This window comes from Glycomyces harbinensis (genome assembly GCF_900101745.1).
Lineage (GTDB): Bacteria > Actinomycetota > Actinomycetes > Mycobacteriales > Micromonosporaceae > Glycomyces > Glycomyces harbinensis.
In genome coordinates, this window is the sequence record NZ_FNAD01000018.1 from 1 (window position 1) to 55,015 (window position 55,015).

At 71.8% G+C, this 55,015-nt stretch carries 56 protein-coding genes and 1 pseudogene (1 of these 57 cut by a window edge); 30 read left to right on the forward strand and 27 right to left on the reverse strand.

Annotation, left to right across the window (positions count from 1 at the left end; genetic code table 11):
- The 5 genes from BLQ63_RS22860 to BLQ63_RS22880 form a co-directional block, all read left to right on the forward strand.
- On the forward strand, nt 1–1,273 hold a 1,273-nt coding region (locus tag BLQ63_RS22860), incomplete at its 5' end, for an RICIN domain-containing protein (RefSeq protein ID WP_091039851.1).
- 133 nt (nt 1,274–1,406) lie between these two features.
- The gene (locus tag BLQ63_RS22865) at nt 1,407–3,305 is read left to right on the forward strand and encodes a glycoside hydrolase family 127 protein (protein WP_091039852.1); all 1,899 of its coding nucleotides are present in this window, start codon (nt 1,407–1,409) and stop codon (nt 3,303–3,305) included.
- A 147-nt stretch (nt 3,306–3,452) separates the two neighbouring features.
- Nucleotides 3,453–4,880, forward strand: coding sequence for a glycoside hydrolase family 43 protein (locus tag BLQ63_RS22870; protein WP_091039853.1), 1,428 nt, complete (start codon nt 3,453–3,455; stop codon nt 4,878–4,880).
- Nucleotides 4,881–4,936: 56 nt separating this feature from the next.
- Entirely contained in the window at nt 4,937–6,304 is a 1,368-nt protein-coding gene (locus BLQ63_RS22875) for a glycoside hydrolase family 43 protein (RefSeq protein WP_218125450.1), read from the forward strand.
- A 49-nt stretch (nt 6,305–6,353) separates the two neighbouring features.
- The gene (locus tag BLQ63_RS22880; RefSeq protein WP_218125451.1) at nt 6,354–9,095 is read left to right on the forward strand and encodes a beta-L-arabinofuranosidase domain-containing protein; all 2,742 of its coding nucleotides are present in this window, start codon (nt 6,354–6,356) and stop codon (nt 9,093–9,095) included.
- 73 nt (nt 9,096–9,168) lie between these two features.
- Here BLQ63_RS22880 and BLQ63_RS22885 read toward each other — a convergent pair whose 3' ends face one another.
- The 5 genes from BLQ63_RS22885 to BLQ63_RS22905 form a co-directional block, all read right to left on the reverse strand.
- The gene (locus BLQ63_RS22885; RefSeq protein WP_177155075.1) at nt 9,169–10,593 is read right to left on the reverse strand and encodes a GntP family transporter; all 1,425 of its coding nucleotides are present in this window, start codon (nt 10,591–10,593) and stop codon (nt 9,169–9,171) included.
- Between the two features lie 2 nt (nt 10,594–10,595).
- Nucleotides 10,596–11,525 carry an NAD(P)-dependent oxidoreductase gene (locus BLQ63_RS22890; RefSeq protein WP_091039855.1) on the reverse strand — a complete coding sequence of 310 codons (930 nt, stop codon included), beginning with the start codon at nt 11,523–11,525 and terminating at the stop codon, nt 10,596–10,598.
- A 75-nt stretch (nt 11,526–11,600) separates the two neighbouring features.
- Complete coding sequence (locus BLQ63_RS22895) at nt 11,601–13,010, reverse strand: four-carbon acid sugar kinase family protein (protein WP_218125452.1); 1,410 nt, start codon at nt 13,008–13,010, stop codon at nt 11,601–11,603.
- A gap of 447 nt (nt 13,011–13,457) precedes the next feature.
- Nucleotides 13,458–14,162, reverse strand: coding sequence for a FadR/GntR family transcriptional regulator (locus BLQ63_RS22900; protein ID WP_091039857.1), 705 nt, complete (start codon nt 14,160–14,162; stop codon nt 13,458–13,460).
- A 90-nt stretch (nt 14,163–14,252) separates the two neighbouring features.
- Entirely contained in the window at nt 14,253–14,942 is a 690-nt protein-coding gene (locus BLQ63_RS22905; protein WP_281188136.1) for an NUDIX hydrolase, read from the reverse strand.
- A gap of 169 nt (nt 14,943–15,111) precedes the next feature.
- Here BLQ63_RS22905 and BLQ63_RS22910 point away from each other — a divergent pair, with 169 nt between their 5' ends.
- The 3 genes from BLQ63_RS22910 to BLQ63_RS22920 all read left to right on the forward strand — a co-directional run bounded on the left by BLQ63_RS22910 (nt 15,112) and on the right by BLQ63_RS22920 (nt 17,355).
- Nucleotides 15,112–16,032, forward strand: coding sequence for a 5'-methylthioadenosine/S-adenosylhomocysteine nucleosidase family protein (locus BLQ63_RS22910; RefSeq protein ID WP_091039858.1), 921 nt, complete (start codon nt 15,112–15,114; stop codon nt 16,030–16,032).
- A gap of 43 nt (nt 16,033–16,075) precedes the next feature.
- Complete coding sequence (locus tag BLQ63_RS22915) at nt 16,076–16,492, forward strand: hypothetical protein (RefSeq protein ID WP_091039859.1); 417 nt, start codon at nt 16,076–16,078, stop codon at nt 16,490–16,492.
- Nucleotides 16,493–16,677: 185 nt separating this feature from the next.
- Nucleotides 16,678–17,355 (forward strand): hypothetical protein, encoded by a 678-nt coding sequence (locus tag BLQ63_RS22920; RefSeq protein ID WP_091039860.1) that lies wholly within the window; start codon nt 16,678–16,680, stop codon nt 17,353–17,355.
- Nucleotides 17,356–17,357: 2 nt separating this feature from the next.
- On the opposite strand, the gene BLQ63_RS22925 is transcribed toward BLQ63_RS22920, so the two are convergent.
- Together BLQ63_RS22925 and BLQ63_RS22930 are read right to left on the reverse strand one after the other, a co-directional pair.
- Nucleotides 17,358–18,026, reverse strand: a complete 669-nt coding sequence (locus tag BLQ63_RS22925; protein ID WP_245681067.1) for a response regulator — start codon at nt 18,024–18,026, stop codon at nt 17,358–17,360.
- Entirely contained in the window at nt 18,023–19,135 is a 1,113-nt protein-coding gene (locus tag BLQ63_RS22930) for a sensor histidine kinase (protein ID WP_091039861.1), read from the reverse strand. Before BLQ63_RS22930 ends, BLQ63_RS22925 begins: the two co-directional genes overlap by 4 nt.
- Nucleotides 19,136–19,312: 177 nt before the next feature.
- Here BLQ63_RS22930 and BLQ63_RS22935 point away from each other — a divergent pair, with 177 nt between their 5' ends.
- The 5 genes from BLQ63_RS22935 to proC all read left to right on the forward strand — a co-directional run bounded on the left by BLQ63_RS22935 (nt 19,313) and on the right by proC (nt 22,820).
- Nucleotides 19,313–20,317, forward strand: a complete 1,005-nt coding sequence (locus BLQ63_RS22935; protein ID WP_091039862.1) for a hypothetical protein — start codon at nt 19,313–19,315, stop codon at nt 20,315–20,317.
- Nucleotides 20,318–20,358: 41 nt separating this feature from the next.
- Nucleotides 20,359–20,886 carry a GNAT family N-acetyltransferase gene (locus BLQ63_RS22940; RefSeq protein ID WP_091039863.1) on the forward strand — a complete coding sequence of 176 codons (528 nt, stop codon included), beginning with the start codon at nt 20,359–20,361 and terminating at the stop codon, nt 20,884–20,886.
- 48 nt (nt 20,887–20,934) lie between these two features.
- Nucleotides 20,935–21,459, forward strand: coding sequence for a GNAT family N-acetyltransferase (locus BLQ63_RS22945; protein ID WP_091039864.1), 525 nt, complete (start codon nt 20,935–20,937; stop codon nt 21,457–21,459).
- Nucleotide 21,460: 1 nt separating this feature from the next.
- Nucleotides 21,461–21,955 (forward strand): DUF1990 domain-containing protein, encoded by a 495-nt coding sequence (locus BLQ63_RS22950; RefSeq protein ID WP_091039865.1) that lies wholly within the window; start codon nt 21,461–21,463, stop codon nt 21,953–21,955.
- 76 nt (nt 21,956–22,031) lie between these two features.
- Nucleotides 22,032–22,820 carry a pyrroline-5-carboxylate reductase gene (proC, locus tag BLQ63_RS22955; RefSeq protein ID WP_218125453.1) on the forward strand — a complete coding sequence of 263 codons (789 nt, stop codon included), beginning with the start codon at nt 22,032–22,034 and terminating at the stop codon, nt 22,818–22,820.
- 54 nt (nt 22,821–22,874) lie between these two features.
- On the opposite strand, the gene BLQ63_RS22960 is transcribed toward proC, so the two are convergent.
- The 4 genes from BLQ63_RS22960 to BLQ63_RS22975 form a co-directional block, all read right to left on the reverse strand.
- Nucleotides 22,875–23,876, reverse strand: a complete 1,002-nt coding sequence (locus tag BLQ63_RS22960) for a hypothetical protein (protein WP_091039866.1) — start codon at nt 23,874–23,876, stop codon at nt 22,875–22,877.
- A gap of 37 nt (nt 23,877–23,913) precedes the next feature.
- On the reverse strand, nt 23,914–25,065 hold the full coding sequence (locus tag BLQ63_RS22965) for a trypsin-like serine peptidase (protein ID WP_091039867.1): 1,152 nt from the start codon (nt 25,063–25,065) through the stop codon (nt 23,914–23,916).
- 78 nt (nt 25,066–25,143) lie between these two features.
- Nucleotides 25,144–25,455 (reverse strand): DUF4190 domain-containing protein, encoded by a 312-nt coding sequence (locus BLQ63_RS22970; protein ID WP_091039868.1) that lies wholly within the window; start codon nt 25,453–25,455, stop codon nt 25,144–25,146.
- A 74-nt stretch (nt 25,456–25,529) separates the two neighbouring features.
- On the reverse strand, nt 25,530–26,462 hold the full coding sequence (locus BLQ63_RS22975) for an NAD-dependent epimerase/dehydratase family protein (protein ID WP_091039869.1): 933 nt from the start codon (nt 26,460–26,462) through the stop codon (nt 25,530–25,532).
- Between the two features lie 64 nt (nt 26,463–26,526).
- On the opposite strand from BLQ63_RS22975, the gene BLQ63_RS22980 reads away from it, so the two are divergent.
- On the forward strand, nt 26,527–27,120 hold the full coding sequence (locus BLQ63_RS22980) for a TetR/AcrR family transcriptional regulator (RefSeq protein ID WP_091039870.1): 594 nt from the start codon (nt 26,527–26,529) through the stop codon (nt 27,118–27,120).
- Here the strand turns inward: BLQ63_RS22980 and BLQ63_RS22985 are convergent.
- The 3 genes from BLQ63_RS22985 to BLQ63_RS22995 form a co-directional block, all read right to left on the reverse strand.
- Nucleotides 27,117–28,328 (reverse strand): FAD-dependent oxidoreductase, encoded by a 1,212-nt coding sequence (locus BLQ63_RS22985; protein WP_091039871.1) that lies wholly within the window; start codon nt 28,326–28,328, stop codon nt 27,117–27,119. The two genes, BLQ63_RS22980 and BLQ63_RS22985, sit on opposite strands and share 4 nt — an antisense overlap.
- Nucleotides 28,329–28,498: 170 nt before the next feature.
- Nucleotides 28,499–29,149, reverse strand: a complete 651-nt coding sequence (locus BLQ63_RS22990; protein WP_091039872.1) for a PadR family transcriptional regulator — start codon at nt 29,147–29,149, stop codon at nt 28,499–28,501.
- Nucleotides 29,150–29,198: 49 nt separating this feature from the next.
- Nucleotides 29,199–30,140 carry a GntR family transcriptional regulator gene (locus BLQ63_RS22995; protein WP_218125455.1) on the reverse strand — a complete coding sequence of 314 codons (942 nt, stop codon included), beginning with the start codon at nt 30,138–30,140 and terminating at the stop codon, nt 29,199–29,201.
- Between the two features lie 159 nt (nt 30,141–30,299).
- Between BLQ63_RS22995 and BLQ63_RS23000 the strand changes: the two genes are divergently transcribed.
- Nucleotides 30,300–31,421: an FAD-dependent monooxygenase gene (locus BLQ63_RS23000; RefSeq protein WP_091039874.1), complete on the forward strand. Its 1,122-nt coding sequence runs from the start codon at nt 30,300–30,302 to the stop codon at nt 31,419–31,421.
- Nucleotides 31,422–31,449: 28 nt separating this feature from the next.
- On the opposite strand, the pseudogene BLQ63_RS29890 reads toward BLQ63_RS23000, so the two are convergent.
- Together BLQ63_RS29890 and BLQ63_RS23010 are read right to left on the reverse strand one after the other, a co-directional pair.
- Nucleotides 31,450–31,551, reverse strand: a pseudogene (locus tag BLQ63_RS29890) (pyridoxamine 5'-phosphate oxidase family protein); the annotation flags it as partial.
- A gap of 37 nt (nt 31,552–31,588) precedes the next feature.
- Nucleotides 31,589–32,428, reverse strand: coding sequence for an SDR family NAD(P)-dependent oxidoreductase (locus tag BLQ63_RS23010; protein ID WP_091039875.1), 840 nt, complete (start codon nt 32,426–32,428; stop codon nt 31,589–31,591).
- Between the two features lie 92 nt (nt 32,429–32,520).
- Between BLQ63_RS23010 and BLQ63_RS23015 the strand changes: the two genes are divergently transcribed.
- Nucleotides 32,521–33,093: a TetR/AcrR family transcriptional regulator gene (locus BLQ63_RS23015; protein ID WP_091039876.1), complete on the forward strand. Its 573-nt coding sequence runs from the start codon at nt 32,521–32,523 to the stop codon at nt 33,091–33,093.
- Here BLQ63_RS23015 and BLQ63_RS23020 read toward each other — a convergent pair.
- Both BLQ63_RS23020 and BLQ63_RS23025 read right to left on the reverse strand, forming a co-directional pair.
- A complete protein-coding gene (locus BLQ63_RS23020) occupies nt 33,090–34,226 on the reverse strand; it encodes a caspase, EACC1-associated type (RefSeq protein WP_091039877.1) in 1,137 nt (378 codons plus the stop codon). The genes BLQ63_RS23015 and BLQ63_RS23020 overlap by 4 nt on opposite strands.
- A 3-nt stretch (nt 34,227–34,229) precedes the next feature.
- On the reverse strand, nt 34,230–34,568 hold the full coding sequence (locus BLQ63_RS23025; protein ID WP_143015053.1) for an effector-associated constant component EACC1: 339 nt from the start codon (nt 34,566–34,568) through the stop codon (nt 34,230–34,232).
- Between the two features lie 190 nt (nt 34,569–34,758).
- Here BLQ63_RS23025 and BLQ63_RS23030 point away from each other — a divergent pair, with 190 nt between their 5' ends.
- From BLQ63_RS23030 to BLQ63_RS23050, 5 genes are all read left to right on the forward strand, one after another.
- Nucleotides 34,759–35,193, forward strand: a complete 435-nt coding sequence (locus BLQ63_RS23030) for an SRPBCC family protein (RefSeq protein WP_091039879.1) — start codon at nt 34,759–34,761, stop codon at nt 35,191–35,193.
- 182 nt (nt 35,194–35,375) lie between these two features.
- Complete coding sequence (locus BLQ63_RS23035; RefSeq protein ID WP_091039880.1) at nt 35,376–37,127, forward strand: glycoside hydrolase family 35 protein; 1,752 nt, start codon at nt 35,376–35,378, stop codon at nt 37,125–37,127.
- A 94-nt stretch (nt 37,128–37,221) separates the two neighbouring features.
- The gene (locus BLQ63_RS23040) at nt 37,222–38,055 is read left to right on the forward strand and encodes an NAD(P)H-binding protein (RefSeq protein ID WP_091039881.1); all 834 of its coding nucleotides are present in this window, start codon (nt 37,222–37,224) and stop codon (nt 38,053–38,055) included.
- A gap of 348 nt (nt 38,056–38,403) precedes the next feature.
- On the forward strand, nt 38,404–39,591 hold the full coding sequence (locus BLQ63_RS23045) for a winged helix DNA-binding domain-containing protein (RefSeq protein ID WP_091039882.1): 1,188 nt from the start codon (nt 38,404–38,406) through the stop codon (nt 39,589–39,591).
- The gene (locus BLQ63_RS23050) at nt 39,588–40,061 is read left to right on the forward strand and encodes an OsmC family protein (protein ID WP_091039883.1); all 474 of its coding nucleotides are present in this window, start codon (nt 39,588–39,590) and stop codon (nt 40,059–40,061) included. The genes BLQ63_RS23045 and BLQ63_RS23050 overlap by 4 nt, the downstream gene beginning before the upstream one ends.
- A 113-nt stretch (nt 40,062–40,174) precedes the next feature.
- Here BLQ63_RS23050 and BLQ63_RS23055 read toward each other — a convergent pair whose 3' ends face one another.
- Nucleotides 40,175–40,795 carry a cellulose binding domain-containing protein gene (locus BLQ63_RS23055; RefSeq protein ID WP_143015054.1) on the reverse strand — a complete coding sequence of 207 codons (621 nt, stop codon included), beginning with the start codon at nt 40,793–40,795 and terminating at the stop codon, nt 40,175–40,177.
- Between the two features lie 437 nt (nt 40,796–41,232).
- On the opposite strand from BLQ63_RS23055, the gene BLQ63_RS23060 reads away from it, so the two are divergent.
- The 3 genes from BLQ63_RS23060 to BLQ63_RS30015 all read left to right on the forward strand — a co-directional run bounded on the left by BLQ63_RS23060 (nt 41,233) and on the right by BLQ63_RS30015 (nt 43,174).
- Nucleotides 41,233–41,553, forward strand: a complete 321-nt coding sequence (locus BLQ63_RS23060; RefSeq protein ID WP_091039885.1) for a DUF2218 domain-containing protein — start codon at nt 41,233–41,235, stop codon at nt 41,551–41,553.
- A 29-nt stretch (nt 41,554–41,582) separates the two neighbouring features.
- Nucleotides 41,583–42,530, forward strand: coding sequence for an NADP-dependent oxidoreductase (locus BLQ63_RS23065; protein ID WP_091039886.1), 948 nt, complete (start codon nt 41,583–41,585; stop codon nt 42,528–42,530).
- Nucleotides 42,531–42,733: 203 nt separating this feature from the next.
- Nucleotides 42,734–43,174 carry a rhamnogalacturonan lyase family protein gene (locus BLQ63_RS30015; protein ID WP_336620357.1) on the forward strand — a complete coding sequence of 147 codons (441 nt, stop codon included), beginning with the start codon at nt 42,734–42,736 and terminating at the stop codon, nt 43,172–43,174.
- Between the two features lie 51 nt (nt 43,175–43,225).
- Here BLQ63_RS30015 and BLQ63_RS23075 read toward each other — a convergent pair whose 3' ends face one another.
- The gene (locus tag BLQ63_RS23075; protein WP_091039887.1) at nt 43,226–43,585 is read right to left on the reverse strand and encodes a MerR family transcriptional regulator; all 360 of its coding nucleotides are present in this window, start codon (nt 43,583–43,585) and stop codon (nt 43,226–43,228) included.
- A gap of 90 nt (nt 43,586–43,675) precedes the next feature.
- Here BLQ63_RS23075 and BLQ63_RS23080 point away from each other — a divergent pair, with 90 nt between their 5' ends.
- On the forward strand, nt 43,676–44,119 hold the full coding sequence (locus BLQ63_RS23080; RefSeq protein WP_091039888.1) for a hypothetical protein: 444 nt from the start codon (nt 43,676–43,678) through the stop codon (nt 44,117–44,119).
- Nucleotides 44,120–44,248: 129 nt separating this feature from the next.
- On the forward strand, nt 44,249–45,328 hold the full coding sequence (locus BLQ63_RS23085; protein ID WP_091039889.1) for a hypothetical protein: 1,080 nt from the start codon (nt 44,249–44,251) through the stop codon (nt 45,326–45,328).
- An 831-nt stretch (nt 45,329–46,159) separates the two neighbouring features.
- On the opposite strand, the gene BLQ63_RS23090 is transcribed toward BLQ63_RS23085, so the two are convergent.
- Nucleotides 46,160–46,813 (reverse strand): response regulator, encoded by a 654-nt coding sequence (locus tag BLQ63_RS23090; protein ID WP_091039890.1) that lies wholly within the window; start codon nt 46,811–46,813, stop codon nt 46,160–46,162.
- Nucleotides 46,810–47,994 (reverse strand): sensor histidine kinase, encoded by a 1,185-nt coding sequence (locus BLQ63_RS23095; RefSeq protein WP_091039891.1) that lies wholly within the window; start codon nt 47,992–47,994, stop codon nt 46,810–46,812. The genes BLQ63_RS23090 and BLQ63_RS23095 overlap by 4 nt, the downstream gene beginning before the upstream one ends.
- A 143-nt stretch (nt 47,995–48,137) precedes the next feature.
- Here BLQ63_RS23095 and BLQ63_RS23100 point away from each other — a divergent pair, with 143 nt between their 5' ends.
- Nucleotides 48,138–48,725, forward strand: coding sequence for a hypothetical protein (locus tag BLQ63_RS23100; RefSeq protein ID WP_091039892.1), 588 nt, complete (start codon nt 48,138–48,140; stop codon nt 48,723–48,725).
- A gap of 81 nt (nt 48,726–48,806) precedes the next feature.
- Here BLQ63_RS23100 and BLQ63_RS23105 read toward each other — a convergent pair whose 3' ends face one another.
- The 5 genes from BLQ63_RS23105 to BLQ63_RS23125 form a co-directional block, all read right to left on the reverse strand.
- On the reverse strand, nt 48,807–49,613 hold the full coding sequence (locus BLQ63_RS23105; RefSeq protein ID WP_091039893.1) for an SDR family oxidoreductase: 807 nt from the start codon (nt 49,611–49,613) through the stop codon (nt 48,807–48,809).
- Nucleotides 49,610–50,251, reverse strand: a complete 642-nt coding sequence (locus BLQ63_RS23110; RefSeq protein ID WP_091039894.1) for a TetR/AcrR family transcriptional regulator — start codon at nt 50,249–50,251, stop codon at nt 49,610–49,612. Before BLQ63_RS23110 ends, BLQ63_RS23105 begins: the two co-directional genes overlap by 4 nt.
- A gap of 56 nt (nt 50,252–50,307) precedes the next feature.
- On the reverse strand, nt 50,308–50,967 hold the full coding sequence (locus tag BLQ63_RS23115) for a class I SAM-dependent DNA methyltransferase (protein ID WP_091039895.1): 660 nt from the start codon (nt 50,965–50,967) through the stop codon (nt 50,308–50,310).
- A gap of 34 nt (nt 50,968–51,001) precedes the next feature.
- Nucleotides 51,002–51,496 (reverse strand): hypothetical protein, encoded by a 495-nt coding sequence (locus BLQ63_RS23120; protein WP_091039896.1) that lies wholly within the window; start codon nt 51,494–51,496, stop codon nt 51,002–51,004.
- A 131-nt stretch (nt 51,497–51,627) separates the two neighbouring features.
- Nucleotides 51,628–52,479 (reverse strand): helix-turn-helix domain-containing protein, encoded by an 852-nt coding sequence (locus tag BLQ63_RS23125; protein ID WP_091039897.1) that lies wholly within the window; start codon nt 52,477–52,479, stop codon nt 51,628–51,630.
- 165 nt (nt 52,480–52,644) lie between these two features.
- Between BLQ63_RS23125 and BLQ63_RS23130 the strand changes: the two genes are divergently transcribed.
- The 3 genes from BLQ63_RS23130 to BLQ63_RS23140 all read left to right on the forward strand — a co-directional run.
- Entirely contained in the window at nt 52,645–53,427 is a 783-nt protein-coding gene (locus tag BLQ63_RS23130; RefSeq protein WP_091039898.1) for an SDR family oxidoreductase, read from the forward strand.
- A 183-nt stretch (nt 53,428–53,610) separates the two neighbouring features.
- Nucleotides 53,611–54,555, forward strand: coding sequence for an aldo/keto reductase (locus BLQ63_RS23135; protein WP_091039899.1), 945 nt, complete (start codon nt 53,611–53,613; stop codon nt 54,553–54,555).
- A gap of 101 nt (nt 54,556–54,656) precedes the next feature.
- Nucleotides 54,657–55,015: the 5' end (the start) of a phosphotransferase gene (locus BLQ63_RS23140; protein ID WP_091039900.1), read on the forward strand. The gene runs 385 nt beyond the window's last position; only the first 359 of its 744 coding nucleotides appear in the window; it begins with the start codon at nt 54,657–54,659; its stop codon lies beyond the right edge, outside the window.

Here is a 55,015-nt window from a genome sequence, read left to right on the forward strand (position 1 = left end):
GCTCGGCATCCGGGCCGCCTCGACCGCCAACGGCGCCGAACTCGTCCAATGGAACGCGAACGGCTCCACCGACCAGCAGTTCCGCTTCCTCGACTCAGGCGACGGCTACTACCGTATTCAGGCCCGGCACTCCAATAAGGTCGTCGACGTCGCCTCCGGCAGCACCGCCGACGGCGCGCTGGTCCAGCAGTGGGGCGACGCGAACTCCACGAACCAGCAGTGGCGCGTCACCGAGAGCGGCGGCTACGCCACGTTCGTCAACCGCGCCACCGGCAAGGCCCTCGACCTCTGGGAGTGGTCGACCGTCAAGGGCGCCAGGGTCTCCCAGTACACGCCCACCGGCGCGGTCAACCAGCAGTGGAAGCTCGTCAAGGCCGGCGGCGCCCCCGCCGGCGTCGACGCCCTCGTGGGATTCGGCCAAGGCACCACCGGCGGCCAGGGCGGCACCACCGTCACCGTCACCGACCAGGCCGCCCTCGAGAGCTACGCCAACGCCTCGGGCGCCTACGTCATCAAGGTCGCGGCCGCGATCAACATCAGCCCCAAGGGCAAAGAGATCCGCGTCGGCTCGAACAAGACCATCATCGGCGTCGGGACCTCCGGCCAGATCGTCGGCGGCGGATTCTTCCTCGGCGCGGGCACCAGCAACGTCATCATCCGCAACCTGACGATCCGCGACACGCTCATGGCCGACGACGACCCCGGCGACGACGCGTACGACTACGACGGCATCCAGATGGACACCGCCAGCAACGTCTGGATCGACCACAACCGCATCTACAACATGAACGACGGCCTCATCGACTCGCGCAAGGACACCACGAACCTCACCGTCTCGTGGAACGAGCTGGGCCCCAACAACAAGTCGTTCGGCATCGGGTGGACGGAGAACGTCACCGCGCGGATGACCATCCACCACAACTGGATCCACGGCACCGATCAGCGCAACCCCAGCACCGACAACGTCGCCCTCGCGCACCTGTACAACAACCACCTCCAGGACGTCTCGGGGTACGGCAACTACGCGCGCGGCAGCACCAGGATGGTGCTGGAGAACTCCTACTTCGACAACGTCAACGACCCGTACTACCCGGACGCGAACGCGCAGCTGCGCCAGAGCGGCAGCATCTGCGTCGACTGCACCGGCGACCAGGCGACCCGCGGTTCGGCCTTCAACCCGTCGGACTACTACAGCTACACGCTCGACCCGGCGAGCGGGCTCCCTGCCCTGCTCGACACCTACGCCGGGCCGCAGTCCTGGCTCGGCGTCTGACCGAGGACCGGTCTCCGGAGGCGGCAGGGCCTCCGGGGACCGCGGGTCGGGACGAGGGTTTGGCGAACGCGTTATGTATCGGTAAATTACTGAGGGTTCGCGCCAGTCCGCCGAAGCCCGTAAGGAACCGTCCATGACCCAGCCCCACCGGTCCTCCCTCCCGATCCCCGACGTGGCGATCGCCGACGAGTTCTGGTCGCCGCGCCGGGCGACCGTGCGCGCCAAGACCATTCCGCACCAAGAGGACCGCCTGCGCGAGGGCGGCCAGTTCGCGGCCCTGCGCTTCGAGTGGCGCCCGGACCCCGACGACGACCGCGAGCGCTTCCCGATCTTCTGGGAGTCCGACGTCGCCAAGTGGATCGAGGCCGCCAGCTACGCGCTCGCCTCCGAGTCCGACCCGAAGCTCGACGCGGCCGTGGACGAGGCGGTCGCGCTGCTCGCGGGCGCCCAGCAGGAGGACGGCTACCTCAACGCGTACTTCACCGCGATCAAGCCCGAGGGCCGCTTCACCGACCTGCGGGACGCGCACGAGCTGTACTGCGCCGGCCACCTCATCGAGGCGGGCGTAGCCCACTTCCAGGCCACCGGCAAGACCTCCCTCCTCGACGTCGTGCGCCGCTACGCCGACCTCATCGACCGCGAGTTCGGACCCGGAGGCTCCTGCGAGGGCGGCTACTGCGGCCACCAGGAGATCGAGCTCGCCCTCGTGAAGCTGTTCCGCGCCACCGGGGAACGCCGCTACCTCGACTTGTCGCTGCGCCTGATCGACAACCGCGGCAAGGCCCCGTTCTACTTCGACGAGGAGGCGCGGCGGCGCGGCACCCCGGGCTACTTCGGCGGGCAGGGCGCGGTCGTGCGCTCCGACAAGCGCTCGCGCGAGTACAACCAGTCGCACGCGCCGGTGCGCGAGCAGACCGAGGCCGTGGGCCACTCGGTGCGCGCGATGTACCAGTACGCGGCCATGGCCGATCTCGCGCTCGAACTGGGCGACGCGGGGCTGCGGGAGGCCTGCGAGCGGCTGTGGCGCGACCTGGTCGACACGAAGCTCTACATCACCGGCGGCATCGGCGCCGACCCGTCCATCGAGGGCTTCGGCCCGGCCTTCCACCTGCCCGACAAGGACGGCTACGCCGAGACCTGCGCGGCGATCGGCCTGGTCTTCTGGGCCCACCGCATGATGCTCCTGACCGGCGAATCGACCTATGTGGACGTACTGGAGCGCGCCCTGTACAACGGTGTGCTCTCCGGCGCCTCGGCCGACGGCACCAAGTACTTCTACGGCAACCCGCTCGCCAGCGACGGCTCGGTCGAGCGCAGCGACTGGTTCGACTGCGCCTGCTGCCCGCCCAACCTGGCGCGGCTGCTGACCTCGCTCGAGGAGTACGTCTACGTCGCGGACGAGGCGGGCCCGACGGTGAACCTGTACGTCGCCGGATGGGCCCGCTTCGAGTATGGGGGCAAGCGGGTGCTCCTGAACCAGGAGTCGGCGTACCCCTGGGACGGCGACGTGCGCATCACCGTCGAACCCGAAGCGGCCCTGCGGGTGCCGCTGCGCCTGCGGCTGCCCGAGTGGACCTCGGCCGAGCCCTCCGTCACCGTCAACGGCGCGGCCGTGCCCTTCGCGGTCGACCGCGGCTACGCCGTCGTCGACCGCACGTGGGAGCCGGGCGACCGCGTCGCTCTCTCGCTGCCGATGCACCCGGTCGCGGTCCGCGCCGACGCCCGCGTGGGCGCCGCCCACGGCAAGGTGGCCCTCCAGAAGGGACCGATCGTGCACTGCGTCGAGGAGGTCGACAACGAGGCCCCGGTGCCGCACCTGGTGATCGGCCGCGGCGGCGAGCCCGTCGCCGAGCACCGCGACGGGCTCGACCGGATCACCGTCGCCGGCCTCGTGGACGAACCCGCCGACGGCGGGCTCTACCGCACCGGATCGACCCCCGTGCGCCCCACCGAGATCCGCACCGTGCCGTACTTCGCGTGGGCCAACCGCGGCAAGGGCACCATGGCCGTGTGGGTCCGCGAGACCCCCTGATCGCCTGTTCAGCGGCCCCCGTCCGGACCGGACGGGGGCCGCCGTCGTTGTCGCCTCTCGTTGGATATCGAAGATATTGACTACATCGATACGTGATGTTACTGTTCACATCACGCTTTTCGGCTCCTCGTCTCTCACGGAGTGACCATGTCTTCGAACCCCCGTTCCGCACGCCTGTCGCGCCGCGGCCTCATCGCCGCGGCCGCCGCCGTACCCCTGGCCGCCGCCGTTCCGGCACCGGCGTCGGCCCAGACCGCCTACACCAGCTACCTCATGGCCCACTTCATCGGCGAGGGCTCCGGCGGCGAGCAGACCTACCTCGCCCACTCCGACAACGGCCTCAACTGGACCGACCTCAACCGCGGCCAGATCGTCCTGCGCACCCCCCTCGGCACCAAGGGGGTGCGCGACCACATCATCGTGCGCAACCCCGCCGGGAACCGCTACTGGATCGTCGCCACCGACCTCCACATCGGATCCGGCACGTCCTGGGGCGACGCCGCCAACAGCGGCAGCCGCTCGCTCGTCGTGTGGGAGTCCACCGACCTCGTCAACTGGTCGATCCCGTGGCTGCTCGGCGTCGCCAACTCGATCGGCGACGCGGGCTGCGCCTGGGCCCCCGAGGCCATCTGGGACGCCGCCGCCGGGAACTTCCTGCTCTACTGGGCCACCAACTCCACGCTGAACGGCATCAAGAAGCACCGCATCTGGGCGGCCCGCACCTCGGACTTCCGCTCGATCTCCACCCCGCAGGTCTACGTCAACCCGGCCGGCACCGAAGGCATCATCGACACCCAGATCATCGAGGCCAACACCGGCGGCTGGCGCTACTACCGCGCCTCCAAGGCCACCCAGATCGTCATCGAGGGGTCGAACTCGCTCACCGGCACCTGGACCCGCCTCGGCGACCTCGCGAACCTCACCGGCAGCGGCGTCGAAGGCCCCATGTGGGCGAAGTTCAACGACCGCAACGAATGGGCGCTGTGGCTCGACCAGTACGCCACCGGCCGCGGCTACATGCCCGTCCTCACCACCAACCCCGCGAGCGTCTCGGGCTACCGCAAGGTCACCGGCTACGGCCTCGGCTCGAACCTCAAGCGCCACGGCTTCATCCTCAACCTCACCGCCGCCGAGCGCTCCCGGGTCCTCGCGCGCTACCAGAGCCCGGTGTTCAACCGGCTCCAGTCCCACAACTTCCAGGACCGCTACGTGCGCCACTACAACATGGACGTGCGCATCGAAGCCGGCGTCAGCCCCGGCGCGGACGCCCAGTTCCGGCTCGTGCCCGGCCTGGCCTCCTCCGGCGCCGTGTCGTTCGAATCGGTGAACTTCCCCGGCCACTTCCTGCGCCACGTCGACTACGACTTCGTGCTCGCGCCCCGCGAATCCGGCGGCACGTTCAACGCCGACGCGACCTTCAACCGGGTGGCCGGGCTCGCGGACTCCTCGTGGAGCTCGTTCACCTCCTACAACTTCCCGACCCGCTACATCCGCCACTACGGCTACAGCCTGCGGCTCGATCCCGTCAGCACCGCCACGGAACGATCGGACGCCACCTTCCGCGTCACGACCTGACCCGATCCGGGCCGCCTCCGGGCGGCCCGGTCCCTCCCTCACCGAAAGGCCCGCTCGTGCTCTCTCGACGACGCCTCCTGACGACCGCGGCCGCCGCGGCCGCGGCTCCCCTCGCCTTCGCGGTCCCGGCTTCCGCGCAGTCGAACGCCGCCTACGCCATGGCGTACTTCAAGGAGTCCCCGAACCTCACCGACGACAGCTACGCCCTGCACCTGGCCGTCAGCGCCAACGGTCTCCAATGGACTCCGCTCAACCAGAACCAGCCCGTCGCCACCCCGACCGCGGGTATGCAGGGCCTGCGCGACCCGTTCCTCCTGCGCAAGCGGAACGGCGCCTTCGCCGTCCTCGCGACCGACCTCAAGGGACGGGTCTTCAATCTCGACAACCAGTACATCCACGTGTGGGACTCCGCCGACCTGCGCAGCTTCACCGGCTACCGGCGCGTCAAGCTGCACGACACGGCCACCCACTCGTGGGCCCCGACCGCGTTCTGGGACCCCTCGCGGAGCCGGTACGCCGTCGTCTACTCCGCCTACAACGGCACCCGCGACGTGCTCCTGGTCAACTACACCGCCGACTTCGTGAACATGGGCGCCGCGCAGGTCTTCTTCGACCCCGGCTTCAACGTCCTCGACGGCGACGTCCTGGTCCACGACGGCGCCTTCTACCTGGCCTACAAGAACATGGCCGACGGCAACCTGTACGTCTCGCGCTCCACCACAGGACAGCCGAACACCTTCACCACGCTCACCTCGGGCCTGCGCCAGGGGAGCGCGATCGAGGCGCCGATCCTCGTGAAGTCCTACGCGGGCAACACGTTCTGGCTCTGGGGCGACTCGTTCTCGCCCGACAACGCCGTCTTCTACGCCTGGCAGTCCTCGAACATCGCCGGGAACTCGTGGTCGGCGCTCGACCAGCGCGGCTACACCGCGCCGATCAGCAGCAAGCACGCCTCGATCGTCCCGATCACCGAGGCCGAACGCGCGGCGCTCGTGACCCGCTGGGGCGCACCGCAATGGAACCGGCTCAAGTCCTACAACTACCCGGGCCGCTTCGTCCGGCACGCCGGCAACGTCGGCCGGATCGACCCGTTCCCGATGGAGCCCCCGGCCGACCAGCAGTGGCGCCTGCGCCCCGGGCTCGCCGACGCCGCGGGCGTCTCGTTCGAATCCGTGAACTACCCCGGCCGCTACCTGCGGCACGTCAACTACGCGGTCAACCTGGTCGCGAACGACGGCACGGCGCAGTTCGCGCAGGACGCCACCTTCCACCGCACCGCCGGCCTCGCCGACGGCGCGTGGGCCTCGTTCACCTCCCACAACCACCCGACGCGGTACCTGCGCCACTCCGGTTTCGTGCTCCGCATCGATCCCGTGAGCACCGCGGCCGACCGCGCCGACGCCACCTTCCAATTGACCTATTAGGACTATGGGCGCCCGCCCTCACCGGCGCCCAGTTCAGCAAGGAGCACCCGTGAGATCCGTATCCGTCAACCGCCGCAGGCTCTTCCAGGCCGCGGGGGCCGCAGCCCTCCTCACCGCCGCACCCGGCATCGGCGGTGGAGCCGCCCATGCGGCACTGGCCCCCGCGCGCCCCGACCAGGGCGTCGCGGCCCACCCGTTCGACCTCGGCAAAGTGCGCCTGACCAGCGGACGCTGGATGTCGAACCAGTCCCGCACCCTCTCCTACCTCCAGTCGGTCAACGTCGACCGCCTCCTCTACAACTTCCGCGCCAACCACGGACTGTCCACAGGGGGCGCCGCCGCGACCGGCGGCTGGGAGGCCCCGAACTTCCCCTTCCGCACCCACTCCCAGGGGCACTTCCTCACGGCGTGGGCCCAAGCCTGGGCCGTGCTGGGGGACACCAACTCCCGCGACAAGGCGAACTACATGGTCGCCGAACTCGCCAAGTGCCAGGCGAACAACGCCGCCAGGGGCTTCAACACCGGCTACCTCTCCGGCTTCCCCGAATCGGAGTTCACCGCCCTCGAAGGCGGGACCCTCAGCAACGGCAACGTCCCCTGGTACGCCCTGCACAAGACCCTCGCCGGCCTGCTCGACGTGTGGCGCCTCATCGGCTCGACACAGGCCCGCGACGTGCTCCTGGCCTTCGCCGGCTGGGTCGACTGGCGCACCGCCCGCCTCAGCTCCTCCCAGATGCAGACGGTGCTGCGCACCGAGTTCGGCGGCATGAACGCCGTCCTGACCGACATCTACCAGCAGTCGGGCACCGCCCGCTGGCTGACGGCCGCGCAGCGGTTCGACCACGCCGCCGTCTTCGACCCGCTCGCCGCGGGCACCGACCGCCTCAACGGCCTGCACGCGAACACCCAGGTGCCCAAGTGGATCGGCGCGGCCCGCGAGTACAAGGCCACCGGCACGACCCGGTACCGCGACATCGCGTCGAACGCCTGGGACATCGTGGTCGGCGCGCACACCTACGCGATCGGCGGCAACAGCCAGGCCGAGCACTTCCGCGCGCCCGACGCCATCGCCTCGTTCCTCACCAACGACACGTGCGAGGGCTGCAACACCTACAACATGCTCAAGCTCACCCGCGAGCTGTGGCTGCTCGAACCGGAGAACGCCGCGTACTTCGACTACTACGAGCGCGCGCTGCTCAACCACCTCATCGGCTGGCAGGACCCGGGCAGCGCTCACGGTCACATCACCTACTTCACGCCGCTGCGCCCCGGCGGGCGCCGCGGGGTCGGCCCCGCCTGGGGCGGCGGCACGTGGAGCACCGACTACGACTCGTTCTGGTGCTGCCAGGGCACGGGCCTGGAGACCTTCACCAAGCTGATGGACTCCGTCTACGCCTACAACGGGACCACGTTGTGGGTCAACCTGTTCACGCCCTCGGTCCTCACCTGGTCCGAACGGGGCGTCACCGTCACGCAGACCACGACCTACCCCGCGAGCGACACGACGACGCTCGCGCTGTCGGGCTCGGCGGGCGGGTCCTGGACCATGCGCATCCGCATCCCCGCCTGGACCCAGGGGGCGCAGATCAGCGTCAACGGCCAGGTCCAGTCGGTCGACACGACCCCCGGCACGTACGCGGCCCTCACGCGCACCTGGGCCTCCGGCGACACCGTCACCGTGAAGCTGCCGATGCGCGTCGTCATGCGCGCGGCCAACGACAACGCGAACGTCTCGGCGATCACCTACGGGCCCGCGGTCCTCTCCGGCAACTACGGGAACACGACCCTGAACGCCCTTCCGGCGCTGGAGGTCGCCTCGATCCAGCGGACCAGCACTTCGGCGCTGACCTTCACCGCCACCGCCAACGGCGCCAACGTGAACCTCGGCCCGTTCTACGACGCCCACGGCCACAACTACACCGTCTACTGGAACGCCTCCGGCGAGGGCGGCACGGATACCCCGGCGGGCTACCGGCTGGTCAACGCCTCCAGCGGCATGGTCCTGGGCGTCCAGGACATGTCGACCGCCGACGGCGGCCTGGCGCTGCAATGGGGCGACACCGGCACGGCCGACCACGTCTGGGAGGTCGTGGTCGACGGCGCGGCGGTGAAGCTCCGCAACGGCAACAGCGGCAAGGTGCTCGGCGTCCGCGACATGTCGACGGCCGACAACGCCCAGGTCCTCCAGTGGAGCGACACCGGCACCGACGACCACTTGTGGACCGTCACCGACCAGGGCGACGGGACGCACGAGATCGCCAACGGCAACAGCGGCAAGCTGCTGGGCATCGCGGGCAACTCGACCGCGCAGGGCGCCCAGGCGGTGCAGACCTCCGACGACGGCACCGCGGACAACCGCTGGCGCTTCGTGCCCGACGGTTCCCGGCGCGTGCAGAACCTGCGCAGCGGCATGGTCCTCGGCGTGCAGAACATGTCCACAGCGGACGGCGGCCTGGTCCTCCAGTGGGGCGACACCGGCACCGCCGACCACCTGTGGTCGGCCGTGGTCGACACCGGCGGCTATCTCCGGTTCCGCAACGGCAACAGCGGCAGGGTCCTCGGCGTCGAGGGCGCTTCCACCGCGAACGGCGCCCGTGTGGTGCAGTGGGCGGACAACGGCACCGCCGACCACCGGTGGCGCCTGCGCTACGGCGACGACGGCTACTTCCGCATCCAGTGCGCCAACGGCGGCAAGGTGATCGGCGTCCAGAACGCCTCCACCGCCCAGGGCGCGCAGGTCGTGATGTGGGACGACAACGGCGCCGCCGACCACCTCTGGCGCTTCATCTAGCAAGCGCGGCGCCTCAGGAGGTACGGCGAGCGGCCCGAAACCGAGATCCCGGGCCGCTCGCCGTTCACACCTCTCAAGGAATCGCGGCGTACAGCCCCGCCGTGATGAGGAACCCGAGCAGGCCCAGCGCCGTCGTCATCGGCGTCCACACCCGCAGGCCGTCCTTGACCGACAGCCCCAGGTACCGCGTCACGATCCAGAATCCCGAGTCGTTGACGTGGCTCAACCCCAAGGCGCCGTAGCCGATCGCGAGGGCCACGAGCGCGAGGTGCACCGAGTCGAGGCCCATGGCCTGGACCGCCGGGAGCATGAGGCCCGACGCGGTCGTGATCGCCACCGTGGCCGAGCCCTGCGCGGCGCGCAGGATGAGCGAGATGAGGAAGACCGCGAGCAGCACCGGGATGCCGGCCGAGGCGAGCGAGTCGGCAACGGCCGCACCGATACCGGTCTCGGTGAGGATTTTCCCGAAGCCGCCGCCCGCACCGGTCACCAGGATGATGACGGCCGCGGCGGGCAGCGCCGACTCCATGACCTCGCCGAGTTTCGCGGCCGACCAGCCGCGCCGGACGCCGAGGGCGTACATGGCGACGCCGATCGCGACCGCGAGCGCGAAGATCGGCTGGCCGATCATCGACAGGAACCCGTTCCAGAAGGTCCCCTCCGCGAACCGCGGCGCGACGGTCGTGCCGACCATGATGAGCGCCAAGGGCAGCACGATGATCGCGAGGATGGTGCCCGCGCCGGGCGCGCGCTCGCCGTCCTCGATGGTCCCGTTGCGGGGCCCGTCCTCGGTGCCGAAGCCGTCGAACATGGCCTTGGTGGCCTCGATCATCGAGTACTCGCGCCGGTTGAACCACTTCGCGAGGAGGTAGGCGACGACCGCGAGCGGGATCGAGACGAGCAGCGAGAAGATCGTGATCCATCCGACGTCGGCGCCGAGGATCGCGGCGCCGCCGACGATCCCGGGGTGCGGCGGGACCGCCACGTGCACGGCGAGCATGATCCCGGCGATCGGCAGCCCGAACTTGATCGGGTCGACGCCCGCGGCCTTGGCGAACGCGTAGACGATCGGGATGAGGATGATGAACCCGGCGTCGAAGAAGACCGGGATCGCGAGGATCGCGGCGGCGGCCGTGAGGGCCACGCCGATCCGCTTGGGGCCCATCCAGCTCGTGAACTTCCCGGCGAGCGATTCGGCGCCGCCGGAGATCTCGATGATCTTGCCGAGCATGGAGCCGAGGGCGACCAGGACGGCGACGGACCCGAGGGTCCCGCCGACGCCCTCGATGATCGCCTGGACGACCCCGAGTTTTTCGGGTTCGCCGCCGGAGGCCGGGACGGTGGTGAGCGGCAGGCCCGCGCCGACGCCGACGAGGATCGAGGTGACGATGAGGGCGTAGAACGCCTGCATCTTGAACTTGATGATGAGCAGCAGGAGCAGGGCGACGCCCGCGAGTCCGACGAGGATGAGCGCGGGGAGCGGCAGCGTGTACGTCATGGTCACGCGCCGCTTCTCGGCGGCGCCTGCGGGCCGTCGACCGGTGTGCGCCGCTCGGGTGCGACGACGCGGATGACCGCGGAGTCGTCGAGCGCGCCGAGGCCCTGGGCCTCGCCGATGAGGAACAGCTGCTCGGCCGCGGCGGCGACCGGTGCGGCGAGGTGGGCGCCGCGCGCGGCCGCGCCGACGATGCCGAGGTCCTTGACGAAGATGTCGAGGCGGCTGAGGACTTCGGCGCCGTCCTCGTCGTAGGCCTGGAGGGCGCGCGGGCCGCGGTTGCCGAGCATGAACGAGTTCGCGGCCCCGGCGGTGAGCGCTTCGAGCGTGCGCTCCCGGTTGAGCCCGAGGGCGTCGGCGAGCGCGAGCGCCTCTGCGGCGGCGGCGATGTGGACGCCGCACAGCAGCTGGTTGACGGTCTTGAGGGCCTGCCCGTCGCCGGGCTTGTCGCCGACGACGGAGAGGGTCGAGGCGAGCTGCTCGAGGACCGGCATCGCCTGGGCGAGTGCGGCGGGCTCGGCGCCGACGACGATGAGCAGGTCGCCCTCGCCGGCGCGGACGGGGCCGCCCGAGAGCGGGGCGTCGACCAGGCGGGCGCCGTGCTCGGCGAGTTCGGCGGCGATCGCGCCGATCCTGTCGGTGCCGACGGTGCTGGTGAGGACGACGACGGCGCCGGGCGCGAGGTGCGGCGCGAGGCCGCCGTCGCCGAAGAGCAGGCCGTGGAGCTGCTCGCCGGTGCGGACGGCGACGAGCACCGCGTCGGCTCCGGCGACCGCCTCGGCGGCCGAGGCGGCGGGCGCGACGCCGCGTTCGGCGGCCAGGGCCAGCCGGTCCGCGGCGATGTCGAAGCCTCTGACGGTGAAGCGCTCGGCGAGCCGGGCGGCCATGGGCAGACCCATGGCGCCGAGGCCGACGACAGCGACGTTGCTGGTCACGGTGTTCCTTACTTTGTTGCGGGACGGATCGATCCGGGCGGGGCCGATCCGGGGACTCTTGCGTCGGGGGCGGTGCTACTCGCGGGCTTCGAGAGTGGCGACGACCGCCGCGAGCGAGTCGGCCCGGCCGACGTTGCCGGCGAAGACGACGTAGGGGATGCCGACGGCGGGGCCGGTCTCGGGGCGCCACAGGGAGACGATGCCCGGGAGCATCGGCCCGACGACGGTCGCGCGCCGGATGCGCAGCGCCTCGGAGGCCACGTCGGAGGAGGTGATGCCGCCCTTGGCGACCACGAACCGCGGCGGGGCGAGGTCGAGCACGCGGGCGACGAGGTCGACCACGCCGCCGGAGACCCGGCGGGCGATGTCGAGGCTCTCTTCACCGGTGGCGCCGGTGACGAGTTCGCGCGTGGTGTGGACGATGACGGTACCGTCCTCAAGGGACTGAGCGACGGCGGCGGCCCGCTCGGCGAGGTGCGATTCGCGGCGGTCGTCGATGAGGCTGCGCGCGTCCAGTTCGACTGTGGCGGTGTCGGGTCGCGCTTCGCGGAGCGCCTCGAGCTGCGCGGTGGTGAGCGGCACGTGGCTGCCGACCACGACCAGGCCGCCGCGCTCGTGCGCGAAGTCGATGCGGCCGGCCTCGACCGGTTCTGCGATCTCCTGTCCGATGTGGGCGCGCACGTACGGCGGGCCGACGCGAAGCAGCGATCCAATGCCCTCTTTCTCGATGCGGTGCAGGGCGATCGCGACGCTCCGCAGGTCGGTCTCCTCGAACGCGTCGACGGCGACGATCGTCCCGGCCGCCAGCGGCCGGAGCGCTTCGGCGACCGCTTCGGGGCCGCGGCGGATCACGTCGAGCGTCAATGCGGCGACCTGGTCGGCCGCGACGCGCCCGCCGGTCTTCTCCTCGACCCATTCGCGCAGATCGGAGGAGCGGAATCCGAAGGTGGCGTCCCGGGCGAAGGCCGTCTCGCCGACGGGAGTGGCCTCCCCGTCGACGACCCAGTAGTGGACGCCGTCCACAGTGATGCGTCCCGCGTCGGGGAACGCGGGCACGAGCAGCGTGAGGATCGGCGCGCGTCCGCCGTGGGCGACGATCGCCTCGGCGAGCACGTCGGTCTCCAGCGGGAAGTGGCCGCGCAGGGTCGAGTCGGAGCGGGAGACGAAGGTGAGGCGCTTGCCGGCGCGCTCGGCGGCGGCGAGGGCCACGGCGACGACCTCGCGGTTGCGGGCGGCGGCGGTGGCCTCGTCGAAGGAGCGGGTGTTGGTGAGGACGTAGACCGCGGGGGCGCCGGTGGCGAGGGCCCAGTCGAGGTCCTTGGCCTCCCAGCGGGTGAGGACCGGGAGCCCGGCGACGGACTGGGTGCCGGTCGGGTCGTCGTCGAGGACGACCAGGACCGAGTCCGGATCGGCCTCGGCCCGCACTTCGTCGGCGGTGATCGCCGCAGGGGCGGGCACGGATGCGGTCAGCGTCTCGATGCGCACGGGAACTCCTTCGTCCACGGTCAGGTGTCTCGACCACCCGATATCAGATATCAGATAGCCAACGTCGGCCATGATGCCTCGGAGAAACCGAATTGTCAAGGAGCCCGCCCGCCGGGGCGGTGGAACCAGGCCGAGCACCGGGTCGCCGCCCGCTCGACAGCTCGGCGCCGACTGGATCGGCCGGTCAGCCCGAGCGCCCCGCGCCCCGCGCCCCGCGCCCCGCGCCCCGCGCCCCGCGCCCCGCGCCCCGCGCCCCGCGCCCCGCGCCCCGCGCCCCGCGCCCCGCGCCCCGCGCCCCGCGCCCCGACCGTCCCCTACACGATCGGGTGACAACGCCGCCGCGAGGCACGGTTCTTGTCGCACCCGCGCGGGAAGGTGGGGACTACCTTTCCCCGGGTGGGTGGGGGGTAGGGATGGTTTACGGCGGCGGGTCCAGCGGCGGCCGGCTCAGCGGCGGGCGTGCACGTACTCGACCAGGTCGCCCCTGGTCTGGTCCATGTGGCTCGCCATCGCGTCGCGCGCCGCGAGCGGATCGCCCGACTCGATCGCCGCGACCACCGCCTCGTGCTCGGCGATCGCGTGCTCGCGGATCTCGAACACCGCGCTCGTCTCGCTGCGCGTCTCGGCGAGCATCGCCGTCAGCGGCAGCAGCGCCGCCACCAGGATGCGGTTGTCCGCCGCCCGCAGGATCACCTCGTGGAACTCGAGGTCGGCCGCCACGAACGCGTCCACGTCGGTCCGCTCGTGCGCGGCCTGCATCCGCTCGACCTCCCGGCGCATCGCGTCGAGATCGGCCTCGGAGCGCCGCACCGCCGCGAGCTGCGCCGCGCCGGTCTCGATCATCATCCGCACTTCCAGCAGCTCCAGCGACGAGCGCTCGCGCTCGCCCGCGCTGCGCGCGTGCCGCACCACCGCCTCGAGCCCCGACCACTGCGCGACCGGCGCGACCCGGTGCCGCCTGCCGGGCACCTGCACGATGACCCCTTGGGCCTGGAGCAGTCGCACCGCCTCGCGCAGCGTCAGCCGCGAGACCCCCAGCTCCTCGGCGAGCACGCCCTCCGGCGGCAGCGGCTCGCCGGTGCGGATGGCGCCGTCGATGATGGCGTCGAGCACCTGCTCGACCACCTCGTGCGTCCTGGACGCTCGCGCCATCCCCGTTCCTTCCCGCCGTCGGTCAGCGTAGGTCAATGCCGCTCCCGGCCCGCGCCGCGTCCGCGATCCGGGCCGCGTCCCCTCCGGTCCTCAGCGCCCCGGGGAGAGCGGCAGCGGCAGCCGCCGCAGCTCGCCGGCGGTGTACAGCGCCGCCGGACGGCCGCCGTCCTTGGTGGTGGTCCTGCCGGTCGGCTCCAGGAACCCGGGGACGCGCGTCACCTTGCGGTGGAAGTTCCCCGGGTCCAGTCTCGTCTGCCAGACGATCTCGTAGACGCGGCGCAGTTCGGCGACCGTGAACTCCTTGGCGCAGAAGGCCGTCGCGGCCGTCGAGTACTCCAGTTCCCGGCGCGCGTACTCGACCGCCTTGCGGAGGATGCGCAGGTGGTCGAACGCCAGGGACTCCTTGAGCGCCCGGTCGACCGGCAGCCACTCGGTCGCGGCGGCGTCGCCGCCCGCGTGGTCCGGCGGCACGTCGGCCACCAGCGCGGCGAAGGCCGCGCTGACGACCCGCTCGCGCGGATCGCGGTCCGGCTCCGAGTACACCCCGATGTGCTGCAGCAGGAACTCTCCGGCGGCCACGCCGGTCTCCTCGCTCAGCTCGCGCGCCGCCGCGTCTTCGAGGGTCTCGTCGGCTTCGAGGAATCCGCCGGGGAGCGCGAGCCGCCCCTTGAACGGCGGGTTCCCGCGCCTGATGAGCAGCACGGCGAGCGCCCCGTCGCGGATGGTCAGGATCGCCACGTCCGCCGCGACGGAACTGTGCGGATTCGCAGTGTTGCCCAACGTGTTCCCCCTTATTGATGACTTGACAATAAGGAGGCGCTGTCCTAGGCTTTCCTTGTTGTCGTAGAAACAATAAACGAGGACAGTATAGACGAGGTTTTGTCGGCTAGCCGACAGAACCCTCACTCCCCGAAACGAACCGACACCCGCAGTCACCCTCGGAGACGCCATGAACGACCTCCCGATCGCAGTCCTGGCCACCCCCATCGACGTCGAACGCCGAGCCGTGCTCGAACTCCTCTCCGGCACCGAGCTCACCGAGCACGATCGCGACGGCATCATCTACCGCACCGCCGAGTTCGAAGGGCGCCACGGCGACTGGAACCTCGTGCTCGCCATGACCGGGCGCGGCAACGAGCGCGCGGCCGCCGCCGTCGAGCACGCCCTCTCGACCTGGCGCCCGCAGCTGCTCATCCTCTGCGGCGTCGCCGGCGGCCTGCGCGACGCCCAGGTCGGGGATGTCGTGGCCGCCACCAAGGTCTACGGGTACGAGTCCGGACAGGACACCGACGAGGGCCTGCGCTCGCGCCCCGAGTCGCTGCCCACCTCCTTCACCCTTCACCAGCAGGCGCAGCTGCTCGTCGAGCACCGGGCCTGGTCCCGCCGCCTCGGCACCGGGACGCCCCCGCGCGTCTACCACCGCCCGATCGCGTCGGGATCCAAAGTGGTCACCGGACGCGAGTCGGAGACCGCCGAGCTCGTCCGGCGCCAGAGCGGCGACGCCCAGGCCATCGACACCGAGAGCTACGGCGCCATGGCCGCCGCCTCGCGCAAGAGCGCCGTCGAGGCCACCGTCGTGCGCGGCGTCTCGGACCTCCTCGCGGGCAAGACCAAGGCCGCCGACCGGCTCCACCAGCCCCTCGCCGCCCGCAACGCCGCCGCGTTCTCGCTGGCGCTCATAGCCTCGACCCGTCCCAAGAGCGCCGAGATACGGCCGCTGGCGGGAGGCACGGGCTCCACGTACATCGGCGTGGTCGGCCCGCACTCCCAGGCCGTCACCGGGGCGATGGGCGACAACGCGCGCGGCAGCGTGGTGATCAACAACCGGGGCTGGAACGGCCGCCCCGACGATCAGAGCGCAAGCCTGTGACCGCGCCGAACCCTCCGACCGACCATGTGAGAGAAGGAACCCCATGAGCGACAAGGTGAACGAGCAGACCGAGGACCCCTCGGGCTACGTGTTCCGCGGCAACGTCCAGACCGGCGCCATCGGGAACGGCGCCTCCGCCACCGTCGGCGCCATCGGGGAGAACTCCCGCGGGTCCGTGTACGTCAACCGCGCCCACGCCGAGGAGCGGCTGACCGAGGAGATGCTGGAGCTGGTCGGCGAGCTGCGCGAGCGCCTCGACGAGCACCGGCGCACCGTCGGCGACCGCTACACGGTCATCAAGGACAACCTCGACGACCTCGAGGAGTCCCTTGAGGAGATGAAGCCCGCCGGCCGCATCCGCTCGAAGCTCAAGGCGATCGAGCAGCTGGTGAGCCCCTTCAGCGCCCTGGTCGACCTGGTCCTCAAGCTCATCGAACTCGTCAACCGGCACGAGGCCTGACCGGCCCGCGGACAGGCCGAGGGCGCAAGGGATTCCACCCCCGCGCCCTCGGCCGCTCTCACCGCGCAGGGCCGCCCCGACCCCGGCGCGGGCCGGGTTCGCCGCACCGCTCGCACCGGTCCGGTCGCGAAGCCGGAGTACGGTGATCGCACCCCCGAACCCCTTGAACGCGAGAAGGAAACCGCATGTCAGATCCCCAGGCCGCGCCGCCGGTCCGACTGCGAGCCCGCCCCCACTGGCGCGATGCGGTCACGGCGCTGCCGGCCCTCGTCGTCTTCGCGGGGACGGTGACCGCGTTCGTGCAGGGCACCGAGATCGAGGAGCCCGAAATGGTGCTCCTGGTGATCCTCGCGCTCGGGGCCCTGCCGATCGTCAACGGCTGCTTCCTGCTCCGGGGCGCGATCGTGGCCGAGCTCGACCCCCGCGGCGTCCGGCTGTACCGGCAGGCGCACCGGTTCCTGCACCGCCGCCGAGCGACCCCCGAGTTCGACCTGCCCTGGTCGGAGGTCCAGCGGCTCGTGCTGTGGCACCGGACCATGGCCCGGCGCGACTTCTCCTACAGCGTGACCATGCTCGGCGTGCAGTCGCGGACCCCGCTCGACGCGAAGGGCAAGGCGACCGTCGAGAGCCTCGTGATCGAACCCGATCCCGACCTGCTCGGGGTCTTCGGCGGCGGGCATCCCCGGGAAGGACTCCCCGCGCACCTCCCCGACGCGACCATCGGCCGCTCGGTCGTGTTCAGCGTCGGCGGCGCCCGAGGCCTGGCCGCCGCGGTCGCCCGGTTCGCCCCCGGCGTGCCGGTGATCGACGCCCGCAAAGCGGAGCGCCCCCGCCGGGTCGAGGCCCCCGCCGACGGGACGTAGACCTACTCGGCGAGCCCGGCGTCGTTGACCAGCAGCGCGAGCTGCACCCGGTTGTTCAGGCCGAGCTTGGCGAGCGCGGCCGACACGTGCGTCTTCACCGTGGGGACGCTCAGGTGCACGGCGGCCGCGATCTCGGCGTTGGCGCTGCCGCGGCCCACCTCGACGGCGATCTCGGTCTCGCGCTCGTTGAGCAGCGCGAGCCGTTCGCGGGCCGCGGTCCGCCGGTCCTCGGCGCCGCCGACCGCGAGGCCGATGAGCCGCCGCGTGACCTCGGGGGAGAGGACCGGCTCGCCCGCGGCGACGCGGCGCACCGCCGCGACGATGTCGGCCGGCGGCGTGTCCTTGAGCAGGAACCCGCCCGCGCCGGCGCGCAGCGCCCGCCGCACGTGACCGTCCGCCTCGAACGCGGTGAGCACCAGGACCTCCGGCGCCCCCGGCGCCGAGCGCAGCCGCTCGGTCGCGGTGAGCCCGTCCACGCCGGGCATGTGCAGGTCCATGAGGACCACGTCGGGCCGCAGCCGCTCCACCAGGGCCGGCACCTCGGTGCCCGACCCGGCCTCGCCGACCACCGCCAGGTCCCCGGCGCCGCCGAGGATCATCCGCAGACCCGCCCTCACCAGGGGGTCGTCGTCGACGACCAGGACGTTCAACATCGGGGCACCGTCGCTCATGCGGTCCAGGGTAGCCAGGCCTCGACGAGCCAGCCGCCCTCGGCGGTCGGCCCGTAGGCGAGTCGCCCGCCCGCGAGCGAGGTCCGCTCCTCCAGGCCGATGAGCCCGTGCCCCGATCCGGTCCCCGAGTCGGCGCCCGGACCGGACCGGACGGCGACGCGCAGCCCCTCGTCGGGCCCGCCGTCCACGGTCACGGCGACCGGAGCGCCCTCGGCGTGCTTGCGGGCGTTGGTGAGCGCCTCCTGGACGATCCGGTAGGCGGTGCGGCCCGAGCGCTCGGGCACCTCGCCGTCGGCGTCCACCGCCAGGTCGATCCGCATGCCCGGCCGCGCCTCCTCCACGAGGTCGCGCAGGTCGGCCATGGTCGGCTGCGGCAGTTCCCCGATGGGGGCGCGCAGCACCGAGACGACCTCGCGCAGGTCGCGCATCGCCAGCTGCGACTGCTCGCGGACGACCCCGGCGGCGCGGGCGAGCTCCTCGGGCGGCGCGTCGGGCCGGTACTCGATCGCGCCCGCGTGCAGGCTCAGCAGCGACAGCCGGTGCCCGAGCAGGTCGTGGACCTCGCGGGCCAGTTCCTCGCGGGCCCTCTGGCGGGCCCGTTCCCGTTCGGCGCGTTCCTGTTCGGCCGCGCGGGCCCGCAGCTGGCGCCGGTAGCGCACGAACAGGCCCCAGCCGGCGATGGCGCCCAGGAGCACCACCGAGAACACCAGGCTGCCCAGGAGGCTGAAGCCCTCGTCGGGCCGCAGCGCCCAGTACACGAACGTGGCGCTCAGCGACAGGCCGTAGACCAGGGCCGCGGTGCGCAGCGGGCGGTGGACGACGACCGCGAACAGCAGCACCCCCAGCGGGAACGCGATCGTCTCGGAGACCGTCGACAGCGCGATCGCGGCGACGGCCGCCTGCGTGGGCCAGCGCCGCCGCAGCCACATCAGGCCCAGCCCGATGAGCCCCGCGAGCTGGTCGACCTCGAACAGCCACGGCGGCGAAGGCATCCCGGCCCTGATCCGCTCGCCGACCAGGAACAGCCACGCGAACACCGCGAACGCGAACAGGACCGTGTCGACCGCCCACCCGCGCGCGCCGCGCCGCACCGCCTTCTCGCCAGCCATCGCCCGAACTTAGTCGTTCCCTGCACCCGCACCAAGGACCGGCGCCCGATCCGATACTTTCGTCGGCGCGCCCGGACCCTCGGTAGCGCCGCGCCCCGTGAACGCCATGCCTTCGCGAGGCGGCCCGCTACCGACAACCGATGCGCCCGCCGCGGCCCCGCCCATAGCGTCGAAGGCATGGAAACCGCAACGCCGCCAACGCCGCCGCGCACCAGGCCCGCCGGACCCGTCCGGCTGCTCCTGGTCCTCGCCTTGCTCGTCCTCTCGCCGATCGGCGCCGAATACCTCTCGGGCTACGACGACTCCACCGGGAACCCCCTCGCCCTCCTCGGCGGCCTGTTCGTCTTCATCCCGCTCTACGGGGCCGCCGCGGTCCTCATCCGCGAGGCCGCCCGCCGCTTCGGCATCGACTGGGGCGGCGTCCTGACCATGGGCGCCGCCTTCGGCATCGTCGAGGCCGGGCTCATCGACCAGGCGATGTTCTCCCACAACTACCGCGACATCCCCTACTGGCAGGACCTGGTCGGGCCGACCTGGATCGAGCCGCTCGGCTTCGGCGCCGCCTCCTCGCTGGGATGGATCATCGGGCACATGGTCATGAGCATCACCGCGCCGATCGTGCTCGCCGAAGGCCTGAGCCCGCGCCTGGCCGACCGCCCGTGGCTGCGCGCGCCCGGCCTGATCGCGACGGCGCTGCTGTACCTCGCGGGGGCGTGGACGGTCCTGCGCTGGCACTACGACACCGAGTCCGACCACGCCTCGGCGGGCCAGCTGATCGGCGCCGCCGCCGTGGCGCTCGCCCTCGTCGTCCTCGCGTTCGCCTTCGGCCGCAGGAAGGCCGAACGCGTCGAGCGCCGCATCCCTCCCCTGTGGGCGATCGGCGCCGCCGCCTTCGCCGCGATCTGCACCGTCGGGCTCGACTCCACCTGGGCCGGGGTCGCCCTGATCGCGGCCGCACTGGGCGCCGTGGCCGTCGGCGCCGCCTACTTCGCCCGCTCGACCGCGTGGGGCCGCAGGCAGGTCGCCGCCCTCGCGGTCGGCGCGCTCCTGGCGCAGGCGTTCCTCGGGTTCTTCACGGAACCGCTCGGCGGCGTCGACCCGGTCGCCAAGTACGGCCACAACGTCGCCGCCACGCTGCTGGTCCTGGCCCTCGGCGCCTGGGCGCTGCGCCGCACCCGCTGATTTCCGTTGCGAGGACGAGCGGACTGCGCGAGGCTGGTGAGATGCATGAGGCGCTCACCGACGGCACCGTCACGCTCGTCCCGCTCGGACGGGCGGACTTCGACGCGCACTTCGCGGGCGAGGACGAGCAGCTGGCCCGCTGGCTCTCCGGCGGCCCGTCCACCCCCGAAGGCCTGCGCGACTACCTCGAACGGTGCGAGCGCTGGTGGGAGGCCGGCGGCCCCTTCCACAACTTCGGCATCCGCACCGGCGCCATGCTCACCCTCGCCGGGACCGTGGACGTCCAGGTCGGCATGCCCTACCTCGCGCCCGGCCAGGTCAACCTCGCCTACGGCCTCTACCCGCAGTGGCGCGGCCGCGGCCTGGCCACCCGCGCCGTCGAACTCGCCTGCGACTACGCCGCGGGCCTGGGCTGCGCCGAGGCCGTCATCCGCTGCGCCCCCGAGAACCGGCGCTCGGCCGCCGTCGCCGAACGCGCCGGGTTCACCTTCAGCCAGCGCCGCAGCGAACCCGACGGCACGGTCCTCGACTGGCACACCCGCGCCCTCCACCCCGCAGCGGCGCGCTGAACCCGCGAGCATTGGACACGGCGCGCACCCGAGGAGCACGATGGGGTCATGATCACGATCCGTCCCATCGTTCCCGGCGACGCCGAGCCCGTCGCCGCACTGCGCCGCGCCGGCCGCGACTACCTCGCCCCGTGGGAGCCGGACCGCGGCGAGGAGTCCTACACCGCCGCGGGGATGCGCGAGGCGATCGACGCCTCCCTCGAGCGGGCCGCCGCCGGGACCGCGTTCTCGTACAGCATCACCGACTCCGGCCGGGTCGTCGGCGGGATCGCCCTCAACGCCGTCATCCGCGGCCCGTACTTCCGCTCGTGCAGCTTCGGGTACTGGGTCGCGCAGTCCGAGGCCGGACGCGGCGTCGCCGGCGAGGCCGTGCGCCAGGCATTGGCCGTCGCCTTCGACGAGCTGGGCCTCTTCCGCGTCCAGGCCGAGACCCTCCCGCACAACATCGCTTCGCAGAAAGTCCTGGCGCGCAACGGCTTCGAACCCATCGGCCTCGCCCCCGCCTACCTCAAGATCGCCGGCAAGTGGCAGGACCACCTCCTGTTCCAGGTCCTCAACCCGGCCATGGATTGACATGGACCTCGACGTCAACTACCCCGAAGTCGGCGCGACCCGCCGCGGCGACCTCCCGCCCGGCTACCGCCACCTCACCCGCACCGCCGACCTCGACGCGTCCCTCGCCGCCGCGGCCGCCGTCCTCATGACCTGGGGCCTGCACGAACGCTGCGGCCTCCACCCCGAGGCGACCGAGCCCCGCGCCGCCCCCGGCGTCCGGGTCACCCTCCGCTTCGCCGGCGTCCTGCGCATACCGTGCCAGGTCGTGTGGGCCGAAGAGGACGCCGAGCACGCCGGCTTCGGCTACGGCTCCCTGCCCAGCCACCCCGAAACGGGCGAGGCCGCGTTCCTCCTCGAAGCCGCCGGAGCCGACCGGACGCGCTTCACCGTGCGCTCCTTCTCCGTCCCCGGCACCCTCGCCAGCCGCCTCGCCGCCCCCGTCACCCGGCTCCTCCAGGCCCGCGCCACCGACCGCTTCGCCACCGCCATGCGCGCGGTGGGCGAACGTCACTGATTTCCCCCGAAGTACCCACGCGACCCGCGTGGCACCGTAGATTGCGGCACAGGACCGCTGATTCGGAGGTGCACTCATGGACATCGCACTGCTCGGGGTCGGCCACCTCGGCGAGGCCGTCCTCTCGGGACTGCTGGAGTCCGGGCTCCCGCCCGCGCAGATCTGGGCCACCGCCCTCCCCGCCGAGCGCGCCGGCGCCCTCGCCGACCGCTACGGCGTCGAGGTCGGCACCGACAACACCAGCGCCGTCAACGAAGCCGACATCGTGCTCCTCGCCGTCGCGCCCGAGGACGTCGCGCCCCTGCTCGCCGAGATCGCCCCCGACCTCGAAGAGGACGCCATCGTCGTCTCCCTCGCCGCCGGCGTCACGCTCGCGGCCCTCACCGAACCGCTGCCCGAGCACGTCGTGGTCGTCCGCGCCATGACCAACATCGCCGCCCGCGCCCGCCAGGCGGCCACCGCGCTGGCCGCGCCCGAGGGCACCGACCTCACCGACGTCGAGGACCTGTTCGACCGCGTCGGCGTCACCGTCACCGTCGAGGAGTCCATGATGGACCTCACGACGGCCGTCGCCGGTTCGGGCCCCGCGTTCCTGTTCTACCTCGCGGACGCGATGACCACGGCCGCGGTCGACGGCGGCATGGAGCCGTCCGCCGCCCGTGTCATGGTCGACCAGATGCTCCTGGGCGCCTGCCTGCACCTCCAGTCCACCGACGAGGCGCCCGCCGCGCTCCTGGACCGGATCGCCACCCCGGGCGGGACCACCAGGACCGCGCTCGACGTGCTCGACGGCGCGAACACCGCCGCGACGATCAAGGCCGCCGTCGCGGCCGCGGCCGCCCGCGGCGCCGAACTGGCCGAATAGGACACGGGCGAGCGGGCCGAACCGGATCGGTTCGGCCCGTTCGCATGCCTGGTGTCACTCGGCCGGAACCGGATCGTTCTTCTTGCGCCGCAGGAACAGCACGATGACGGCCGCGACCGCCGCCACCACCCCGGCGATCAGCATCAGCAGGTACGAGGACCGCAGCCCGTCCGTGAAGGCGTCCCAGGTCACCGGCGCGAACGAGGCGTCCTCGGCCCGTTCGATGAACAGCGTCCGGCCCGCGGCCAGGCCGATGAGCGCCCCGCCCGCCATCGCCGCGCCGAGCGCCCCGATCACCAGGAGCGCCGCCCACCGGCGCGGCGCGATCACGAAGGCCAGGACCAGCAGCGCCAGGGCGATCCACGGCAGCCACGTCGCCGCCCACTCCAGGCGCTCGGCGTCGCGCTGCAATTGCGGCACCTGCTCGGACTCGACCAGCACGTACTCGGCCTCGATCTCGGGGATCTCGGCCGCGTACGCGAAGTCGGCCTCGACCAGGCGCTCCTTGACGAGCGCGACCACCCGGCCCAGGTCCAGCGACAGGACGTTCCCGTCCGCGACCACCGACCCGGCGTTCTCGCCGCGCAGCGCCGAGATGAGCGAGGCGTGCGCCTCGGCGACCGCCGCCTCCCACACCTCCAGGAACCGCGGGCTCGCGACGAACTCGTTCACCTCGGTCTCGATGTAGGCGCGCATGGTCTCCGCCGCCGAGGCGACCAGCTGCTCCACCAGCGCCGGAGCGGTCTCCTCGCCGATCCACGAGTTCGCGCTCCGGGCGATCGCCTCGACGTCGATCGCGTCCTCGATCTGCGCGGTGACGAGCGACGCGATCCGCGCCTGGACCTGCGGATCCTCCGCGATCGCCTCGGTCTTGACGGTGAACCGGTCGGTGTCGAACAGTTCGAGCTTCGCGTAATAAGCGGTGATCGCGCCGGTGACGGCGACGACGGCGAGCACGCACAGGAGCATCGCCGCGACCCACCGCGCGATCCTCCCGACGCCGTGCCGCTCCCTCTCGGGCGCGGCCGGGACCTCCTCGGTCGCGGTCTCGTTCACGGTCTCCCCCTCGCCGTCGCCCTCACGGTGTCCGCGTTCAGCCCTCGTAGACAAGGTACGGCGAGATCATGCGGTACACCAAGTCCATGCGCACCGCCTGGTTCGGGCATCCTCCGAAGTGGTGCAGCCCGACGACCTCGCCGGTGGCCCTGTCGATGACCGGCGAGCCCGAGGACCCGCCCTCGGTGTCGCACAGGTAGCTCAGGTCCGAGTTCCAGCCGCGCCCGTCGGCCTCCGGGTCGTGCACCTGGCACTGGCGCCCGGTCCCGTCCGGTTCGGAGCTGCTGGTCGCGGCGATCCGCATCGGCTTCCCGGCCGGGTGCCCGGGGATGTAGACCTTGTCGCCCGCCTGCACCGGCCGCGTGCTGATCGGCAGGCGCGGCAGGTGTTCGATCGCCGACCAGTCCTCCACGGTGAACAGCGTGTAGTCGTAGGTGCGGTCGGTCGCGAGGACCTCCTCGCCGGTGACCTTGATCGGCTCGGCGATCTCGCCGCCGCCGCACTCGAGGCACTCGTAGCCGAACTGGACCTCGACCTTTGCCGCCCGCTCGTCGGTGGAGAAGCAGTGGTTGTTGGTCAGCAGCCGGTTCTTCCCGGCGATCCAGCCGGTGCAGTACGACTCGTCGTCGATGATGAGGCGCGCGACGGCCCGGCCGGTCTCGTAGATGGCCGGGTCGTTCTCCCTGTAGCAGGCGGCGTGTTTGGAGTCGTCTCTGCCGCAGACGCTCTCGGGGCCGGCCTCCCATGCGGACGGGCGCGAGTCCAGCTCGGTCTCGTTGAGCCCGCGGGAGTAGGAGACCAGCCTTGCGGTCGCGGCGGTGCCGTCGGCCGGGTCGTCGTGGAGCGTGACCTCGGCGGTGTCGCCCTCGACTGACAGGGCCCGCAGGCCCTCGCCGTCCACGTCGTCGGCGCCGTAGGTCCGGCTCTCGCCCGGCCCGGTCACGGTGATCGCGTCGCGCTCGCCGAGGCGGACCCGGTCGAAGCGGGCCTTGATGAAGGCCGCCCCCGGGTGGGCGACGGTGCGGGCCTCACCGGCTTCGAGGTCGACGTCGGCGTGCTCGACCTGGGCGATCTGGTCGGCGCGGTACTGCGGCTCGGGCGCCTGCGCGGCGGCCTGCGGCCCCCACGCCAGCATCGCGGCGGCGACGACCCCGGCGGCGGCCGCGGACAGGATTCGACTCGGGTGCAACGGTTCGGGTCCTCTCGATCGGGTGGGCGCCCGGGGCCCCGGGCGCACTGAGGGGCCGCGGCGACGCGGCCCCGTCCACTAGGTGCGCTGGTCGTACTCGTCCTTCCAGTCGTCCCAGTTCGCGATGCCGCCGACGAGGAACACGACGACGAGGACGATGAACGCGATGATCGAGATCCATCCGAGGATGATCGCGGCCTTGGCCAGGCCCGCGCCGGAGTTGTTGCGCTGCGCGATCTGGCTCTTGGCGACGTAGCCGAGGATCAGGCCGAGGATGCCGATCGGGCTGCACCAGCCCACGATCGCGAGCACGAAGGCGGCGATGGCCGTGCCGTTCATCTCCCGGGGCCCCGCCACCTGGGCTCCGGGCGGTTCGTACTGCTGCGTCATGACGCTCTCCACTCCAGACGGAAATGTCCGCAGTGTATGGAGTCGGGGGCCCCGAACGTGCCGCTTTGACCGAATCAGCCGTGCTGTCGGAACCAGGCGAGGGTCGCCGCGACGGCCTCCTCGTGCGGGGTCGTCGCCAGGGCGCCGAAGGACGCGCGGAACGCGGTGTCGTCCACGACCCAGGGGCGGTCGCGCTGGTACCAGGTCTCGCCGAGCTCCTTGACGACCGGGTTGAACAGGCCGATCAGGCGCTGCGTGCCGCGGCTGAGCCCGGCGCTCCTGGGCTTGCCGCCCGCGGCCTTCCACACGAGGTCGAGGAACTCGCCCCCGGTGAGGGCCGGCCCGGCCGGCAGGTGCCAGGCGTGGCCGTCGGCCTTCGGGTCCTCCCCGAGGGTGACCAGGGCGGCGGCGACGTCGGGGAGGTAGGCGACGGTGTGGGGCTCGTCGAGCTCGCCGCACCAGCGGGCGGTCTTGCCCCGGGCCGCGGCGCCGAAGATCGCGGCTCCCAGGACGGTGTTGAGGCCGCCGGGTCCGAAGTAGTCGGAGGCGCGGCCCAGGGTGGCGCGGACGCGGCCCTCCTTGTGGGCGGCCAGGATCATCTCGGCGACCGCGGCGCGGGCCCGGCCCTTGGGGAACCGGGCCGCGTAGGGCAGCTCCTCGTGGAGCGGGCCCTCGACGGGCCCGTACATGTAGAGGTTGTCGGCCGCGACCAGTCGGGCCCCGGCCCGCTCGACGCCGCTGAGCACGGTGTCGGTGAGTCCGACGAACTCGTTCGCCCACTCGGCGTAGGGCGGCTGCGCGCACTGGTACACGACCGCGGCGCCCTCGCAGGCCCTCGCCGCGCCTTCGGCGGTGGTGATGTCGGCGCGCACGGTGCCGGGCCCCGAGGCGGTGCGGCTGACGGCGCGCACCGCATGGCCGCGGGCGGCGAGTTCGGCGGCGACGGCCTTGCCGATGGCGCCGGTGGCACCGAGGACGACGTGCAGGTCAGCGTGCTTCTCAACCATGAGGACTCCTGGTCATCAATTTAGTAACACCGTTATATAACCACGTTACGATACGCTTGTCAACATGCCGAGACCGAGGAAGCGCGACTACGACGACCTCCGCCGCGAACTCATCGACGCGGGCGGGCGCCTGCTCGCGGAGGAGGGCCCCGCCGCCCTGTCGACCAGGCGGGTCGCCCAGGCGACCGGCACCTCCACCACCGCCGTCTACAGCCTCTTCGGCGACAAGTCGGGCCTGGTCCGCGAGATGTTCCTGGAGGGCTTCGAGCGGCTGGCCGCGGCCTTCGCGGCCGTCCCGCGCACCGGCGACCCCCTCGCCGACCTGCTGGCCCTGGGCGACGCCTACCGCGCGAACGCCCGCGACAACCCGCACCTCTACGAGCTCATGTTCGGCCGGCCGGTGCCGGAGTTCCAGCCCGATCCCGAGGCGGGCCGGCGCATCCGGCCGACCTTCGACGCGCTGGTCGCGGCGTGCGCCAGATGCGTCGAGACGGGCGCGTTCGCCGAGGCCGATCCCCACGATATCGCGGTGCAGCTCAACGCGATGGCCCACGGACTGTGCGGCCTCGAACTGCGCGGCGCCCTCGGGGACGCCGACGAGGCGACGGCGCACTGGAACCGCGCCCTCGCCTCGCTCGTCAAGGGACTGTCCGTTTAGGAGTGTTGTCGGCCGTCTTCGGCGACGGTCGCGTCCCAGTCGATCCGGTGGCGCTGGACGGGCCCGAGCGTCTTCTCGGGATTCATGACCGTCTTGATGAACAGGGGCATGACCAAGGGCATGATCGCCTGGGCGACCGGGCCGGGCGCCTTGACGCCGTTGGTCCTCGCCGCGTTCGCGGCGACCCGCTCGACCCGGTTGCGCCGCAACCGCTCATACGCGGCGAAGGCCGCTGCGGGCTCCAGGTCGCGCAGGCACCGGGCCAGTTCGACCGCGCTCTCGATCGCGAGCGAGGCGCCCTGGCCCGAGCTGTTGGACGGGGCGTGGACGGCGTCGCCGACGAGGACCATCCGGCCGCGGTGCCAGCGGGGGACCTTCGGCATCAGGTGCAGCGGGCCGTGGATCTGGATCCGGTCGGCGGGGGTGGTGCGGAGCAGGTCCCCTCCGGGCTCGTCGCCGCCGTAGACCTCCAGCATCCGGGCCTTCCACTCCTCAATGGAGGTCAGCTGGATCTCGCGGTGCGGCAAGGGGTCCCGCAGCGGCAGGTTGACGCCCCACCGCGTGCCGCCCTCGGGCAGGCGCCAGTACAGGTAGTAGCCGCGCCTGCCGAACGCGAAGGTCATGGTGCCGGGGTCGACGGGCGCCTCGTGGTCGGCGACCCCCTCGAAGCCGATCATGCCGGTGTAGTGCGCGCCGGGGGCCCCGGGGTCGATGAGGGGCCGCAGGGCCGAGTGGACCCCGTCGGCGCCGATGAGCACGTCGGCCTCGACCTCGGTGCCGTCGCTGAAGACCGCGGTGGCGCCGGAGCCGTCCTGCCGGGCGTCGATGAGCTGCTTGCCGTAGGCGAACGGGACACCGAGCGCCTCGGCGCGCTCGTGCAGGAGCCGGTGGAGTTCCGAGCGGTGCAGCGACCGGAGCGGTCCCGCGTCGGGCAGGCTCGGGATGGTGAACCGCTTGCGTTCGCCGACGGTCATGTCCATCCGCGTGATCGCCAACCCGGCCGCGGCGACCGCTTCGGCGGCGCCGATGATCTCCAGGGCCGCGAGGCCGTTGGGCGCCAGGGCGAGCGTGCCGCCGACGCCGTCGGGCCGGGACGGGTACGCCTCGTAGACGGTGGCCTCGACGCCGGCCAGGCGCAGTGCCGCGGCCGCCACGGGCCCGGCGACGCCCCCGCCGATGACGGCGGCGGTCCTCGCTCTCGTTGTCATGATGGTGCTCCTTCGCTGGTGTTCGCGTTGCGAACCGCATCGGGGGAGCGAAGGACCCGGTTATCCTCGTGAGTGTCGCCTCTGAGCCGGGTTCGTGCTCCCGCATGGCATGCGGTTCGGGGTTTCGCGGTCCCGGCACCGGCGCTGGAACGCCGGTGCCGGGACCGCACTCACGGCACGGGGCCGTCGAGACTCTGTCGGGCCAGGTCGGCCATCGCTTCCGGGATCGTCCCGTCGACGTGGAACTCGCGCCACGCGTCGAGATCGGGGAAGGCGCCCGAGGCGATCTCGTCGCGCAGCGCGCGGGTCCAGGCCAGGTCGGCTTCGGTCAGTGCGAGTTCGTGCGCTCCTTCGACCGTGAACAGCCGCGGCAGGCGTCCGCGGCCCTCGTCGAGTTCACGCCGCAGGCCGGCGATGCGCTGCTCCAGGCCGGCGATGCGCTCGCCGAGCAGATCGGCCGCGTCGTCGGGACCGACGACCGACATGACGGAGAGCCCGGCGCGGAAGCGCTGCGGGTCCTCGGGGGCGGCGAGCAGCTCGCGGGTCCAGTCGACCATCTCGGCCCGGCCCGCGTCGGTGATCCGGTAGACGGTGCGCTCGGGCCGGTTGCCCTCGCGGCCGGTCCCTGCCGCCTCGATGAGGGCGTGCTTCTCCATGCTCGCCACGACCGAGTACAGCGAACCCCATTTGACCTGCATGTCGCGGTCCTTGCTCCAGCCGCGCAAGGCGCGCGCCATCTCGTAGGGGTGCATCGGACGGTGCGTGAGGACCGACAGGATCGCCAGCGCCGTCAGGTTCGCGACCTTGCGTTTCCCGGCCATCGGAGCACTTCCTCTCGTATACTCGCTTTCGAGTATACGAAACCGAGTATCAAGAGGCAAGCCCTCCGCGGCGCTCCGCCATGGCCGCGACGCCGTCGAGCAGCAGGCCCATGCCGAGCTCGAACAGCCCCTCCAGGTCCATGTCGTAGCCGTCGGCCAGGGAGCCGAAGTGGCCGAACAGCTTCGCGAAATGCGGGTGCTCGCCCAGGAAGGCGTCGTCGCCCATCCGCGGCAGGTATTGGAGGTCGGTCCACTCCTCGGAGGAGAGCCCGGTCTCGGAGACGGCCTCGTCCTCGGCCTCGACGTTCGCGGCCAGGCCCACGACGTGGCTGAACAGCAGGACGTGGATGTCGAAGTGCAGTTTCGGCGGCAGTCCGAGCCCTTCGAGGGCGCCCAGCAGGCGATCGCCGAGCCGGATGATGTTCGGCAGCGGCAGCGGACGGGTGAGCGGTTGGGTCCTGCCGAGCCACGGGTGGGCGCGGTGCAGCCGCCACATCTCCCGCGACAGCGACTCCACTTGCGACCGCCACGGGGCCGAGGCGTCGCGGTCGAACGCGGCCGTGCCGTACACGGTGTCGGCCATGGCCGACACGAGGTGGTCCTTGTCCTCGATGAAGCGGTACAGCGACATCGGCGCGACCCCGCACCGGCCGGCGACCGCCCGCATCGAGACCGCTTCCAGCCCTTCGGCGTCGGCGATCGCGATGGCCTCCTCCAGCACCCGCTCGCGGGTGAGCTCGGCCGACTCGCCGGTAGGGCCGCCGGTGCGCCGCGGCGCGACCACCGTTCCCGACCGCGGGCGCGTGACCACCAGGCCCTCGGACCGCAGCACGTCCAGCGCCTTCGCCGCAGTGGCGAGGGCCACACCGAATTCTTGGGCGACGTGCCTCGTTGACGGCACCTTGTCGCCCGGGGCCAGCTCCCGGTCGGTGATGCGCCTGCTCAGCTCGGCGGCGATGCGGACGTACGGCGGCTCGGTCGGCTCGGGCACGGCGGTCCTTCCCTCGGTCTGTACTACGACAGATCCTAGCCCCGCCCGGGCTTCCGCCTGCACCTGTACTAGGGCAGTTCGGCGACGTATTTGCAGGTCAAGACCGAACTCCATACAGTGGTGCCAGGAAGTTGAGTACACCGTATTCGGAGGAACCCCATGACCACCGTCCTCATCTCCGGCGCCAGCGTCGCCGGCACCGCCCTCGCCTACTGGCTCCGCGAGCAGGGCCTCACTCCCGTCGTCGTCGAGCGCGCCCCGCGGCTGCGCCCCGGCGGGCAGGCCGTCGACGTCCGCGGCGCGGCCCTCACCGTGCTGCGCCGCATGGGCCTCGAAGGCCGCGCCCGGGAACTGGAGAACCACACCGGCGGCATGAACATGCTCGACGCCGAGGGCAACGAGGTCTTCCGCTCCGAGGAGTTCGCGCTCTCCTCCGGCGACATCGGCTCCGAGGACATCGAGATCCTCCGCGAAGACCTGGTCGAGATCGTCTACGAGCGGACCGAGGGCGTCGAGTACCTCTTCGGCGACTCGATCGCCGCGATCCGCCAAGAGGGGGACGGCGTCACCGTCGAGTTCGAGCACGCCGCGCCGCGCCGCTTCGACCTCGTCGTGGGCGCCGACGGCCTCCACTCCAACACGCGCAGGCTCGCCTTCGGTCCCGAGTCCCAGTTCATCCACCACCTCGGCACCTACCTCGGCGTCTTCAGCCAGGAGAACTACCTGGGCCTCGACAAGTGGCAGACCTGGTTCAACGACGGGGCGGTCGGCGGCACCGTGATGACGGTGCGGCACAACGCCGAGCTGCGGATCTTCCTCGGATTCGGGTCCGAGGAGCCGATCGACTACGACTACCGGGACGTCGAGGCGCAGAAGCGGCTCATCGCCGACCACGTGACCGGCCTGGGCTGGGAGGTGCCCGGTTTCATCGAGCGCATGTGGGGGGCCGAGGACTTCTACTTCGACGCGATGGCGCAGATCAGGATGGACGCGTGGTCGGCCGGGCGCGTGGGCCTGGTGGGCGACGCCGCCCACTGCGCGGCGCCCCTCTCCGGCCAGGGCACCAGCCTCGCGCTCGTCGGCGCCTATATCCTCGCGCTCGAGCTGGGCCGCACCGGCCACGAGGAGGCCTTCGCGCGGTACGAGGCGCGGATGCGCCCGTTCGTCGAGGGCAACCAGGCACTCGCGCTGATCGACCGCCAGAAGGTCGACCCCGCCGAGTCCACGGCCCGCCTCGACGCGGTGAAGCACGCCGTCGACCTCGACGGCATCACCGCCTAGCAAAACGGCCGCAACCGGAACGGTTGCGGCCCTCGGGGGAGAGGTTGACGGTGCCGCTGCCGTCCAGTGGCGCAGTGGCGGTGAAGAAGACGTGCTGCGCCTCGATGAAGGCGCGCAGCCTTCCTTCTATCCGTTCATGACTCTTTCCCGCGGCACGAGTACGGCGCTCAGCCCCGCGCTTCGGCCAGGAGTCGTTCGGTGAGGGCGCGGAGGCGGTCGGCGCGTTCGGGGTCGAAGTCCTCGCCGTCTACCGGGAGCGGCTTGCCTCTTCTGAAGGCGCTCAACGCCTCGCGCGGCGGGTCGTCCATGAGGCGGGCCATCGGCGGGACCGCCTGCTCCACCCGCTGCGCGAAGAGCACCTCCATGACCTTCGTGACGCCCTTCATCGGCTGCTTGAGCGGATCGGCCATCGCGGTCTTCACGAACATGGGGTTGTAGAGCACGTACCGGATCTTCGAGTCCGGGTGCCGCCGCGCGAAATCGGCGGCGTCCAGGTCGACGCTGCGCGAGGCCTGCATCGCGGCCCGCATCCCGGTGTAGCGCCCGCGTGCGAACGTCGGGTCGTCCCAGAAGATCTTCCCGGGCAGCCCGCCCGACCCGGAGAGGCTGAAGATCACCGGCGCCTCGGCCCTCTCGAGCAGCCCGGCGAGGTCGTGGGCGAGGACGTGGCGGTTCAGGTAGGTCACCGCGAACGTGTACTCGACGCCGTCCTCGGTGACCTCCCGCTCGGGCCGGAACCGCTGCGCCGCGAAGACCAGGCCGTCGAGCCGGTCGAGCCGCTCCACGGCCCGGGACGCCACGGACTTCATGCCGGCGACGGTGCTCAGGTCCGCCCGCCAGAACTGCGCGCGGTCGCCCGCGCCGATCCGTTCGGCCGCTTCGAGAAAGGCCTTTCCCTTGGCCTCGCCGCTGGCGACGGCGATGACGCGGTCGCCTCGGGCGAGGAAGAGCAGTCCGAGGCCCCGGCCCATGCCGTCGGTGCCTCCGGTGATCAGGTACGTGCGCACGTTCGCGCCCCCTCCAAGTAAGTCATCGGTCGATGACAAACGCTAGCAGAGGTCGCGTGATAAGTCAACAAGTGATGACTTATGCTGACTTCATGAACGCGCCCAAGCGCCGCGACCGCGCGGCCACCCGCACCGCCCTCCTGGAGGCCGCCCGCCGCCGCTTCGCCGAGCAGGGGTTCGACGGCACCGGCGTCCGCGAGATCGCCGCCGACGCGGGCGTGGACGCGACGCTGATCTTCCGCTACTTCGGATCCAAAAAGGACCTGTTCGCCGAGGCGGTCAAGGGCGAGATCCCCGAGGGCGTGGGCGATCCGGACGCGGGCCCGGCGGCGCTGGCCGAGGCGATGGCCCGCGAGGTCGTGCTGGAGGACCGCGCCGGCCACGGCGGCGGCGAGCACCCGCTCCTGGTGATGCTGCGCTCGGCCGGGCGCCCGGAGGTGCGGGCGGCGCTGCGCGAGGAGGTCTGCGGCCGCTACCTGGCGGACCTGGAGTCGCGCTTCGACGGCGGGGACGCGGACCTGCGGGCCGAACTCGTCGGCGCGCTGCTCATCGGCATGGGCGTCATGCGGTCGGTGGTGGCCTCGCCGGTGCTCTCGGACGCCGAACCGGACCGCGTGGCCGCCTTGGTGGTCGAGATGGTCGCGGCCCTGGAGAACAAGCCCTAGACGGCCCTGCCGAGCTGCTCGTTCAGCGACCGGCGCCGCTCGAATTCGAGTTCGACCCGGTCGAGGAACACGTCGACCTCGCCCTCGTCGTAACCCGTCGTCGGGCGCCTCGTGACGACCCCGGGGACCTCGGCCTGCTTCGGACCCGTGGTCGAGAACCGGGCGTTGCGGATGTCCTCGGGCAGCATCAGCTGCGGCCCGGCGACCGGCTGCCGCAGCGCCAGGATCACCTTGTCGAGGAAATCGTCCACTTCGGACTCGTTGTAGCCCACGACGTTGCTCACCGTGTGGAACAGGACCTCGTAGACCTCGTCGGCCGTCACGACCGGAGGATCGTCGGCCCGCGCGGCGAAGTACCCCGCGGGCGCCGAAGCGGGGATCGAAACATCCACTGAGGATGATCGCTTGTCGTGGTACCGGTTGCGCGCCAGCGACAGCATGTCCGCGGTGTGCGTGCCGAGCCGCTGCGGCAGCGGCAGGCCGCGCTCCCGGGCGGTGCGCGTCAGTCCCATGTAGAGGTCGTGGAGTGTCAGGAGCTCGCCCGCGTCGGCGCTGCCGGACTCCAGCAGGTCCAGAAGCGCCCCCGTGAACGCGGTGTGCGCACTGCCCTTGGGCGCGTAAGAGACCGAGTTCGCGGGGGAGGAGGTGAGCGTGAAGGTCCCGCCGATGCGGATCTGCCCCAGGATGGTCCGCTCCTCCGCCCCCAGCGTCTCGGTCGCACGGCCCGAATAGCAGCAGTCGAGGATGAGCACCCGCGTGGACGCCGGCGCGTTCCGCAGCGCGTCGTGCAGGAACTCGAACGGGATGCCGGTCCACGGCAGCAGCGACTCGCTGGTCTGCGGCAGCGTCAGGTACAGCTTGTCGTCGGGGCCGATGAACCCGTGGCCGCTGTAGTAGACCAGCAGCAGGTCGTCGGCCTCCGCGGTGGCGGCGGCGACGGCCCGCCCGACCGCGGGCAGGCCGGGGGCGTCGAGCAGGATCCGGCAGTGCTCCTCGGGCAGCCCCGCGTGCCGCTGCAGCGCCGCCTGGAGCGCCAGCGCGTTCTTCAGGCTCGCGGGCACCTTCGGCAGGTGCGCGTAGTCGGCGGTCCCGATGAGCAGGGCGCGCGAGGCCGCGCCGTCGGGCAGTCGCATCCCCTACCGGCCCAGGTCGAGCTTCTTGGCCACGGACTTCACGACCGCGCCCTTGGCGCTGATGCGGACCGAGCCGCCCTCGGAGTTGGTCACCTCGACCTCCAGCTCGGAGCGCCGGGCCTGGAACCACGCCGCGATCGCCTGGCACAGCGCGTTGAAACTGCCCGCGGTGAGCGCGACGGTCAGCAGCTCCTGGACCGCGCCGAGTTCGCCCTCGCGGACCTCGGCGGGCGCGAACGCGACCCGGCCGCGGAAGGCGTCCTCCCTGACCAGCCACTGCCGCAGCGCGGCCAGATCGTCCCGGTTGCCACCCGCACCGACGACGGCGATCACAGCTTCCATCGCTCACCTCCGGCCCCGATTCTCCCAGATCCCCGCCACCACCAGGGTTCTCGGCGCCCGGACGGCCCTTGCGGACCCGCCCCGGGCGCGATCGTGAAGAAGTTTTTCGCCGAAGCGATGAATACGCGCGCCCCCGGGCGTCTATACCGGCAGAAGCAGCGAACGAACCCAGCGAACCGAGGAGACCGTCATGAGCACCACCGCCGACAACGAGTCCGGCTTCACCTACACCCTCACCACCGAGGTCGACGTCCCCGTCGCCACCGTCTGGACGGCCTGGACCGAGAACCCGCACTACGAGGCGTGGAGCTACTCCAAGCCCGGCTCGGTCGAACTCGACCCCGTCAACGGCGGCCTCTACACCGCCACCGTCGTCACCCCCGACGGCCAGGAGTTTCCCATCACCGGCCGGTACATCGAGGTCAGCGAGCCCGACCTGCTGGTCATGGGCATGGACACGCCCGGCGGCGAAGAGGTCATGCGCCTCGACCTGGACGACCTGGGCGGGGACCGCACGCGGCTGACGATCACGCAGACCTGCGCCACGCAGGAGGAGCACGACATGGCCAAGCAGGGCAGCCAGATGCTGCTGGACTCCTGCGCCGCCTACGTCGCCAAGATGTAGCCTCCGCGGAGGAGCCGGGGCCGGGCCGCGAAGCCCGGCCCCGTCGCGCGCCCGGACCGCATCGGGCCCGCACCCGCCTCCTCCCCGGAGACGCCCACCTCACCGCGCGCGGACCGGCCACCGGTCCCCTCCCGCACCCGAGTATGTTGCCGACGGCACCACCTCGAACGGAGAACCTGCGCATGAGCCGATTCGCCATCGGAGAGCACGACTTCCTGCTGGACGGCGAGCCCTTCCGCGTGCTCTCGGGCGCGATCCACTACTTCCGCGTGCACCCCGACCACTGGGAGGACCGCATCCGGAAGGCGAGGCTCATGGGGCTCAACACCATCGAGACCTACGTCCCGTGGAACCTCCACGCCGCCGAACCCGGCGCCTGGACCGCCGAGGGCCGCCTCGACCTGGACCGGTTCCTGCGCGTCGTCGCTGCCGAAGGCATGCGCGCCATCGTCAGGCCCGGCCCCTACATCTGCGCCGAGTTCGACAACGGCGGCCTCCCGACCTGGCTGTTCGCCGACCCAGAGGTCGGCATCCGCCGCGGCGAACCGAAGTTCATGGCCGCGATCGGCGACTACCTGCGCCACGTCACCGACATCGTCGCCCCGCTCCAGATCGACCGGGGCGGACCGGTCGTCCTCATGCAGGTCGAGAACGAGTACGGCGCCTACGGCGACGACACCGGCTACCTCCAGGACCTCACCGCCCTCCTGCGCGGCGGCGGCATCACCGTCCCATTGACCACTGTGGACCAGCCGCAGCATGCGATGCTCAAGAACGGCTCCGCGCCCGGCCTCCACATGACCGCCTCCTTCGGCTCCCGGTCCGAAGAACGCCTCGACGTCCTCCGCGCCCACCAGACCACCGGGCCGCTCATGTCCTCGGAGTTCTGGGTCGGCTGGTTCGACTCCTGGGGCACGCACCACCACACCACCTCCGCCGAGGACTCGGCCGCCGACCTCGACGCGCTCCTGCGCCGCGGCGCCTCGGTGAACATCTACATGCTCCACGGCGGCACCAACTTCGGCCTCACCAACGGCGCCAACGACAAGGGCACGTATACGCCCATCGCGACCAGCTACGACTACGACGCGCCCCTCGACGAAGCGGGCTCGCCCACGGCCAAGTACTGGGCGTTCCGCGAAGTGATCGGCCGCTACACCGACCTCCCCGAGGAGATCCCCGCCGCGGCCGGACCCGCCCCGACCGGCCGGGCGCCCCTGACGGCGCAGCGGTCCTTCCTGGCGTCCGCGCTCGCGCTCGCGCCGGCCGCCACCGCGGACGTGCCCACCTTCGCGCAGGTCCGGCACGACGCCGCGTTCCTGCTCCACACCGCCGAACCGCGGACCGAGACGCCGACGGTGCTCACCGTCGGCGAGGTCCGCGACCGCGTCCACGTCGTGGTCGACGGCGTGGGCGTCGGCGTGCTCTCCCGGGAGTTCCACGAGCGCGCGCTGGCCGTCCCGCCGATCGGGGAGTCGCTCGTCCTGCTGGTGGAGAACCAGGGCCGGGTCAACTACGGGCCCAGGCTCGGCGAGGACAAGGGCCTGCTCGGCGGGGTGCGGCTCGACGGCCGCCCGGTCGAGGGCTGGCTCACCCGCGCGATGACCGAACCGGACCTGCTCGCCCTCGCGGGCGGCCCGGGCGCCGGGCAGGGCCCGTCGCTGCCGGGCCTGACGTACGCGAGCGCGTCGTTCGAGGTCGACGCGCCGGCGGACCGGTTCCTCGACACCTCGGGCCTGGGCAAGGGCATCGCCTGGATCAACGGCTTCTGCCTGGGCCGCTACTGGTCTCGCGGACCGCAGCGAACCCTGTACGTGCCCGGGCCGGTGCTGCGGGCCGGAACGAACGAAGCGGTGGTCCTCGAACTCGACGGCGCCCCCGAAGCGGTCCTGCGCTTCGCCGAGGGCCCGGACCTGGGCCCGCTCGAGTTCTGACCCGCGCGGCCGCCCCGATTGCGGGCGGCAATGTCATTGCGCCCCACCCGGCACACCGCCCCCACCCCGGGGCCGACCCTTGAACGGAGCGCCGATGATCGGCATCACCGGAGCCACCGGCGGCGTGGGCTCGCGAACCGCCCGCCACCTCCTCGCCGCGGGCCGCGACGACGTCGTGGCGCTCGCGCGCCGCCCCGAGGCCGTGCCGGCCGCGCCCGGGCTGACCGCGCGCCGCGCCGACTACGACGACCCCGCCTCGCTGACCGACGCGATGCACGGCCTCGACGCCCTCGTCCTCGTCTCCAGCGACGGCCTCAGCGAGACCATGGAACGCCACCACCGCAACGTGATCGCCGCGGCGGTCGAGGCCGGGATCGGCTACGTCGCGTACACGAGCATCCTCGACATAGCGGCCGACTCGCACTTCTACTACTCGCCGGGTCACCGGGCGACCGAGGCGCTGCTGGCCGAGTCGGGCGTGCCACACTGCAACGCCCGCACCTCGGTCTTCGCGGACTTCTTCACGGAGACGTGGCTCGACGCGGCCCGGGCGGGCGGCGAACTCGCGCTGCCGCTGGGGGAGGGCGTGATGTCGCTGGTGGCCAGGGACGACGTCGCCCGGGGGCTCGCGGCGGTCGTGCTGGCGAGGGTCGAGGGCGTGGTCGACCTGACCGGGCCCGCGGCACTGACGGGCGAGCAGATCGCGGCGGCCGCCTCGGAGACCGGCGCACCGGTGCGGTTCACACCGATCGAGGACGGGGACTACCGTGCGACGCTCGCCGATGAGGGCGAGCCGGCCTGGCTGATCGAGGCCTACGCCAGCATGTTCACCTCGGTGAGGCATGCTCGTTTCGCGACTGCCCCAGGCGATATCGAGCGATTGACCGGAAAGCCACCGATGGACTTCGCGGCCTACCTCCGCGGATAGTCGCAACACGAGAGCATTCCTCGCGGTCCCATGCCGAGCGAAGTGTCGGACCCCCGGCGCACTCTTGAAACCGGGGGCCTACCCGGGACCGTTTTGAAGGCAGACGCCGGAATTGCCAGTTCCCGGGGTGGTCCAGCTCGCCTCGCGCGAAGTGTCGGACCCTCGACGCACGCTTGAAACCGGGGGCCCACCGGGGACCGTTTTGAAGGCTAGCGCCGGGAATGCACCGTCGCCTGCGGCCTGCGGCCTGCGGCCTGCGGCCTGCGGCCTGCGGCTCGTCGCTCGCCACCGCGCCCGGGCCCGTGCGGTCACGGGCGGCCTGTCGTACCCGAGGGCTAGCCTTCGGTCATGCAGCTCACCGCCCGGCAGCTCAACCGTGCGACGCTCGACCGGCAGTCGCTTCTGCACCGCACGTCCGCCGACGCGGTCACCGCCGTCCGCAATGCCGTCGCCGTCCAGGCCCAGTCGCCCGCCTCGCCCTTCATCGGCCTGTGGAACCGCGTCGCCGGGTTCGACCCCGCCGACCTCGACGCGGCCTTCGCCTCGGGCCGCATCGTCCGCGGCAATCCCGTGCGCATGACCCTCCACGCCGTCGCCGCCGACGACTACCGGACCTTCCGCGAGGCCACCGAGCCGTCCCTCTACGCCGCCAAACTCGGCGGCCGCATCGCCGAGGCCGGCCTGTCCGCGGCCGAGGCCGCGGTGCACGCCGCCGCGATCGTCGAGTTCGCCGCCGAGGTCCGCACCGCCCGCGAATGCGAGGCCTGGCTCGCCGAACGCCTCGGGCCCGAGCTGGCGAAGGGAGTGTGGCCGGGCATCCGCCAGTACGCGCCGCTCCTGCGCACCGTCAACGGCGGCCCGTGGGGTTTCAGCGAGAAGGTCCACTACACGGCCGCCGCCGACCTCCCCGTGCTCGGCGACCGCGAGGCCGCCGACAAGGCGCTTCAGGAGCTCGTGCTCCGCTACCTCGCCGGGTTCGGCCCCGCCTCGGCGGCCGACGTCGCCATCTTCGCCCAGGTGCAGCGCGGCCGGGCGAAGATGGCGATCGCCGCCCTGGGCGACCGCCTCGCCGTCTTCCAGGGGCCGAACGGCGAAACGCTCCACGACCTGCCCGAAGCGGCACTGCCCGACCCCGAGACGCCCGCACCCGCGAGGCTGATGGCCATGTGGGACAACGTGTTCCTCGCCTATGTCGACCGCAGTCGCACCATCCCGCCCGAGATCCGCACGACCGTGATCCGCAACAACGGCGACGTCCTCCCCATGGTCCTGGTCGACGGCCTCGCCGCCGGGCTCTGGCGCGTCACCGAGGCCGGCATCGAGGCCACCGTCTGGCGCCCCGTCCCCGACGACGCCTGGGCGGCGCTCGACGTCGAGGCCCGCGCGCTCACCGCGTTCCTCGCCGACCGCGAACCGGAGGTCTACCGGCGCTACCAGCACTGGTGGAAGCGCCTGCCCGAAGGCGAGACCGTCGTCCTCGCCGCTCGGTTAGGCTTGCCGCGCACGCCCCTGCGCGACGGAAGGAGCCCGCCATGAGCGGCCGCGAACACCACTACGACGTCAACGTCCGCTGGACAGGCAACACCGGCAAGGGCACCGCGCGCTACCTCGAATACGGCCGCGACCACGACATCACCACCCCCGGCAAGCCCCTCATCCGCGGCAGCGCCGACCCCACGTTCCTCGGCCAGAGCGAGCGCTGGAACCCCGAAGACCTCCTGGTCGCCTCGCTCGCCGAATGCCACATGCTCACCTACCTGGCGCTGTGCGCGCGCGACCGCATCGTCGTGACCGCCTACGAGGACAACGCGACCGGCACGATGACCGAGGAGGGCGGCAAAAGCGGGCGCTTCTCCGAGGTCGTGCTGGCGCCGGTCGTGGTCATCACCGACGCTTCCAAGACCGCGCGCGCCGCCGAACTGCACCACGAGGCGAACCAGACCTGCTTCATCGCGAACTCCGTGAACTTCCCGGTCCGCCACCAGCCCACGATCAAGGTCGAATAGGTCCCAATCGAAGTCCATAAAGGATCACCGGCGGCGACCGCCGGGTCCCGGCCTGATCCGCCGTCAGTGCGGCCCGGCGACCAGATCGTCCTTCGCTCGGGCGTGCGCCGGGTTCAGGCGTCCGGCGTGCAGGGGACCGTCGCGGGCAGGTCGAACTCGCCTTCGACGTCGGCACGGAAGCTCGGCTCGTATCCGTCGCCGGGGTCGAGCGCGGCGTTGAAGAGGATGTCGCCGTAGCGATCGCCTTCGATATGGCTCAGGCCCCAGGTCGAGGTCACGGTGAGGTGGTCGAGGTCGAGCAGGACCTCCCAGCCGTCGATCGGCTCGGTGCCGGTGTTGACGACCGCGACGGTGACCGAGACCGAGGTGTCGGACTGGTCGTCGAGCGTGAGCGAGGCGGTGCACGGCGGTACGACCGGGGCGTCCTCGACGGGCGCGGAGGATTCGGCCGCCTCGGAGGTGGTCGCTGCGGCCTCGGTGGAGGCGGGGGCGGACTCGAGCGGGGAGGTGCTCGCGGCGTCGCCGGAGGTCGGCGTGTCCGGTTCGGCGTCGGGCGCGGGAGCGATGGTCTCGCCGCCGCCGATGTCGGCGTACTCGGGGTGGTCGTCGTCGCGGAGGATGCCGAACTGCCAGACGGCGACGAGGCAGGCGATGACCGCGATCACGATGAGGGCCAAGAGAAGACGACCGTGAATGCGCCCGCGCACGACGGCGCGGTCCATCCATGGGCGCATGGCTTTTCCTCCATATGAGACGAAAGAATGCAGGGGTGGACGCGTCCAGGCCGGAGCGACAGATGAGGGGGTGTCGTGTCCACGGTGAAGCGTACAAGGCCCGTGAGTGCAGTGGATAAGCCCCGGCCGTTTCGCAAAAGCGAATTTCGCCCACCGTGTCCCGCTTTCACCACATGGCACACCGAATTGTCGTACCCCTCAGGCACCCTCGTATCGGGGGCCCGCGAGAGGGCCGACTGCGGCACTCGCCATGCCCTCGACTTCGAGGCCGCGAAATGTCGTACCCCCGGGCCACCCTTGTGCTGGGGGCCCGCGGTCCGGTCGCCGTTGGCTCGACCCCTGCCCTCGACCTCGCTCGACCCGGCTTCCCGGTGCCCGAACCGGTGTAGATTCAGGCGAAGACGCCGCAATGGGACCCGTCGAGGTGAGGAGGACGCATGAGTGCCGCGACCCCCGAACCCTCCGCCCGGCCGCCGCTCGTTCGCTCCACCGCCCTCGTCGCCGTCGACCGGCCCGCCCATGTCGCCAAGGAGCTCGCCTCCCACTTCGGCCGCCGCACCCCCGCCGACGAGGTTCCCGGCGGTTACCGCCTCCACTTCCCGCTCGGCCGCGTCTTCCTCTCCGCCGCCGAAGGCGGCCTCGCCCTCGCCGCCGACGCCCCCGACGAGGATGCGCTCTCCCGCGTCGAATCCCTCGTCGGCGGCCGGCTCCAGAGCATCGCCCCGCACGAGCTCGCCATCGAGTGGCGGCGTCAGTGACATCAAGGGCCACAACCGAAGGGACAACCATGCGCGCCGTCGTCATCACCGCTTTCGACACCGAGCCGGTCCTCACCGACCTGGCCGTCCCCGAGCCCGGCCCCGGCGAAGTCCTCGTCCGCCTCGCCGCCGCGGGCGTCAACCCCTTCGACTGGAAGGTCATCGAGGGCGCCATGCGCGGCGCCGTCGACCACGACTTCCCGCTCGTGCTCGGCTCCGACGGCGCCGGCACGATCGAGCGGACCGGCGAGGGCGTCACCGACTTCACCGCCGGGGACCGCGTCTTCGGCCCCTTCATGGACGTCGAGCACGGCCGCGGCTCCTACGCCGAGTACGCGATCGCCAAGGCCGCCAAGCTCGCCCGCCTACCCGACACCCTCCCGTTCGACCTCGCCGCGGCCATGCCCACGGCTTGCGCCGCCGCCTACACCTTCGTGGAGGGCACCGGCGTCGGCCCCGGCCAGACCCTCCTGGTCAACGGCGCCTCCGGCGGCGTGGGCCAGGCCGCCGTGCAGCTCGCCGCCGCCCAGGGCGTCCACGTCATCGCGACCACCGACCCCGACACCGCCGACTACCTGCTCGACCTCGGGGCCTCCGAGACGATCGACTTCACCGCCGCCCCCACCGCCGAGCAGGTCCGCGACGCCCACCCCGACGGCATCGACACCATTGTGGACCTGATCTCCCCGACCGACCTGATCGAGCCGATCGCGCTGCTGCTCAAGCCGAACGGCTCCATCGTCTCCTCCAACGGCGCACTCGAGAACGAGCTGCTCGCCTCCCACGGCCTGCGCGGCGCGAACCTGTACGCCAACATGGCTCCCGCGACGCTCGAGTTCCTCGCCGAGGCGGTCGAGGCCGGCCAGTTGCGGGTCCGCATCGACCACCGGGCGTCGCTCGCCGAAGCCGCCGCCGCGCTGCAACGCTCGAAAGACGGCAAGGCCCGCGGCAAGACCGTGCTCGACATCGACGTCTAAAAGGGACTCTCGATCCGAGTGCTCGATGCACTGACGCCGTGTGGCGAACATATCGCTACGCGCGCTTCGTGCATTTTGCTGTGAGTATTGACGTTCAGCCTTATTCGTGGTTATTGTGGGCCTGCTATGGCATCGATTCGGTTCGATGCTGTGAGTGACGGATCGCGTACGTCCCGGCATGGTCGCGCGGCCGTCGCGCCGCCGTGCCCTCCGGGTCCGGCGGCCCCTCACCGCGAATACGACCGCACTCCAGGAGCGAGCATGCGCACACGAACCCGCGCTCGAAATACCAGGCGGGCCGCCCTGCCGGCGGGCCCGACGGCCTCGGCCGGAGCGATCGCCGCAACGGCGATCGTCCTGGCCCCCACCGGCAGCGCCGAAGAGGACGAGGCCGCACCGACGCAGGCGAGCTACCAGGAGGCTGGCGCGAAGAGGTCGTCTGGCGCACCGGTGACAGCTCCGCCCTGCGGATCTGCGCCACGCCGTTCGCGACCGACCTGCGCCTGCCGACCCTCATGCACGATCCGCAGTACCGGGTCGCCATCGCCTGGCAGAACACGGGCTGCAACCAGCCCCCGCACCCGGGCTTCCACATCGGCTCGGACATGGCCGCGGTGACCCCCGCGGCGATCCACACGCCTTGATTCCTTTCGGAACGGCGGGGTCGGGGCGCACTCCCCGGCCCCGCTGGAAATTCAGGAACCGTCGGGCCTGAGAGGACAACCGGTGCCCGCACGATCGGCCAGCTCCTCGCGCAGCGCCGCGAGCTCGGCCATCTTGGCGTCCACCAGCGCGATCTTCTCGGCGAACAGCGCCGACAGCGCCTCGGCCGAATCCGGCGACTCCCGCAGTTCCTCACCGTGCCTGCCGATCTCGGCCAGCGAGAACCCCAACCGCTGCGCCGTGCGCACGTAGTCGAGCCACGGCACCGTCTCGGCGCCGAACTCGCGGTATCCGTTGGGCGAACGCTGTGATCCGACCAACCCGATCCGCTCATAGAACCGGATCGCGTCCCTGCTCAGACCCGACCGCTCCGACAATTCCCCGATGCGCACGGCACCTCCCGGCAATTCGCGACTTGACCTTGGAGCGCACTCCACTGTTTACGGTAGGCCCTCGTCACCCGAACGGAAACGGAGCCCGCCATGACTACGACCACCACGATTCTCATTGCGCCACAACGCCTCGCCTACCGCAGGCTCGTACGTGCGAGCGCGGTGTACGACCTCGCCGTCACCGCCGCCTTCGCCACGCCCTGGACGTTCACGCTCGTGCACGCCGCCCTCGACGGACTCAGCGGCAGCCTCGGCCTGAGCCCCTTCCCCGAACTCGACCTCATGCAGGTCCTGTACGCCAACCTCATGGGCTCGGTCGTCGTGGTCTGGTCGCTATTGCGCCTCCTCCGGCCCGAACGGGTCCACGGCCTCCTCGACGGCGTCGCCCGCGTCCTCTTCTCGGCGTGGATGGCCTACGCCCTCGCGCACGGCGGCCCGGACCTGCTGTGGCCCTTCCTCATCGTGGAGGCCGCTTGGGGCGTCCTCCAGCTCGCGCCGTGGTTCGGCCGCCGTTTCCGCAACCGGCCGGTTTGACCGTTCGGCCCCCGGTGTCCTGTTCGATGTCGGAGGTCTCGGTTACGGTGGCCTGCGACGACCGCCGAACGCGGCGGGCGCGGCGCGGGCCACGACCCTGCGCCGCAGCGGAGCGAGGAGGAGAGCGACATGGTGGAGGCGCAGGACCACCGGATGAGCGAGGCCGAGATCGCCCGGCTCGCCGTGCACTTCGAGGGCGTCATGCCGGGCTACGACCGGTCCGAGTCCGGCATGAGGAAGCTGGCCTCCGACCTGGACCTGACGCCCGACGAAACGGCCGAGTGGCCGCGCAGCAGGGACGGTGCCGTGCAGGGAGTCGTCTGCGCCGCCACAGTGGACGGCGCCGAGCGGCCCTGGACGGTCCTCCAGGACCACCACGGCGTCAGGGTCGCCTTGTCCCGCATCACCGGTGGCGCGCGGACCCACGCGGAGGAGTTCCGCCGCGTCGCCGCCGCCGTCCAGGGCATCCTGCGCACACCGGACCACTTCGGCACGTATGCGAACGGCCGCATCGGCTGCGGCGAGGCCTGGGGCACGCCCTACCTGCGCTGGCGCGGGAAGTACGCGACCGTCGAGCTGCGCGCGGGCGCATCGGGGCCCGAACTGGTCTCGGACTTCACCGACCTGTGGGAGGAGGACTACCGGGACGACATGGCGCGCAACCCGACCGGATTCATCGGCACCTTCTCGGGCGACGTCCTGCTGGACGTCCCGGCCGCGCGTGCGAGCGACCTGGGCGAGTTCACCGAAGCGCTCGCCGCGCTGTTCTCCCGTTTGCCCGCCGAGACGCTCGCACTGGGGGTCTCGCTGACGCTGGGCCTGTTCGGCACGGTGACCCGCGAGGACGGCACGGACACCAGCCCGTTGATGTTCGACATCCGCTCGGGCGAGCGCCTGCACCTCGGCTACTGCGCCCCGGGCGGTGTCGCCGAGGCGGGGAGCGGGGAGCGCGTGGCGGCGCTGGGGTGGGAGCCCACGAACCCCGAGACGCTTCGCGGTGGACCCGAGCTCGAATACTTCGACGCGCCTTGGTACTTCGACGGCGGCGGGCCCGGCGAGACGCGCGCCCACGACGCGGCCGCGCTCATCGTCCGCACGGCCAAGGCCGCCGGAGTGCGGCGCGTGGGCGACCTGGCCCTGGGCGGCGAGGCGGAGCAGCAGGGCCGGGCGTACTACCGGTTCCCCGGCTTGCGTCTGAAGACCGTGTGAAGTCGAGCGAGGCGCCCTCGAGAACGCCCCGGATGTCCGGGCCGCGATCCCGCTCCTGCTCGCCGTCTCCGTGACGGTCGGCCTGGATCGGCGCCGCGGCGGCGTAGCCGGCGGACGGGCGGTTCCGGCGGCCCGCTGCCCTGCCACTGCCCGACGGCTCCCGCCTTCTCGGTACGGGCGGTCCGGTCGCCGCTTCGGCCATGGCCCGGCTCTCGCACTCCCGGTCCGGCGTCGGACCGCAGCCGCTCCGCGCCGCTGCCGCCTGGCGCGGCGGCACCCCGACGAGTACCGCGCGAGACCGTCGAACACCTCGTCAACGTCGGTCGCGCCTCGGCCTGCATCGCAGGCACGCAGGCCGCTGCGCGCGACGCCGTGCGGTTCGGGCGGGGTCGACGGCGACGGCGACGGCCGACAGTCGCTCCGCGCACCTCAGCGCAGGGGGCGGTCTCTCGCGTAGATCGCGGCGTGCGTGCGGTTGCGCAGGCCTAGCGGCGCGAGAGTGTCCGCGACGCCGTGCGGTTTGGGCGGGGCTGATGGCGACGGCCGACAGCCTCGTCCACCTCAGTGCAGGCCTCGATCCCTCGCGTAGATCGCGGCGTGCGTGCGGTCGCGCAGGCCTAGCGGCGCGAGAGTATCCGCGACGCCGTGTGGTTCGGGCGGGGCTGACGGCGACGGCCGACAGCCGCTCCGCGCACCTCAGTGCAGGCCTCGGTCCCGCGCGTAAATTGCGGCCTGTGTCCGGTCGCGCAGGCCCAGCCGCGCGAGAATGTCCGCGACGCCGTGTGGTTCGGGCGGGGCTGACCGCAACGGCCCACAACCGCCTCGTCCACCTCAGCGCAAGCCTCGATCCCTCGCGTAGATCGCGGCCTGCGTGCGGTCGCGCAGGCCCAGCCGCGCGAGGATGCGCGACACGTGGTTCTTCACCGTCCCCTCGCTGAGATACAGCCGGGCCGCGATCTCGCGGTTGGTCGCCCCCGCGGCGACCAGCCGCAGCACCTCGATCTCCCTGTCCGACAACGGCGGCAGCTCCACCGGCGGCCGGAGCGGGTGCTCCAGGGCCGCCGCCAGGCTCTGGGCCGCGGCGGGGTCGAACTGGACGACGCCGGTGCGCGCGGTGCGGACCGCATCGGCCAGCGCCCGCGCGGGCCGGTCCTTCAACAGGTATCCGCACGCGCCCGCGCGCATCGCCTCGACGATGTGCTCCTGGTCGTCGAACGTGGTGAGCATGACGACCTGGCATTCCGGGAGCCGTTCGCGCAGCCTCCGGGTGGCCTCGATCCCGTCGGTGCCGGGCATGCGCACGTCCATGAGGACGATGTCCGCCTCGAGCGCGAGCGCCGCCGCGACCGCCTCGGCGCCGTCGGCGGCGGTGCCGACCACCGCGATCCCGTCCTGGAGGTCGAGCAGGGCCGCGATGCTCTCGCGCACGAGCCGCTGGTCGTCGGCCACGATCACCCGGATCGGCTCGGGCCCTTCGGTATTCACGAGAGCGCCCGGAACGGGACGGTCGCGGTGAGCTGGGTGCCCGCTCCCCGTCCGGTGTCGACGACGACCGCGCCGCCGACGAGGTCGAGGCGTTCGCGCATGCCCGTGAGCCCCAGTCCCTCAGCGCCGTCCGCGAAGCCGCGTCCGTCGTCGGTGACGGTGAGCTGTGCCCGGTCATCGTCGCAGCGCAGCAGGATCTCGACCTTGCTCGCGCCGGAGTGCCTGCGGGCGTTGGTGACGCCTTCCTGCGCCGCCCGGTACAGGGCGGTCAGGGCCTCGCGGTCGAACCGGCGCTCGTCGCCTTCGCCGTCGAAGACGACCACGGGCCGTTCGCCCGACCGGCGGGCCAGCTCTTTCAGTGCCGCCGCGAGATGGAAGGGCTCGGCGTCGATCCGGATGGTGCGCACCGAGGCCCGCACTTCCTCCAGGGCGAGCCGGGCCGAGTGGCGGGCGTCCGCGATCGCGGCGACGGCGATGTTCCCGTCGCGTTCGCGGAAGGCCTCGGCCTTCTCCAGCAGGACGCTGATCGCGGTCAGGTGGTGTCCGAGTCCATCGTGGATGTCGCGGGCGAGGCGGCCGCGTTCGGCGGCCGCCGACAGTTCGGCCACCTGGTCGGCGTACACCCGCAGCCGGGCGTGCGAGGCCTCCAGGCGGGAGCGCTGGCGCTGCTCTTCGACGGCGACCGAGGCCATGGCGACGGCGAGCACCAGGCCGACGGTGAACATCAGGACGTCGGCGACCGCTTCGACCCGCTCGTGCCATCCCGGTGCGGCCGTTTGGAATGCGGCCACGAGGCCGCCGAGGCACAGGACGGCCGCGGTCGCGCTCGCGACGGGTCCGAGTACGAAGTAGATCCCGAAGGGCAGCAGCAGGAACAGCACCCGTGAGAGGCCCGAGCCGTCGGCGCCGGCCACGATCAGGAACAGGCCCGCCCGGACGGCGAGGAGCACCAGGCCCGGCGCGACCGGGGTGCCCGCGGGCCAGCGGCGCCGCTCGGCCCAGTCGAGCGCGACCAGCGCGGCCAGACCGGCGATGAAGGGCAGCGGCTGCGTCTCGCCCAAACCCCGCAGCCCCGCGTAGCCGCCCGCGATCGCGACGACCGCGTAGAGGGCGGGCGAGACCCAGGGGACCGGGGTCGCCGGGAGCCCGTCGGGGAGCCGCAGCGGGGAAGGGAGGGGCATCTCCGCAGGATATGCAGGCACGGGGCGCCGGTCAATATGCCTGCGGTCATGTGCCCGACGGCATCCGGTCGGGTGCCCGGCGGCCGGCGGTTCGGGCGCCGCGGCACTGTCGCGCCCTTCGCGGCGCTTCTAGCGTCGGAGGCATGAACACGCCTCTTCGCCTCGGCGCCGCTCTCGGCGCACTCTCCGGACTCCTCATCGTCGTCGCCTCCTCGGTGGAGTTCGTCGCCGGCGAGACCGCCGCGACCGGTCTCGCGCTGGCCCTCTCGCCCGCCTTCGGGCTGCCGCTCATCGTCGCGCTCTACTTCGGACAGCAGCACGCCTCGGGTGCGCTCGCTTCGATCGGCTTCACGCTCAACCTCGTCGGCCTCGGCCTGTTCGGCGGGGCCGCGTTCGCGCTGAACGTGGTGCTCATCCACGTCGACGCGGCGGTGGTCGACGCCCTGCCGGGCGCCGTCACGGCCGCCTTCCTGGGCAGCGCCCTGGTCTTCAGCGCCGGGACGGTGGTGTTCGGCGTCGCGATGCTGCGCGCCGGGGTCTACCCGCGCGTCCCCGCGGCCGTGTACGCGTTCGCGTTCCCGCTGATCGCCCTGCTCGCGCCGCTGCCGGACAACCTGTTCATCAGCGCGGTCCACGTCGTCAGCGGCGCGGGCCTGATCTGGCTCGCGGTCGCGCTGTCGGAGAAGGCTTCTCGCCCGCAGGTTGTAACGCGCGCACCCGCCGCGGTCTGAACGGAAGCGAGGGCCCGTCCTCCGAAATGGAGGACGAACGCGGACTGAGCCCGGCCCGAGGGCCGGGCTCAGTCCATTCGCCTACTTGAAGTCGGCGACGTGGTCGGCGACCCACTGCTCGTAGGTCCGTGCGGGGCGCCCGGTGACGGCCTCGGCCGTGGGCCCGTACCGGTGCGCGATCCCGGCGGCGAGCATGTCCAGCAGCGATTCGGGCAGGAAGTTCGCGGCGACGGCGCGCGGCAGCTCCGCAACCGCGATGTCGCGGCCGAGGGCTTCGCCGATGAGTTCGACCTGGCGCCGCTGCGTCAGGTGCCCGGGGCCGTCGATGAGATGCGCCCGGCCCTCGTGCCCGTCCTCGGTGAGCGCGGCGTACGCGACCTCGGCGATGTCGCGCTCGTGGATCGGGTTGACCGGCGCCTCGGGGTAGGGGAGTCGAACGACGCCTTCGTCGCGAATGGACTGCGCCCACCAGAGGCTGTTGGTGGCGAACATGGCCGGACGCACGAACGTCCACGGGATGCCGGAGGCCGCGATCGGGCGCTCGGCGTCGAGGTGGCGGCGGCCGATCTCGTTCTCGTCGCCGTCGGGTCCGTGTGCGGCGGCGGAGGACAGCAGGACCAGGCGCTGCACGCCCGCGTCCTTCGCGGCGGCGAGGAAGGCGTCGATGCCGTCACTCGCGGCGTACAGGAAGACCTTGTCGACGCCTTTCAGCGCGGGCGCGAGGGTCTCGGGTGCGGTGAAGTCGAAGCGGACGGGTTCGACGCCGCCGGGCAGGTCGGTCCCGGAGGGCTCGCGGCTGGCCGCGCGCACGGGTGCGCCGGCCTCCAGGAGCTGGGCGATCACGTTGCGCGCGATGGCGCCTCGCGCGCCGGTGACGAGTACGGTCATGGCTCGGTGTTTCCTTTCGGGTGGTGCTCTTCGGCGAGCCCCGCGATGATGCGGGACAGGGTGTCGCCGTAGCGGGTGGCGAACTCGGGGTCGTCGATGTCGACGCCGAAGAGCCTGCGGGCGTCGTGGCGCAGGATGACCGGGGCCAGGGCCATGCCCATGAGCGCGAGCTGCACGGCCGCGGTGTCGAGGCCGGCGGCGATCTCGCCGCGCTCCTGGCGCCGGCGCATCTGCTCCTGCTCGCGTTCGAGCACCGCCTCGGTCTCCTCGTCGGGGGCCTCGTCGGACAGGGCCCGCCACAGCGAGAGGCGGGCGATGCGCGTGTCGGCGAGGTTCAGCCCCAGGTACCAGCGGAGCAGGTCGGCGGCGTTCACGTCCGCGTCGGTGTGCTCGCGCTCGGTCTCCAGCCACTCGCGCTGCATGGCCCGGTACAGGCCTTCCTTGCCGCCGAAGTAGTAGCTGATGAGCTGCTTGTTCACCCCGGCGCGCGCGGCGATGTCGCCGACGCGGGCGCCGTCGTAGCCGTGGTCGGCGAACTCGGTCAGGGCCGCTTCGAGGAGCTTGCGCTTGGTGCGCTCGGCGTCGCGCCGCCGTTCGGCGGGGTCGGGCGAGCGCCGCCCGGTCTGCTTCGGTTCCACCCCGCGAGCGTACCGCTAATCAACCGTACGGATAATTGATGTACCCGTGAGGATGATTACATGGACTCCGTGACCGGCTTCCGAAAGAGCAAGTGGCCGTAGTGGAATCCGCGGATCGGGTCCAGCTCGGGGGCGACCACCATGCGGGCGGTCTCCTGGAGCCCGGCCTCGCGCAGCAGCGCGGCGACCCGGCCGACCGACCAGCGGTAGGCCGGCGCGACCTTGTGGTCGAACGGCCAGGCCAGTTCGGCGTCGTCGACGTGGGCCTGGAACGTCAGCAGCAGGTGCCCGCCGGGCGCGAGCAGCCGGTGGAACTCCGCGAACACCGCCGGCAGGTCCCCGGGCGGCGTGTGGATGATCGAGGACCGCGACAGCAGCCCGTCCAAAGACCCGTCGGGAAGGGCGACCTCGGCCATCCGCCCCTGCTCGAACTCGATGTCCGGGAACGTCTCACGCGCCAGAGCGACCATTTCGGACGACAAGTCCAGCCCCCGGGCCCGCACGCCGAGCGCCCTGAGCCGGTCGGTGACGTACCCAGGTCCGCAGCCGACGTCGAGCACCGGACGCGACCCGCCCCGCACCAGGTCGGCGAAGGCGCCGATCATCGCGTCGTCGAGCGGGTACTCCCGCAGCGAGTTCCCGAACAACTGGAGGTACTGCGCGGCCGCCGAGTCGTACCCGTCCCGGGTCCGGCGCATGTGTTCGAGTTCGCCCATGGCGGCAGACCCTACGCCGCCGCCCGAGCCGCGCTCAGTCGAGGCGGCCGGTGAACGCCGTCTGGAAGTAGCGGTTCTTCTCCATGTGGGCCAAGTACTTCGGGTCGGTCACCTCGATCGCGAAGTCCGCGTGCTCGCCGTCCTCGGCCGGATCGATGTCGAACGCCGCGATGATCAATGCGGTCCGCTTCAGGAACTCGTCGTTGCGCGGCTGCAGCACCAGATAGTGGTGGCCGTCCGTGAACCCGCTGGAGGGGTCGAGCCGGCCCGCGTAGAACTCGGCGGCCTTCACCTTGGGCTGCACCGGCTCCTTGGTCGCCGCGTCCAGAAGGTACCCGTCCTCGTCCGTCCACGCCTTCTTGCCCAGGATGAACTCGAAGCACTCCTCGAACTCATCGGCCGTGCCCTTGTCGATCTCGGAGGCCCCATAGCCCTGGAACCAGGTGTCCATGAGCAGCTGGAGCCCGAACTCCGGACCCCGGTGGAATTCGATGCCGTACCCGAGCCTGCTCGTCAGCTGGCCCTCCACCCTGGTTCCTTCACGGCCCCAAGTCATCACATCGAAGATGAACGTCATGGTCGCGAATCATAGCCAGTTCGGGCAAATCAGACCAACAATGTGATGCGCGACGCGCTGTTCCGTGCATCACGATGCCGACCTCAGTCCCGCCGGACCGCCGGCGCGGTCCAACTGTCGAGGAGCCGCAGCGCCTCCGCGCTCGCAGAACCCGGCTCGACGTTGTAGACGCACAGCGTCTGATCCGGATCGTCCGGGAACTGGAAGGCCTCGTAAGCGAACTCCAGCTCGCCCACCACCGGATGCAGGTACCGCTTGACCCCGTGGGTGCGCCGCAGCACCTGGTGGTCGTTCCACCAGCCGCCGAACTCCGGGCAGCCGAGCATCAGCTCACCGACGAGGTCGGCCAGCTGCCGGTCATCCGGATGCCTGCCCGCGTCGAAGCGCAGCACCGCCACCGAATCCCGGGCGACCGTCTCCCAGTCGACCACGCGCTCCTTCGCCGCCGGATCAAGCAGATAGAAGCGGATCAGGTTCCGCCCCGCCGCGGGCATCGACTCGAAATCGGCCACGACCTCGCGCGCCAACCGGTTCGCCGCCAGCACGTCCAGGCGCCTGCCGATGATGAACGCCGGGACGCTGTCGAGGCTCTGGAGCGTCAGGAGCAGCCCGCGCCGCACCCGCTGCGCCGCGATCGGCCCCTTCTTGCGCGGCGCCCGCCGCCCCGCCAGGTCGACGAGGTGGTCGCGCTCCGAAGCGTCCAGGCGCAACGCCGCCGCCAGCGCCTCCAAGACCTCCGGCGACGGATTCCCGGCCCGGCCCTGCTCCAGCCGCGTGTAGTACTCGACGCTCATGTTCGCCAGCCGCGCGACCTCGTCGCGGCGCAGCCCCGGCACGCGCCGGACGCGCCCGTCGTCGGGCACGCCCGCCTCCTGGGGGCTCACCCGCGCCCGGCGGCTGCGCAGGAAGTCCGAGATCTCGACGCGCTGGTCCATACCCCCATTGTGCCCGCGCCCGACCTGCCCCGGGACCGCTCGGGTGGTACTGCCGGTACCAGTCGGCGCAAGGCACTTCTAGCGCCGCTTCCAGGCCCCGGCCGGTGCTGTACTCGATTGCAGGACGGGCAAGCCGTTCCACCGCAACGACACCAGAGGAACACCATGTCTACTGTGAACACCAACGGCGTGCTGCCGCTCGCCGGCCGCGTCGCCGTCATCACCGGGGCCTCCAGCGGCCTCGGCGAAGCCACCGCCGAACTCCTCGCCGCCCGCGGCGCCAAAGTCGCCCTCCTCGCCCGCCGCGCCGACCGGCTGGACGCCGCGGTCGCCCGCATCGAGAAGGCCGGCGGCACCGCGATCGCCGTGACCGCCGACGTCACCGACCCCGCAGCGCTCGACGCCGCCGCCGCCCGCGTCGCGAACGAACTCGGCACCGCCGACCTCCTGTTCAACAACGCCGGGGTCATGCTCGCCGCGCCGGTCACCGACACCCGCCACGACCAGTGGCAGCGCCAGATCGACACCAACATCGCGGGCCTGATGAACGCCATCGGCGCGTTCGTCCCGCAACTGGTCGAAGCCGCCGCGGAGAAGGGCGTCGCCGACCTCGTGAACACCTCCTCGATCGCCTCGCAGGGCGTCTACCCGAACTTCGCCGTCTACTCCGGCTCCAAGGCCTTCGTCTCCCACGCCTCGCGCAACCTCCGCTCCGAACTCGGCGCCCTGAACGTGCGCGTCGCCGTCATCGAACCGGGCTTCGTCAGGACCGAACTCCAAGGTCACGTCACTGAACCGGGCGCCGTCGCCTGGCTCGACGACGTCTTCGCGACCCAGGTCGTCCTCGAAGCGGGCGACATCGCCGAAACCGTCGCCTTCCTGGCCCAGCAGCCGCCGCGCGTCAACTTCCAGCAGATCACCGTCATGCCGACCTTCCAGGCCGGTTAAGAACCCGCACCGATGGAAACCCGTCGCAGACGGCACCCTGCGACGATCGTTCAGGAACCGAAGCGGTGAACCCGGGACGCGTGGCAGGATTGCCGTCGGAAACCGACTCGGCGACACCCGAGTCCTCATACGGCGGGCGGCCGGCACGCGCCCCGGGAAAGCACCGACACACGGAGGTTCACCATGGCCACACTCGGCCGGACCGACATCGAGATCTACCCGCTCGTCCTGGGCACCAACACCTTCGGGTGGAACACCGGTGAATCCGAAGCGCACGCGGTGCTCGACGCCTTCACCGCCGCCGGCGGCAATCTCATCGACACCGCCGACTCCTACTCCGCCTGGGCGCCCGGCAACGTCGGCGGCGAATCCGAGACCGTCCTCGGCACCTGGCTCGCCAAGCACCGCGACACCCGCGCGATGGTCGCCACCAAGGTCTCCCAGCACCCCGAGTTCAAAGGCCTCGCCGCCGCGAACGTCAGGGCCGCCGCCGAAGCCTCCCTCAAACGGCTCGGCATCGAGGCCGTCGACCTCTACTACGCCCACTTCGACGACCAGGCCACGCCGCTCGAAGAGACCGTCGCCGCCTTCGACGACCTGGTCACCGAGGGCAAGATCCGCCACATCGGCATCTCCAACTACAGCCCCGAGCGGCTGCGCGAATGGCTCGACATCACCGAGCGCCACGGCTACGCCCGCCCCGTCGCCCTCCAACCGAAGTACAGCCTCGTCAGCCGCGGCACCTTCGAACCGGGGCTGCGCGACATCGCCGTGGCCGAAGACCTCAGCGCCTTCCCCTACCACGTGCTCGCGAGCGGCTTCCTCACCGGCAAATACCGCACCCGGGCCGACCTGGAGCAGAGCGTCCGCGGCGGCTCCGCCGCCAAGCACCTCAACCCGTCCGGCCTCGCCGTCATCGAGAAGCTCGACCAGATCGCCCAGGCCCACGGCGTCGCGATCGCCTCGGTCGCGCTGGCGTGGGCGCGCAGCCGGCCCGGCATCGCCGCGCCGATCGCGGGCGCCCGCGTCGTCGACCAGCTCGCGCCGCTCCTGGCCTCGGCCGAACTGGAGCTGACCGCCGACGAGGCCGACGAGCTGACCGCCCTCTCGGACTTCATCGGCGCCTAGGGCCTCCACGACCGGCCCGTGATCCCGGAGGACCACGGGCCGCTTCGCGTCCGGCGGCGAAAGCAGTTGCCGACCGGGCGCGGCGGGACGAGACTGTGCGGATGTCGCACGAAGTCCCGCTCCCCGGCGGTTTCATCAACGAGGTCGTCCTGAAGGACGGCAGCGTCCGCCGGCCGGTCGGCCCGCACACGCCGTTCGTCCACCGGCTGCTGGAGCACTTCGAACGCCGCGGCTGGGACGGCGCGCCCCGCCTCCTCGGCATCGACGAGGACGGCCGGGAGAAGCTGCGCTTCATCGACGGCCACGTGGCGATCGAGTCGGGCCGGTCGGCCTACGCCGAATCCGACGCGAGCCTGGTGCGCCTTGCGACCATGGTCCGGGAGTTCCACGACCTGTGCGCCGACACCGACCTCGCGGGCGACGCAGAGACGGTGTGCCACAACGATCTCGCCCCGAAGAA

What these genes read in the sequence shown, in the direction of transcription:
- BLQ63_RS22865 (WP_091039852.1), top strand. Translation starts at nt 1,407, where the DNA reads ATGACCCAGCCCCACCGGTCCTCCCTCCCGATCCCCGACGTGGCGATC.
- BLQ63_RS22870 (WP_091039853.1), top strand. Translation starts at nt 3,453, where the DNA reads ATGTCTTCGAACCCCCGTTCCGCACGCCTGTCGCGCCGCGGCCTCATC.
- BLQ63_RS22885 (WP_177155075.1), bottom strand. Translation starts at nt 10,593, where the DNA reads ATGACGTACACGCTGCCGCTCCCCGCGCTCATCCTCGTCGGACTCGCG.
- BLQ63_RS22900 (WP_091039857.1), bottom strand. Translation starts at nt 14,162, where the DNA reads ATGGCGCGAGCGTCCAGGACGCACGAGGTGGTCGAGCAGGTGCTCGAC.
- BLQ63_RS22910 (WP_091039858.1), top strand. Translation starts at nt 15,112, where the DNA reads ATGAACGACCTCCCGATCGCAGTCCTGGCCACCCCCATCGACGTCGAA.
- BLQ63_RS22915 (WP_091039859.1), top strand. Translation starts at nt 16,076, where the DNA reads ATGAGCGACAAGGTGAACGAGCAGACCGAGGACCCCTCGGGCTACGTG.
- BLQ63_RS22920 (WP_091039860.1), top strand. Translation starts at nt 16,678, where the DNA reads ATGTCAGATCCCCAGGCCGCGCCGCCGGTCCGACTGCGAGCCCGCCCC.
- BLQ63_RS22925 (WP_245681067.1), bottom strand. Translation starts at nt 18,026, where the DNA reads ATGAGCGACGGTGCCCCGATGTTGAACGTCCTGGTCGTCGACGACGAC.
- BLQ63_RS22930 (WP_091039861.1), bottom strand. Translation starts at nt 19,135, where the DNA reads ATGGCTGGCGAGAAGGCGGTGCGGCGCGGCGCGCGCGGGTGGGCGGTC.
- BLQ63_RS22935 (WP_091039862.1), top strand. Translation starts at nt 19,313, where the DNA reads ATGGAAACCGCAACGCCGCCAACGCCGCCGCGCACCAGGCCCGCCGGA.
- BLQ63_RS22940 (WP_091039863.1), top strand. Translation starts at nt 20,359, where the DNA reads ATGCATGAGGCGCTCACCGACGGCACCGTCACGCTCGTCCCGCTCGGA.
- BLQ63_RS22945 (WP_091039864.1), top strand. Translation starts at nt 20,935, where the DNA reads ATGATCACGATCCGTCCCATCGTTCCCGGCGACGCCGAGCCCGTCGCC.
- BLQ63_RS22950 (WP_091039865.1), top strand. Translation starts at nt 21,461, where the DNA reads ATGGACCTCGACGTCAACTACCCCGAAGTCGGCGCGACCCGCCGCGGC.
- proC (WP_218125453.1), top strand. Translation starts at nt 22,032, where the DNA reads ATGGACATCGCACTGCTCGGGGTCGGCCACCTCGGCGAGGCCGTCCTC.
- BLQ63_RS22970 (WP_091039868.1), bottom strand. Translation starts at nt 25,455, where the DNA reads ATGACGCAGCAGTACGAACCGCCCGGAGCCCAGGTGGCGGGGCCCCGG.
- BLQ63_RS22975 (WP_091039869.1), bottom strand. Translation starts at nt 26,462, where the DNA reads ATGGTTGAGAAGCACGCTGACCTGCACGTCGTCCTCGGTGCCACCGGC.
- BLQ63_RS22980 (WP_091039870.1), top strand. Translation starts at nt 26,527, where the DNA reads ATGCCGAGACCGAGGAAGCGCGACTACGACGACCTCCGCCGCGAACTC.
- BLQ63_RS22985 (WP_091039871.1), bottom strand. Translation starts at nt 28,328, where the DNA reads ATGACAACGAGAGCGAGGACCGCCGCCGTCATCGGCGGGGGCGTCGCC.
- BLQ63_RS22990 (WP_091039872.1), bottom strand. Translation starts at nt 29,149, where the DNA reads ATGGCCGGGAAACGCAAGGTCGCGAACCTGACGGCGCTGGCGATCCTG.
- BLQ63_RS23000 (WP_091039874.1), top strand. Translation starts at nt 30,300, where the DNA reads ATGACCACCGTCCTCATCTCCGGCGCCAGCGTCGCCGGCACCGCCCTC.
- BLQ63_RS23015 (WP_091039876.1), top strand. Translation starts at nt 32,521, where the DNA reads ATGAACGCGCCCAAGCGCCGCGACCGCGCGGCCACCCGCACCGCCCTC.
- BLQ63_RS23020 (WP_091039877.1), bottom strand. Translation starts at nt 34,226, where the DNA reads ATGCGACTGCCCGACGGCGCGGCCTCGCGCGCCCTGCTCATCGGGACC.
- BLQ63_RS23025 (WP_143015053.1), bottom strand. Translation starts at nt 34,568, where the DNA reads ATGGAAGCTGTGATCGCCGTCGTCGGTGCGGGTGGCAACCGGGACGAT.
- BLQ63_RS23030 (WP_091039879.1), top strand. Translation starts at nt 34,759, where the DNA reads ATGAGCACCACCGCCGACAACGAGTCCGGCTTCACCTACACCCTCACC.
- BLQ63_RS23035 (WP_091039880.1), top strand. Translation starts at nt 35,376, where the DNA reads ATGAGCCGATTCGCCATCGGAGAGCACGACTTCCTGCTGGACGGCGAG.
- BLQ63_RS23040 (WP_091039881.1), top strand. Translation starts at nt 37,222, where the DNA reads ATGATCGGCATCACCGGAGCCACCGGCGGCGTGGGCTCGCGAACCGCC.
- BLQ63_RS23045 (WP_091039882.1), top strand. Translation starts at nt 38,404, where the DNA reads ATGCAGCTCACCGCCCGGCAGCTCAACCGTGCGACGCTCGACCGGCAG.
- BLQ63_RS23050 (WP_091039883.1), top strand. Translation starts at nt 39,588, where the DNA reads ATGAGCGGCCGCGAACACCACTACGACGTCAACGTCCGCTGGACAGGC.
- BLQ63_RS23055 (WP_143015054.1), bottom strand. Translation starts at nt 40,795, where the DNA reads ATGCGCCCATGGATGGACCGCGCCGTCGTGCGCGGGCGCATTCACGGT.
- BLQ63_RS23060 (WP_091039885.1), top strand. Translation starts at nt 41,233, where the DNA reads ATGAGTGCCGCGACCCCCGAACCCTCCGCCCGGCCGCCGCTCGTTCGC.
- BLQ63_RS23065 (WP_091039886.1), top strand. Translation starts at nt 41,583, where the DNA reads ATGCGCGCCGTCGTCATCACCGCTTTCGACACCGAGCCGGTCCTCACC.
- BLQ63_RS23080 (WP_091039888.1), top strand. Translation starts at nt 43,676, where the DNA reads ATGACTACGACCACCACGATTCTCATTGCGCCACAACGCCTCGCCTAC.
- BLQ63_RS23085 (WP_091039889.1), top strand. Translation starts at nt 44,249, where the DNA reads ATGGTGGAGGCGCAGGACCACCGGATGAGCGAGGCCGAGATCGCCCGG.
- BLQ63_RS23095 (WP_091039891.1), bottom strand. Translation starts at nt 47,994, where the DNA reads ATGCCCCTCCCTTCCCCGCTGCGGCTCCCCGACGGGCTCCCGGCGACC.
- BLQ63_RS23100 (WP_091039892.1), top strand. Translation starts at nt 48,138, where the DNA reads ATGAACACGCCTCTTCGCCTCGGCGCCGCTCTCGGCGCACTCTCCGGA.
- BLQ63_RS23105 (WP_091039893.1), bottom strand. Translation starts at nt 49,613, where the DNA reads ATGACCGTACTCGTCACCGGCGCGCGAGGCGCCATCGCGCGCAACGTG.
- BLQ63_RS23115 (WP_091039895.1), bottom strand. Translation starts at nt 50,967, where the DNA reads ATGGGCGAACTCGAACACATGCGCCGGACCCGGGACGGGTACGACTCG.
- BLQ63_RS23125 (WP_091039897.1), bottom strand. Translation starts at nt 52,479, where the DNA reads ATGGACCAGCGCGTCGAGATCTCGGACTTCCTGCGCAGCCGCCGGGCG.
- BLQ63_RS23130 (WP_091039898.1), top strand. Translation starts at nt 52,645, where the DNA reads ATGTCTACTGTGAACACCAACGGCGTGCTGCCGCTCGCCGGCCGCGTC.
- BLQ63_RS23135 (WP_091039899.1), top strand. Translation starts at nt 53,611, where the DNA reads ATGGCCACACTCGGCCGGACCGACATCGAGATCTACCCGCTCGTCCTG.